Below are 56547 nucleotides of genomic sequence, written 5' to 3'. Positions count from 1 at the left end.
GGCCGCGGCGCCAAGGCCGCGCCCCTCAAGATACTGGCGCGCTTCTGAACCTTCGCTGGCACGCAGCCGGTCTTCGAAGAATTTGCAGGCCGCCTCGCAGCAGGCATAGAGGCGCTTGCGCCTGTCATAGGTCTCTTCATCCTGCGGGGTCGCCTTGGGCAGTTCCATGCCCGCCTCATCGGCAAGCTTCTCGACCGCCTCCATGAAGGAGAGACGCTCTGTCTCCATGATGAAGGAAATGACGTCGCCGCCAATGCCGGATGAGAAATCCTTGAAGATGCGCTTCTGGTCGTTGACGTAGAAGCTAGGGCTTTTCTCATTGGTGAAGGGCGAGAGCCCCACCCATTCCTTGCCCTGCTTTTTCAGCTTCACCTTGCGCCCGATCACATCCGACGGCCGGACACGGGCCTTCAACTCCTCAACGAAGCCATCTGGTATGCGAATTGAAGCTGACATAAGCCACCGAGTATAGCGCGTTTACCCATAGGCGCGCCAGCGACGAGTGCGGCGATGCACAAGCGAATCACAGCCTGTGGAAATCTCTTGCCGGAAAGTGAGCGGTCGCGCCTCTAGCGCAAGGCGCGGCGGACGGCCTTGCCTGCGGGGCCGGTTTCGATGCGGCCGGGATAGCGGTTCTGCAATTCTGCCATGCAGCGCCCCATGTCCTTGAGTTTGGTGGCCTCGAGGTCGCTGACGACATTGTCGACGGCCGTTTCAAGCGCGTCGCCTGCCAAGGGCTGGGGCAGGAAGGATTGGAGGATTTCCATTTCCTCACGTTCACGCTCTGCGTCTGCGATGCGGCCGCTCTCATCATACTCGCGGGCGGAAACCTCGCGCTGCGCAACCATGACCTCGAGGAGCTTGCGCACTTCGGTGTCTTCGCAGCCGGCGCAATTGCCCTGGCCACGTGCCGTCACATCGCGGTCCCGCATGGCGCACTTCACCAGACGGAGCGTACGGGCACGGATACCTTCGGCGTCGTCCGACTCGGCTGTCTGAAGTGCGACTAAGACACGGTCGCGGATCGTGGTAGCTGGAGAAACGTCTGTCTGTCCCATACCTGCTCTTTTATACATGGACCTTACGCTTGACGCTCAGGTCGCTGCACGCCTATCTCACGCCAGCAAGGATGAGGTCGTATAGTGACCGAAATCCTAATGGCGTCTGACAGGACGCGAGGAGATACGCGCATGACTACCGGAAATCAACCAGATTCACCAGCGACGGGCGCGATCGCGCTCGCCGACGGAACGGTTTTCCTTGGGCACGGTTCCGGCGCCGTTGGCATTGCGGTTGGCGAACTTTGCTTCAACACATCGATTACGGGCTATCAGGAAATCCTGACTGATCCGTCCTATGCCGCACAGGTTGTGCTCTTCACATTTCCGCATATCGGTAATGTCGGTGCCAACCCGCAGGACCATGAAGAATCCAGCGCGGAAGCTGAGCGCGCCGCCACGGGCGCGGTCTTTCGTGAACCAATTTCGCCGCCGTCAAACTGGCGCTCGCACGACCATTTCGATGCCTGGCTCGCCAGGAAAAACATCACTGCGGTCTCGAATGTCGACACCCGCGCGCTGACCCGCATCATCCGCGAGACTGGCATGCCGAAATGCGCCGTCGCCTACGCCCCGGATGGCAAGATCGATGTCGCCGCCCTGATCGAAGCGGCCCGCGCCTGGGAAGGCCTGGAATCAGCTGATCTTGCGCTGAACGTTGTCGGCGATGCGGCCTATGACAATTCAGAACGCCTCTGGGACCTCGTCACGGGCTTTGCCAATAATGACGAGACCGACTTTCACGTCGTCGTGCTCGACTATGGCGTGAAAAAGAACATCCTGCGCAATCTGGCTCAGGTCGGTGCGCGCGCCACCATCGTGCGCGGTGACACGCCTTATGAAGAGATCATGAAGCTCGCGCCCGACGGCGTGGTCCTCTCCAACGGGCCCGGCGACCCGGCCGCAACGATCAAGCGCTGCGGCGACACGATCGGCAAGCTCATCATGAGTGGCACGCCGCTGCTCGGCATCTGTCTTGGCCACCAGCTTCTAGCGCTTGCGCTTGGGGCGCAGACCAAAAAGATGCCGCAAGGCCATCACGGCGCGAACCACCCGGTGCAGGATTTCGAAACCGGCAAGGTCGAGATCGTCTCGATGAACCATGGCTTCACGGTCGACACGGCAACGCTGCCCGACGGCGTCGAGGAAAGCCACAAGTCGCTCTTCGACGGCACCAATTCCGGCCTTCGCGTGAAGGGCAAACCGATCATCTCGGTCCAGCACCACCCGGAGGCGAGCCCCGGCCCGCAGGACAGCTTCTATCTGTTTGACCGGTTTGCAGGCTTCATGCGCCACGCGCGCGGCTAGTCTGCCCGGCGAGTTCAGATGACAGCCTGGTTTATCCTGATCGCGGCATGCGCGCTGATCGTGCACCAGATTTGGAGAGACCGGCGCACCTTTCCGGCTTTCGAAGCGCTGGAAGAGAGCCATCTGCGCCGCAAGTCCTTCGCGAACTGGACGGCCGATTCCTTCTTTCGCTACGGCGTGACCGGTCTCATCGGTCTCTGGCTGCTAGATGCGATGGAGGCGTTCTGGCGCTTGCCAGATGGCCTCGCCAGCGATGTCGCCCAGCTTGGCGACGCCATGAGCCTTTCAGGCAACTGGCTGGCGATCGCTGGCTGGGGCCTCACCCTCTTCCTGGTCATCGGACTTGTCCTGGGCGCTGTGGCGGGCTTTTCCATGAAATCGGATGCCATTCCGAAAGAAGGCGTTGGCGCGCTTCTCGCCCGCAACTGGCGCGAGGCCCGATGGACAGCGCTCTTGTCGGTGAACGCCGGTCTGGTCGAGGAGATTTTCTTCCGCGCCATGCTGTTTATCGCCCTCTACCAGGTGTCAGGCAGCATCCTCCTCGCGCTTGCTGGCGCCACGATCCTTTTCGCGGTCGCCCACGCCTATCAGGGCATTCCGGGCGTTCTGTCATCCGGCCTTATCGGCGCCATCTTCATGGTGATATATGCCGCGACCGGCGCGCTCTGGCTGGTGATTGCGCTACATGCACTCCTCGATCTTCGCGGGCTTGTCCTCCTGCCCTGGTCACTTGGATGGCTGTCGCCTGACAAGGAAATACCAAGCTGAACACATTGTGTCTTGCGCCCGGTCATAACCGGCTTGGCGCTATTGCCGACGATCTCGCCGCCAAAGGCTGGAGCTGGCAGCCGGGCCTTTTGCCCGATCAGCTGACGCAGGCGCTTCGCGAAGAGCTCGTTGCACGCGACGCCGATGCCGCGCTTGCTGCGGCAGGCGTTGGCCGGGAAACGGCCTATCAGGTGGACAAGAAGATCCGGCGGACGCGTATCACATGGTTTGATGGCACCACTTCGCCTCAACAGGACTTTCAGGCCTGGACCGAAACCCTCCGCCATGGTCTCAACCGCGAACTTATGCTCGGCCTGTTCGAGATGGAGGTCTGTTTCGCGGTCTATCCGCCGGGCGGGTTCTATGATCGCCATCTCGACAGCTTTGCCGGTGCGCGAAACCGGGTGGTGTCGCTTGTCGCCTATCTTAATGAGGACTGGGACGAGACGCGCGGCGGCGCGCTGGCGGTCTGGGGCGAAGGGGCTGGACCAGATGACCTGCCTGCCGCCCGCATCATTCCGGAACCGGGCGGGGTCATGTTCATGCTGTCCGAGGCCATCCCGCATGAAGTCGAAGTGACCCATGAGACCCGCTATGGCCTTGCAGGCTGGTGGCGCGTCAACCAGTCGGGCGTCGACCGCATTGACCCGCTGAGCTAGGCTCGAACATGCATTACAGCCTCAGGATGAGCGCGTTGTGAAGTCAGCTTGCCAGCGCAGCCAGCCGCGCCTCGCGCAGCGCTTTGAGCTTTGGCGAAAGTGTGCGTTCGAAATAATGGTCGCAGCCGATACACATATTCTCGACCGTCCGGCCGGCACCGTCCACAGCGCTTGAGATCGCCCGAAACGCCTCAGGGCTTTCCATCATCGCTTCTGGATCACCGCGATTGATCGCCTGGATTTCCGGCAGCGCGCCGACGCTTTCCAGAATATCCGCCAGCTTTTCCTCGGTCAGCTTGCCGAGCGGCGCTTTGGTCTTCAGGCAGCAGGGATAGACTGACCCATCTGGCTCGATCGCGATTTCCGATCCGGCTTGGCCCAGATGCAGGAAGTTCTTCCCGCCCGACCAGCGTGCGCAAAAGTTTGTCTCATAGCCTGCATTCGACAGCCCGTTCGTCCAGGCCCGCCCGCGCGGCCATAACTCCCCGATCCAGAGGTCTTCCTGCGCCCCAAAGAACAGGAAAGTCGGGCCATCGGGCTGCGTCTCTGGCTGCTCAGGCATGTTCAGCTTTTTTGATTTGGCGCCGCCAAGAGAGATCTCAGAAACCCCGCGAGAGGCCATCAGCGCACGGATATCTTCCATGAAGCGGAATTTCTTCTCGCCCTTCATGCCGACATGGTAGTCGTCGATGGAGGCAATCGCGATGCCCTCGACACCAAGAGAGAGGCACTCATCAAGGATCTGCGGCGTAAGCACGTCGCCGGTCATCTGCATGGAAATCCTGGGCGCCTTGTCGCCCCAGCGGGCGCGGATGGCGCGAAGCGCAGGATAGAACAGCTCCTCGCGAACCCCGTCGATCAACAGCTCACCACCGGCGAGTATCAGGATGGTGCGCTGGTGTGTTCCGGTGGCCGGGTCATGCCAGCTCATATCGTCTGGCAGGTTGGCGATAATCGTCTCGTGCGCCGCCTGTCCTTCGCCGACAACTGCTTTCAGCGCATCGCGAACATAGGGGCGAAAACGGTCATCATAACAATGCTTGCACTTGCGATGGCACGCCCATGTCAGGACCCAGTAGATGGATTGCATTCAGGATTTCCGCTTACTTGTCTTGCGCAAGCGCTAGCGCAAATGACCGGCCTCGACGAGACCGGTCACGCTAATGTGTGAGGAAGGGCAGATCCTAGTCGGGATATATAACCGTTTCCGTGATCGAAGCGCCTTCGGCCCCGACATCAACCTTCACGACATCGAAGGTGGGCATACCGCGCAGGGCGGCCTGATTGCTCATCGCCCACCCCTCATTCGGCATCTGGTTTTCCAGCATGTCGAACTCGCCATTCTTATTGAGGTCGTGCCAGACGGAGACCGAATAGGCGCCCTCAGGCAGGTCGAAGGTGACGGTGATCGTACCGGGCTCAGGGCTTTCCAGCTTCTCGCCGGCAATTCCGTCCTCTTGCATGAACTGCTCTTCGGTCTGAACGCCGACATAGAGCGGTGCGCCGCGGTCCTCGACGCCTTCCAGCGTAACCGTGAGTGGGGCGGCAAAAGCCGGAAGGGCAAGTGCCCCGGCAATAAGGCTGGTGGTGATGATTTGCTTGAACATGACAGTTTCCTTTCTCTGCAATGTACTTTGTATCGCAAAGTCATTTCGCATCGTCAAGAGCACTTTGAAAAACAAAGCCCGGAAGCTGTCTCGCGCTTCTAAAGGCACGAGGCAAAAAAGGCGGCCCGTCTGTCGGGCCGCCTTCATGACTGTGAACCTTGTTCAGACCGCCCTATTCAGCGGCGTCCAGCTCAAGCACATCTTGAATGAACAGTGTCTGCGCCTCGCTCTGGAAGTCGCGATTGGATTTCTTGCGGAAGCCATGCCCCTCATCCATCGCCAGCAGGAACCACGCTTCACCGCCATTGCTGCGCACCGCTTCAAGGATCTGCTCAGCCTCTGACGCGGGCACGCGCGGATCGTTTGCGCCCTGAATGATAAAGAGCGGCTTGGTGATCGCGCTCGCATTGTTCAGCGGCGAAATCTCCTCGAAGAAGGCGGCGATTTCCGGATCGCGCTCATCGCCATATTCGGCGCGGCGAAGATCACGGCGATAGCCATTCGTGTTCTCAAGGAAGGTCGCGAAGTCAGAAATACCGACAATGTCGATGCCGCCTGCGATCCGGTCATTGTAATCGACCATGGAGGCCAGAACCATATAGCCGCCATAGGACCCGCCATAGACCAGGACGCGGTCACTATCGAGATCCTCCTGGGTCTCGATCCAGTCAAGCAGCGCGCCGATATCTTCGACCGGCTTCTTGCGGTTAAGGCCATTGTCGAGGCTGACATAGGTCTTGCCATAGCCGGCAGACCCGCGAACATTTGGCACGACGACCGCAGCGCCAAGTTCATTCACCCAGTACTGATAGGTCGACGCGAAATATGGCCGCGACTGGCTTTCCGGGCCGCCATGGATCGAGATGATGACCGGGTGCGGGCCTTCGCTGCCGGGGCGATAGACGAAGGCCGGAATGTCCATCCCGTCAGCGTTTGGATAGTCGAACATCTCAGGCTCGATGAACGCGCTGGTGTCGAGCCCGCCAACTTCAGCTTCGGTCCAGCGCGTCAGCTCCAGCGTGTCGACATCGAACGACCAGGCATCGGCCGGGCTGGTTGCCCCGACAAATGTAAAGCCGACACGGCTGCCGGTGTCGTCAAAGGTGACCCCCGACGCGATCCCGGTTGGCAGCTGCGGGCCGTCCATGACCTCGCCGGTTTCGATATCCAGAAGCTTGATCGTGCCAAGCCCGCCTTCGTTGACCGTAAAGACCACCGTGCTTCCATCTGGCGAGAGGTCATAGCTTTCAACATCCCAGTTGATGTCACCTGTATAGATCGTCGTCTCGTCCAAAGACGGATCAAGGCGGACAAGGTTCTTGAACTCCGACCCGGCATCGGTGGACGTCAGCAGCCCGCCATCGGGGAGGAAATAGAGGCCATTATAGGCCACTTCCTCGCCCGCCCGGATCTCCGTCAGCTCGCTCGTCTCGGTGTTGAGCGTATAGATGTCGCTGTCCTGAATAGAGATGTAGCGCTGGACGGTCACCTGCGTGCCGTCGTCTGAGATATCGATCGGGAAAAGCGCACCCGTGCCCTCGCCTTCAAAGATCATCCTGGTGCTGCCGGGCTCGGCAGGATTGCCCATCATCAGATCGGAATCGGCCTCGCCGTCACGTGATCTCGACCAGACGACGCTGTCGCCGCTATCTGCCCAGACATAGGAACCATTGCGCGTGCCGGCATCCGTGAACTGAGTGACGTCGCCGCTCTCAGTGTCGAACCGGTAGCCCTGATAGAACTCATCCCCGCCCGTATCCTTGGAGAAGAGAAAGCTGCCACCAACCGGGCTGACCAGCGCGCCGCCAATCGGCTCGTCATAAAAGGTCACCTGACGGCGCGCGCCCATCGGCTCGCGTACACTATGGATCTGGCTCACCTCGCCAAAGCGGGTGTAGATAAGAACGCCTTCATCGGTCCAGTCGGAAAACCCGTGCGTGCGCACATTCTGGTACTGGCGCAGCTTCTCTTTCACGCTCGCCGGGATGTCCGGGATATTTTCCATGACAAGATTGCCTTCGGTCACCCGTTCTGGCGTGTCGGCTTCCATTTGCGACTGAGCAGTTGCGGGCAAAGCGGCAAAGACAAGGGCTGACATGGCCGCCGCCGGGAAAAAGAATCTCGAATGCATGAAGGGTCTCCTGAAGAAACTGTAGCGGCAGCATATGCGCGAAAGCTCACCTTCCGCGCGGCCTGCCAGCGATAAGAGTAAGTATAAGGCCGACCGCTCAGTCGTGAAGGCCGCAGGCCGAAGCCGGCAATGGATTCAGGACGAGTTCTCGCGCGGTCGGAATGGAAATCGCCCGAGCCAGATAGCACCCAGTCAGGCGCATATGTGCCCAGTTTTCAGGGTCTGCGCCAGCCCCGGATGGATCGTACTCGCAGGAGAGGCCGTTGGCGGCATACATATCCGAATCGCCAAGCCTCACCGTCATCAGAAGATGATTGGACCCGGTCGGGATGCCGATCTGCTCCACCCCCTCAATCATGCCATAGGCGCAGCTGTCGGCTGTCTCGAAAGAGCCTTCATCGCCTAAAATCGCGGGCCATGCTGGCTGGCTCATATTGAGGTCGAGTAGAACCACGTCGCCGTCTTCAAGCCCTTCGAGGACCGCCGACGCTTCGCCCTCTGCGCCACCCAGCAGCGCGCCCGTCACCTGTTTGACCTCAGCGTGCGCCTGCCCAAGTCCACACACGACAAGCACGCCTGCAATGACGATCTGTCTCATCTTTGTCCCACCTCTATCTGTCCCGATTGAAGCTGACCCGCGATTGGGGCAGAGAGATGGCAACCACGTTCGGGAGAGGATCTCCGCTTGAAACAACCTGCCCTGCCCGCTGAAGGCGGATGCCGCTGTGGCGGGGTCCGGTTCCGGGTCACGAAAGCACCGCTCATGACGATGGCCTGCCACTGTACCGGCTGCCAGAAGATGACGGCGAGCGCCTATTCAGCCAGCGTCGCCATACCGGCAGACGGGTTTGAAGTGATAAAGGGCGAGCCCGTGATCGGCGGCATGAAGCAGGCCGACCTTCCGCATTTTTTCTGCCCGGACTGCATGAGCTGGATGTTCACTCGCCCGAAGGCCCTTGATTTCATGGCGAATGTGCGCGCCACACTGTTTGATGATACGAGCTGGTATGCCCCTTTCGTCGAGACCTGCGTCAGCGAAAAGCTGGACTGGGCGGAAACGGGCGCGCCGCACGGCTTCAGCCAGTTTCCAACCATGGAAAACATGACGAGGCTGATCGACGCCTATGCCGACTGGGCAGCGGCGCGCTAGCGAAGCGGCCCGCAATTGGCCTCATACTTTTCCACATAGGCCGGCATCCAGTCGCGGAAGTTCTGCGCGCGGGTTTCTGACGCCGGATGAGTCGACATCCACTCAGGGGGACGCTGACCACCAATCGACCCCATCCGCTCCCAGAGTTCTGGCGCCTCTCGCGGGTCGTAGCAGGCGCGCACCAGAAGCTCGAGGCCGATCCGGTCAGCCTCGGTTTCATGCTGGCGTGAGAAGGCCATGATGCCGCCCTGCGCCGCGACGCCCATCGCGCCCAGCACAAGCTGGCGCTGGCCGGGATCCATATCGCCCACCCCGACGCTGACGGCCGCCATGCCAAGCTGCGCCAGCTGGCTCTGGCTCATCCGCTTGGCGCCGTGATGCGCCATGGCGTGGCCGATCTCATGACCCATGACGACCGCCAGCTTGTCGGGGTCTTCAAGGTCGGCCAGCGTGACCTCGCCATCGAAATTGCCCGTCACGTCCATGATGCCGGTATAGACGGCGACATAGCCGCCCGGCAGGCAGAAGGCGTTCGGCTGGTCGGACTGAATGACGTTGTAGGTCCAGGCAAATTCCTCGGCGACCGGTGTGAACGTCCAGCCTTCTGCAAGAAGATCGCGCTCATAATCGATGGCCGCCCGCTGCAGCTTCTCGCCAATCTCACGCACTCTCGAGACGACCTCTTCAGCCGCTTCGGTCTGGCAATTGTCGAGGCAGAGCACATTTGGCCGCTCCTGCTGCAGGATCTGCGCATAGGATTGCGCGCCAAGCTCGCTCGCCTGCGGAATGGAGATCGCATTGAACTCCCGCTCTCCAGAGAAGGGGTTCACTTCCTGATTGGTGAAGTAATACACGGCAAGGCCAACCAGCCCGAGAAGAATGATCAAAATGCGGCCCAAGAGCGTTCCTCGCTTTTGCCGTTAAAGTCTGCGCCGCGTCGAACCTAGTTCCAAACCTCCCGCCTTGGAAGCGTTGACAAGGCTCAATTGTCTGACAAGGCTCGCCCGCAATGACCGACACCTCAGTTAATCCCGCATCAGACGAGGCCCGCGCGAAACGCCGGCGCGCCAAGGTGATCGATGTGCTCGCCGAATGGGCGCTCTACGCCTCGGTCGCGCTCATCATCATGGGCATCTCGCAGCCCTCCATCATGAAGCCGAACTATGTTGGCCTGATGATCGAGTACAACCTCTGGGGGCTGGTTGAGACGCTGATCGAGCTCGATCTTTTCTTCCTCGGCATGGTGGTGGTTTTCTTCTCAGGTGTCTTCCCGCTGACCAAGACGCTGGTCGCCGCCATCATTTTCCGGCGCGGCGCCCCGCCCAGCCCGAAGCTTGCCTGGTGGCTCAACGTGCTCGGCAAATGGTCGATGCTGGATGTTTTCCTCGCCGCCCTGCTCATCGGCCTCTCGCAGACCATGGCCTATGTCGGCTTCGATCCGCGCATCGGCCTCTATTATTTCGCCGCCGGCGTCATCCTCAACAACATCGCAACGCTGCGCCTCTCCTTTTCACGGTGGAAGCCGGTTGCTACATAGAGACCCATGACAGACCAAGCCCAGAACAAGCCCAAGCTCGAAATCCGCATCATTCCGACGACGCCGCTGCAGCAGAACACCTCTCTCATCTGGTCGATCGAGAGCAAGGAAGGTGTCTTTGTCGACCCGGGCGGGGACATCGACAAGCTGATGGGCGCGGCAAAGGAATTTGGCGTAAAGATCGTCGGCGTCTGGCTGACTCATGGCCATATGGACCATGCGGGCGCCGCCGCCGCGGTGAAGGAGCTTACGGGCTGTGAAATCATCGGCCCGCACAAGGATGACCAGTGGCTGCTGGATGAGATCGAAGCCTCAGGTCAGCGCTATGGCATTACCGACGGCAAGAACGTGACGCCGGACCGCTATCTCGAGGATGGCGATGAGCTGGACCTCGACGGCGTGAAATTCAGCGTCGTCCACACGCCCGGCCACACGCCGGGCCATGTCGTGATCTATAATGAGAGCGGCGCGCTCGCTTTTGTCGGCGACGTGCTTTTCCAGGGCTCCATCGGCCGGACAGACTTTCCGCGCGGCAATCACCAGCAGCTGATCGATTCCATCACGTCAAAGCTCTGGCCGCTCGGCAATGAAATGCGCTTCATCCCCGGGCACGGCGGCATGAGCACATTCGGCCAGGAGCGTCAGAGCAATCCGTTCGTCGCGGACGCACTGACAGGCTATGCCGGGGCGGAAAAGCAGGCGGCGAGCGAGATCGACCAGAAACTGTCGAAGCGGTATAGCTAGCCGCGTTTGGGCGCTTCACCGCGGCTGAAGTGAAAGCGCTCAAAAAAGCTGAGACAGCTATCCGGTCGGCAGCAAACTCACTGCGACCTGCCTTTCGGCGGGCACGTTCATGCCGCTCGGATCATCCTCCTGAAAGATCAGGGTCGCCTCGGTCGGCTCAGTCACATTGAACGTGATCTCGCCTTCGAACGGCACCTGTTCTTCCGTCATCCAGTTGGACTGGGACGAGGCATAGGACTCCGCGATCACATTGCCCTGCCCATCGACCAGGCGGACCGGGAAATCGCCCTCAAAATACCAGAGGCCAGACGCGCTGCCCGAAAAACGAAGTGGAGACGTGACCTCGTCGCCCGCCTCAAGGTCGTTCAGCGTCAGGTCCATCGAGAAATCACTGGTATCTTTTGCGGCCTGTCCCTCTTCTTCCGGCGGCTGCGGAGCTGTTACGTCACCCTCGCCTGATGTCTGGTCCTGATCCTGAGGCATGTTAGGGGAGCAGCCCGCGAGCGCGAATGCGATCAGTAGACGTTTCATGAGGGCCTTCCTCTTTTTGGTCTGGGTCGTGCAATATTAGCATGGTTTGGGGCGACGCTCCCACCCTCTCTGACCTTGGGTCATGGCTGACGCTGGCGCCTCTGTCGGCTATCATACCCGCATGGACCTCAAGACAGACCCCAAACTCGAAGACTTCCGCGCCGATGTGCGCGCCTTCTTCGCCAATGATTTCCCCAAGGATGTTCTCGCCAAGACCGCCAAAGGCGCATCGCTGACCACTGAAGAGGTCCGAAAGTCTGAAGCCGCGCTTGGCAGCAAGGGCTGGCTCGCAGCAGGCTGGCCGGCAGAGCATGGCGGGCCTGGCTGGTCTCTTGAGGAACAATATGTCTTCGATGAGGAGCTGGAGCGCGCAGGCGTGCCGACCGTCACCCCCATGGGCGTCGTCTATGTCGGCCCGATCATCTACACATTCGGCACGGACGAACAGAAAGAGCGCTGGCTGCCGGGTATCCGCGAGGGCCGCGAAGGCTGGGCGCAGGGCTATTCCGAACCCGAGGCCGGCTCTGACCTCGCCTCGCTGCAGTTCTCTGCCGTGAAAGACGGCGACGACTATGTTCTCAACGGCACCAAGATCTGGACCTCGGCGGCCCAGCATGCCGATTGGATCTTCTGCCTCGCGCGGACCGACAGCTCTGGCAAGAAGCAGGAAGGCATCAGCTTCATCATCGCAGAGATGGACCGGCCCGGCATCACTGTGACGCCGATCATCACCATTGATGGCAAGCATGCCCTCAACCAGGTCCACTTCGACAATGTCCGTGTCCCGGCCGACTATATGATCGGCGAGGCCGGCAAAGGCTGGACCTATAGCCAGTACCTGCTCGGCCATGAGCGCACCTCCTATGCCCGTATCGGCGGCAAGCGAAAGCAGCTGGCGCATATCCGGCGGATCGCTTCGGCTGTGCCCGATGGCGGCAATCACCGGCTGATCGACGACCCCGCCTTTGCGCGAAAGCTGGCTGAAGCCGACCTCGCCGTGGACGGACTGGAGATGACGGTCCTGCGCGTGCTGTCAGCAGTGAAGGATGGCGGCTCCCCCGGCAAGGAAGCATCCATCGTAAAAATCCTCGCCACGGAAACCGCCCAGCAGATTACAACGCTCTATCTCGATACCGCTGGCTTCAATGCGCAGCGCGGCTTTGCCGACTCCGTCAGTCCAGAATGGCTGAAAGGCGGCGCGGCGACGACGCATGCGGCGCCCGGTGTCTCGACCTATTTCGGCACGCGGGCCCAGTCGATCTATGGCGGCACCAATGAGATCCAGCACAATATCATCGCCAAGCGGGTGCTGGGCCTCTAGGCGATCCGGGCCGCTTACCGATTTATCTGAAATTTGATCTGGTCATGTATCGTGGGCTTTAACCTGTCCGTGCAAAAGTCCCGGCGTGATCATTTCGTCTCTTCATACCCTCTTCAGAACAGTCGTGGCTTGCCAAAGGGCAAGCACGATGCCCATTTTTGCGATCAGCATCATGGCCATCCTGGCGCTCGTCGGCTCCACGCTGGCGCTCGGCATGGATTCGCGCTCGGGCAGCAAGGTCCAGCAGGCGGCAGATTCGGCCGCACTGGGCGGGGCAACCGCATTTCTGAACACACCCTCGCCGCGCGCCAAGGACAGGCTCGAAGCGGCGCGCCAGCAGGCCAAGGTTCTCGCGGAAAACAATTCCGAATACTCTCTGGCCGATCTGGTCGTCGATGCCGTGTCAGAAGACGCTTTTGGTCAGCATACGCGTCTCGCCGTCGAGCTGGAATTCCAGCCTGTTAATTTCTTTGGCCGTTTCACGGGCAGAAATGCCACCGCCCCGGTTCGCAGGCGCGCTGTCGCCACGTCCACCTGGGGCTTTCCACTTTGCCTTCTGGCGCTGAGCCCCGAAAATAAAATCGGCCTTTCGCTCAAGCATATGGCCAGACTGGTCGCGAAAGGGTGCATTGTCTGGTCGAACGATAGTAGCAGCGCCTCAATGCAGTTTGAGGGCGGACGCGCCGACGCCAAAAGCTTCTGCGCCGCCGGTCTTGTCGACCGTTCTCACCGTGCAAACGTGTCCCCCCTCCCAAGCGTTCAGTGCGACCCGATCCCGGACCCGCTCGCGGACTGGCGGCCACCCGCGCCCGACACATGCCTGCCAGACCCGGACTTCGATCCGCCCCTTAACATCCTTCGCCAGATTGAGCGCACCGTCCATCAGCCAGGAAGCCGTGGACGTGGACGTGGTCGCGGCGGCGACGATGATGACGACGACGATGACGATGACGATGACGATGACGATGACGATGACGATGACGACGGCGGCGGGACAGGATGCAACAAGAATTGCGCAGATCCGGAGCACAATCACTATTGCGGTCAGCCCGCACCGGCTAATCCAGCCACAGGCGCGGGGCTCAGCGATTTCGATCTTCTCGCACTGACCGATAATCTTCTGGCGGCGCTTTATGCGCCGGACCGGCGTTATGATCGCCCGACCGACACGCTGACGCCCGGAACATATTGCGGCCTCGACATCGCTTATGGACATGTGGAGATGCTGCCAGGCACCTATTTCATCAAAGGCGCGCCGATGGAGATTACGCGCCGGGCGACCGTGACCGCTGAGGGTGTGACCATCATCTTTACAGGCCCGAACGCATATCTCCGCGTCAGCGATGAGGCCCGCCTCGATCTGAAGGCCCCTGCAGAAGGCAATCTGGCCGGTATCGCCGTCGCAGAACGCCGCAATACCCGCACTGGCGGTGCGCCTGTTGTTTCGCGCCTCACCGGCACAGGCGCAATGAGCATTATCGGGCTGATCTACCTGCCGACGCAGAACTTCTTCATCAGCGGCGCGGGCGCCGGCGATCAGTCCTCGCCCCTTCTGCAGATCGTCGCGAATCGTATCGCCATCCGCGATACGGGAGAGCTGCGCATCGACTTCAAACCCGGCAATACCGACGTCCCCGTCGCCATTGAACCGGCCCGCATCGCAAGGCTCATAGAATGAACACTTGCCCCCGCTCTTGTTGTGTCTTGTTCATCTAAAGCGTTTGTAATTCAAATACGGCGTTTTTCCCGTGCATTTGCTGGAACCGTAGCAGATGGTCTTCGTTTGACATGTTCCTATACGAAGAAAAGGGGATCGACCCATGAAGACGCTTCTTAAGACCACTGCTATCGCCGCAACCGGCCTGTTGATGGCCGCCTGCACCCAGTCAGGCTACACTGAGCGCAACGCCGCTGTCGGCGCTGGTCTTGGCGCAGCTGCAGGCGCAGTTATCGGTAACAACACCGGTGACGGCAATGCCACCCGCGGCGCGATAATTGGCGCAGGTGTTGGCGGTCTCGCTGGCGCAGCCAAGGGCTGTACCGAAGCCGAAGATTGCGACACGCCAGGCGTGCGCGACCAGGCTGACGAAAAAGACTATGATGGCGACGGCTATTCTGACGCTGTCGACCGCTACCCGCGCGACCCACGCGCCTGGTAGGCCAAATCAGGGCCGTTACAAGGCTGTGATGAAGAAGGCTCCCTGCTCTGCGGGGAGCCTTTTTTCATGGCCCGGGCTGCATTGGTGTCACAGCATCAACAGTTTTGGCTGACTGCGGTCTTGCCCCGCCCCCTCAAGGCCAGCTATAGCGCACCCGTTTGACCGGTGGTCATCAAAGCGAGGAGACGAGATGCCAAAACGCACCGATCTGAAATCCATCCTCGTTATAGGTGCCGGCCCGATTATTATCGGCCAGGCCTGCGAGTTCGACTATTCTGGTGTCCAGGCGATCAAGGCCCTCAAGGATGAGGGTTACCGCGTCATTCTGGTCAATTCGAACCCGGCGACGATCATGACCGACCCGGACATGGCCGACGCCACCTATGTCGAACCGATCACGCCCTATTTTGTCGAAAAGATCATCGAGGCCGAAAAGCCTGACGCGATCCTGCCGACCATGGGCGGTCAGACGGCGCTGAACTGCGCGCTGGAACTCTACAAGGACGGTATCCTCGAAAAGTATGGCGTCGAGCTTATCGGCGCGCGCGCTGAAGCCATCGAGATGGCAGAGGATCGCGGTCTCTTCCGCGAAGCCATGGACAGGATTGGGCTGGAAAACCCGCGCGCCACCATCGTAGCGGCACCGGAAATCAAGAATGATGCCGGCAAGATCACAGGCTATGACCGCATCGAAGGTCTGAAGCGCGCCATGGAAGCACTCGACTTCGTCGGCCTGCCAGCCATTATCCGCCCGGCCTATACTCTCGGCGGCACGGGCGGCGGCGTGGCCTACAATGTCGAGGAATACGAAGAGATCGTGCGCTCCGGTCTTGCCGCCTCTCCTGTTGCGCAAGTGCTCGTCGACGAAAGCCTGCTCGGCTGGAAAGAGTTCGAGATGGAGGTCGTGCGCGACAAGGCCGACAATGCCATCATCATCTGCGCCATCGAAAATATCGACCCGATGGGCGTGCACACCGGCGATTCGATCACCGTCGCGCCTGCCCTGACTTTGACCGACCGTGAATATCAGATCATGCGCAACGCGTCGCTTGCCGTCCTGCGTGAGATCGGTGTCGAGACCGGCGGCTCGAATGTTCAGTTTGCCGTCAATCCTGATGATGGCCGCCTCGTCGTCATCGAGATGAACCCGCGTGTGTCGCGCTCCTCGGCGCTTGCCTCCAAGGCCACAGGTTTCCCGATCGCCAAGATCGCCGCCAAGCTCGCCGTCGGCTACACACTCGATGAACTCGACAATGATATTACGGGCGCCACGCCCGCCTCGTTCGAGCCGACCATCGATTACGTGGTCACCAAGATCCCGCGCTTTGCCTTCGAGAAGTATCGCGGCTCCGAGCCGATCCTGACAACGGCGATGAAGTCGGTCGGCGAAGCCATGGCCATTGGCCGTAACTTCCAGGAAAGCGTGCAGAAAGCGCTCTGCTCGCTCGAGACAGGTCTCACCGGCTTCGACGAACCGGAAGTGACCGGCAGCGAAGCACTCCATTCGGCGCTCGCCCGCCCAACACCGGACCGCCTCCTGCATGTGGCGCAGGCCTTCCGCGAAGGCTTCACGGTTGAGGACATCTACCGTATCACCTCGATTGACCGGTGGTTCCTGCGCCAGATCGCGGCCATCATCGAGGCTGAAGCCGACATTCGCCGCGATGGCCTGCCGACGGACCGCTATCACATGACTGAGGTGAAAGCCTCCGGCTTCTCCGATGCGCGTCTTGCGACACTGACGGGGCAGTCTGAAACCGATGTCCGCACGGCTCGCCATGAGCTTGGCGTGCGCCCCGTCTACAAGCGTATCGATACGTGCGCGGCGGAGTTCGCCGCCAAGACGCCTTACCTCTATTCGACCTATGAACACCCGGCCTATGGCAAGACAGAAGCCGATGATGAAGCGAACGTCTCTGATCGCAAGAAAGCGATAATCCTAGGCGGCGGTCCAAACCGGATCGGCCAGGGCATCGAGTTCGATTATTGCTGCTGCCATGCCGCCTTCGCGATGGCGGATATTGGCATCGAATCGATCATGGTGAACTGCAACCCTGAGACCGTCTCGACCGACTATGACACCTCTGACCGGCTCTACTTCGAGCCCCTGACCGAGGAACACGTCACCGAGATCATCGCCAAGGAACAGGGCGCAGGTGAGCTTCTGGGCGTCATCGTCCAGTTTGGCGGCCAGACGCCGCTTAAGCTCGCGACGCCCCTGCACGAGGCGGGCGTCCCGATCCTCGGCACCAGTCCCGTCAGCATCGATCTCGCCGAAGACCGTGAGCGCTTTGCCGCGCTGCTCGATCGGCTGGAGATCAAGCAGGCCCCGTCCGCGACCGTGCGGTCAGAGGAAGAAGCCCTGGAAATGGCCCGCAAGCTTGGCTATCCAATCATGCTGCGCCCCTCTTTCGTGCTCGGCGGCCGCGCCATGGAAATCTGCCGCGATGACGCAGACGTGAAGTCCTTCGCCAAGGAAGCCATGAAGGTATCCGGCGACCAGTCGCTTTTCCTTGACCGCTATCTCTCTGACGCCATCGAGGTCGACGTCGATGCGCTTTGCGACGAAACGAATGTTCATGTCGCCGGCGTCATGGAGCATATCGAGGAAGCTGGCGTCCATTCCGGCGACAGCGCCTGCGCCCTGCCGCCCTATACGCTCTCGGCTGAGATCATCCAGCGCCTCTCCGACTCTGCGGCGGCCCTGGCCCGTGCGCTCAAGGTTCGCGGCCTGATCAACATCCAGTTCGCGGTCAAAGGCGACGAGATCTATGTGCTGGAGGCCAATCCCCGCGCCTCCCGGACCGTGCCCTTTGTTGCCAAAGCGGTCGGCGCGCCAATCGCCAGCATCGCCGCCAAGGTCATGGCTGGTGCCTCGCTCACCGATTTTGATCTCAGCAAGGCCAAGCCGCGCCGCATCGCGGTCAAAGAAGCAGTCTTCCCGTTTGCCCGCTTCCCGGGCGTCGATCCGGCGCTCGGCCCGGAGATGCGCTCAACCGGGGAGGTCATGGGCTGGGATGATGATTTCGGCGCGGCCTTCCTGAAGTCCCAGATCGCGGTCGATGTTTATCTGCCGCGTGAAGGCTCGGTTTTCATCTCGGTCAAGGACAGCGACAAGCCTGCCGTCATCGCGCCGGCGCGCGAACTGGTCGAAATGGGCTTCCAGCTCATCGCGACGAGCGGCACTGCCAGCTTCCTTGAAGACAACGGTTTGAAGGTCGAACGCATCAACAAGGTGATCGAAGGCCAGCCGCATATCGTCGACAGGATGATCAATGGCGGCATCCAGCTTGTCTTCAACACAACCGAGGGTGTGCAGTCGATGAAAGACTCTGCCTCTATCCGCCGGACGGCGCTGACGCGGAAAATCCCTTACTTCACAACGCTTGCCGCGTCGCGCGCGTCTGTTCAGGGCATTCGCGCCCTGCACGAAAGAGAACTCACCGTTCGCCCCTTGCAGCAGGCCTGACACAACACCACTTGACGAAAAACGCGTTTGGAAAGACGCTGACACGTTAAACAGACGGTTATCCAGAACATGCAAAGAACACCCATGACCGCCGAAGGCCATGCAGCCCTCGACGCAGAACTCAAGCATTTGAAGTCGGTTGAACGCCCGGCTGTCATCCAGGCCATTTCCGAAGCGCGCGAACACGGCGATCTTTCGGAGAATGCCGAGTATCATGCGGCCAAGGAAAAGCAGAGCTTCATCGAGGGCCGCGTCGCCGAGCTGGAAGACAAGCTCGCCCGCGCCGAAGTGATCGATGTGACCAAGCTGAAAGGCGAGAAAGTCGTCTTTGGCGCGACCGTCACCTTGACCGATACCGATACCGAGAAACAGGTCACCTACCGCATCGTCGGTGAAGATGAGGCCGATATTGCCAAGGGCAAGGTCTCTGTCGGCTCCCCGATTGCGCGCGCCCTGATCGGCAAGACGATTGGCGACGAGGCGGAAGTTGCCGCCCCGGGCGGTGCCCGAGTCTATGAGATCGAAGACGTCCAGTTCAAATAGAGCTGCGCCCAGTCTGACAAACAAAGCCGGCACGGGATCCGTCCCCTGTCGGCTTTTTTGTATCTGTACGGCGGCGTAGGAGCTGAAAGGCCGCTTATCACGCGGCTAGCCACATCGGCATTTCCACATGAAAGCGCGGGTGCATGACGCCGCGAAAGCTGGCAATGTCTGGCGCGAAGGCACAAGAATCCGAAAGGCGTCACAGCATGGCCAATCCGGCCCTTGCACATACTGAGCAGCTTGGACCATCGGTCTGGGCTGTATCGGACGGTCGGGCTGGTAATGCCGCCCAGGTTCGTGCCGTCATGCGGGCCCTCTCCAGCACCGCTCGCTGGATGCAGATCGCGCATATCGCGGGACAAGGCCACCGCGAGACCCCCGTTACGCTGAGCCCACGCGCGCCTTGGACGCTTTTGCCCGGCAGCGACTGGCCAATGCCACTTCGCGCCCTTCCAAAGGATCAGCGCGGAATGTTTCAGCCGCCATGGCCAGATGTCTGGATCGCGGCTGGTCGCCGCAGCGCGCCCTACACAGCCCGCATCCGGGAGCTGTCGGGCGGCGAAACGCTCACCATCCAGATCCTCGACCCAAAGACAGACCCGTCAAAGTTCGACCTACTCGCCGTCCCCGCCCATGACGACCTCTCCGGGCCGAACGTCATCCAGACCATCGGGTCGCCCTCTCATTTTGCCCCGGACGACATCGAAACCGCCGGACAGGCCTTTGCCGATCTCGCCGATGAGCCGGGTAGGTCCTGTATCGTCATCCTCGGCGGGGACTCAAACGCACACACCTTCAGCGAAGACGCCGCGCAGCGCCTGGAGAGCCAGCTTGAAGCGCTTGCCCGTCAGGGCTGGCGGCTTCGCATCACCACGTCGCGGCGTACGCCTGTCCCGGTCGTCGCCCGCATGCGCGCCCTTGCAGGCCGCGTTGGCGCACGCTTCTGGTCAGGCCCACAGGATGGGGCGAACCCCTATCTTGCCTGGCTTCTCTATTCCGATGCGGCCATCGTGACCGAAGACAGCTCGAACATGCTGTCGGACGCAGCCTGGCACGGTCTGCCCATCCACATGGCGCGCCTGAAAGGCTCCAGCGCAAAGTTCGATCGTCTGCATGAAAGCCTTATCGAGCGGGGGTGCGCGCGCTGGTTCGATGGCACAATCGATCAGTGGCGGTACGAACCCTTGCGTGAAGCGGCCCGCATCGCAGATGCCATTGTCACCAAACTCATAGAGCGCCATCCCCAGCCAGACCTGAAAGACGTGAAAGAACAATCCGTTGTCCTACCCGACTGGCTGGAATGAGACGTAATATCATTCTCAACTATCTGTTTTTACTGTAATTTTTCTTGACTTCGACGTGGCTCGCACGATGTTGAAGCCATGGCACACACCCACTCACACGGCCTTGGACAGCATGAGCACCGCAACCACCACGCGGTGACCGAAACGGTTGATGCACGCCGCAGGGTGGCGTTTGCGGCCTTGCTCACCTTCAGCTTCATGATCGCAGAAATTGTCGGCGGTATCATTTCAGGCTCGCTTGCCCTGCTTGCCGATGCCGCGCACATGCTCACCGATGCAGGCTCGCTTGCGCTGGCCTGGGTCGGTTTCCGGCTGGCTGCCAAGCCGGCCGATGGCCTGCGCAGTTTCGGGTTTGCGCGCTTCAAGGTGCTTGCCGCCTTCGTCAACGGGCTTGCCCTCCTCGCTCTTGCGGTCTGGATCGTCTGGGAAGCCGCGATGCGCCTGATGGATCCCCAGCCCATTCTGGGGGGCATCCTGCTCGGCGTTGCGATCGGGGGCCTCGTCGTCAACATCATCGCCTTCTTCATCCTGCATGGCGGCGACCATGATGATCTCAATATGCGCGGCGCGATCTGGCACGTGGCGGGCGACCTGCTCGGCTCCGTCGCAGCCATCGTGGCAGCGATCATGATCCTGGCGACCGGCTGGACCCCCATCGACCCGATCCTGTCTGTTGTGGTCGCCCTTATCATCGCTTTCGGCGGCTGGCGCGTGACACGTGAGAGCGCGCATATCCTTATTGAAGGCGTTCCATCCGGCCTTAACCCCGGTGACATCAAGAACGACCTTGAGACAAACATCGCAGACGCGGCGCGGGTCACCCATATTCACGCCTGGGCCCTGACCGAGCAAAAGCCGCTGGTCACGCTGGAGGTTGTTGCCCGCGACGGCGCCTGCCTCGACACGGTACGGCGCGCGGTAAAGACCCGCATGCAGCAGCAGTTCGGGGTCAGTCACGCGACGGTCGAGGTCCACAAGGCACCGCAACTGCCCTGACGCCCTGACAGCCCAAGCGCACTTCAAGGGCTTTATTCGCGGCCCAAGAATCCCCATACCTGTAAGCCTGAAAAGAAAAACTGGCCGGCAGACCGGCTAGAAGACCGGAGCGGGCGATGAGCGAGACAATCCATTCTGAAATCCTGATTATCGGATCTGGCCCGGCTGGCTGGACGGCCGCCATCTACGGCGCGCGCTCCCTGCGCGAGACACGCGTGGTCGCAGGCCTTCAGCCCGGCGGTCAGCTCACCATCACGACCGATGTCGAGAACTATCCGGGTTTCTCCGAAATCCAGGGGCCTGAGCTCATGGAGAAGATGCGCGAGCATGCCGAGAAGATGGGCACCAAGGTCACCGAAGATCATATCTCCGAGGTCGACTTCGAAAGCCGCCCGTTCCGCGCGATTGGCGAAACCGGCACCACCTATACCGGAGACGCGGTCATTATCTGTACGGGCGCGCAGGCCAAATGGCTCGGCCTGCCATCGGAAGAAAAGTATCAGGGCTACGGCGTCTCTGCTTGCGCCACCTGTGACGGCTTCTTCTATCGCGGCAAGGAGGTCATCGTCGTTGGCGGCGGCAACACCGCCGTTGAAGAAGCGCTTTTCCTGACCAATTTTGCCTCCAAGGTCACCGTGGTTCACCGCCGCGATGGTTTCCGCGCCGAGAAAATCCTGCAGGACCGCCTCTTCAAGCACCCCAAGGTCGAGATCCTCTGGGACACAGTCCTCGAAGAAGTGCTCGGTGAGCAGAACCCGCCCGGCGTCACCGGCGCGCGTCTCAAGCACGTGAAAACCGGTGAGGAAGAAACCCGCGATGTGCACGGTGTCTTCATCGCCATCGGCCACGCCCCGCAGACAGAACTCTTCAAGGGCAAGGTCGATATGAAGGCCAATGGCTACCTCATCACCGAAGCCGGCACCACGAAGACCAATATTCCGGGCGTCTATGCGGCCGGCGATGTCACCGATGAAACCTATCGCCAGGCCGTGACGGCAGCAGGCATGGGCTGCATGGCGGCGCTGGAAGCTGAACATTGGCTCGAAGAACAGGTTGCCATCAATGAGGCGGTTGCGGCAGAGTAGGCGTTGAGGTGAGCCCGTCCATCAGGCCGGGCAGCTTCAGCAGGGGGACGCAATTCATGAAGCCGATAGCTATACTCATCGCGCTTGCCGGTGCAGCGACAGCGCTAGCAACCGCCAGCGCACAGCAACTGGACCTGACGCCGGAAACGCGCGCTGCCCTCACAACCGGCACGACTGCCGCGCGCACCGACGAGGCCATGTCGAACTATATGGATGATGGCGGTGACGGAACGACACTGCTTGAGCTTGCCCGCGCGGGCCACCGCGACGCCGCCCGCATTATCGGGCGCAAATGCCTGCGCGATGATATCTGCCCGTCCACACGCGCCGAAGCGCACGACCTGCTGGTGGAGGCCGCAAAAAGCGACCCAAGCTCAGCGACCACACTTGGCGCCATTTACCGTGACGGGGCATGGGGCGGCCGTCCACAGATGATCGAAGCGGCACAGTGGATCGGCTACGCCTACGACAATGGCCTCGAAAGCGCCCAGTACATGCTGGAAACTCTACCCCGTGAGGCTGTGCGCGCGGCTGGCAAGGAGCAGATCCTGCTGAACCTCGAAGCCCGCGACCGGGCCCGCGCCCTGTCAGGCCAGGCGGGCGACCCGCCAGAGTATCCGGTTGCCCCGCCACAGGGCGTCGATTTCTCCAGAGGATCAATCCTGTCACATGATGACGAGCACCGCGCCGAGAAGGTCGCAGATCTCCTGTCCGGCACAGGCAACTAGGCTGGGACTTCAGAGAAGCGCTCCGGCCCGCGCTTCAATCTCGCGCCTCGTATGCCCCCGCGCATAGACCCAGAATGCCCGTGCCCGCGCCTGCATCAACTTCTCGATCGCGCTTCCAGCATCAGCTTTCAGCGCGCAGGTCAGCGTCTCGAAAATCTCGTCATTGTAGCGGCTATAATCATAGGCCGCGAGCGCGCGGGCAAATTGCCAGCAGAGCGACGGACTATCAGGATCAAGCCGGCGCGCTGCCTCAAAATGCTTGCGCGCATTGCTGAGGCTTGCGCCAAACCAGGCCGCGCCGAGTGACCCGCCCTTGCTCACGACTTCAATATTCCAGACCGCCAGAAAGCCGTGCGCATAGGCATTGCCGGGGTCCTCTTCCAGCACGTCGCGCGCAAGGTCCCGGCCCGTCTTGCCATAGCCGGAATTCAAGACCTCACGCGAGCTCATCAGGCGCGAGCGCATGGAGAGCGCAATGGCAAGCTGCAGGCGTCCCTCGACATGGTCGGGCTCCACCTTCAGCGCCGCACGCGCCAGCTTCTCGGCCCGCATCAAGCTCGTTTCTTCAAGCGTTCCTGCGGCCACCTCATGGGCGAGCAGGCTACGCGCGGCTCGTGCGAGATTGTCGGCGCCGCCCTCATTCTCGCAGATGGACGCTGCCTCAAGGAAGCGGCCAGCCAGATACGCCTCCTCGCCCGTCTCGGCAAAAGCGGGCGTTGCAGCAAAGAGCCAAATCGCAATCAGGAAAGCGCCTGTCCTCATGAGGATGGCAATTAGATCAATCGCGGCAGCGGCCTAGCCCCGCCAGTTGCATCTTCGCCGACACATCCCGGCGGGGCTGGAATTTGTTGCCTGTCTTCGGCACCGGGCCTAGGCTCTAACCATAAGAGGGAGAGGATATCCAATGGCTGACGGAATGGTACAGGGCGTTGCAGACGACAAGTTTGCCGCGGTGCGCGAGCAATTTGAGAAAAACCTGTCGAGCGGGGCCGATATCGGCGCGTCGTTCTGCGTCACCAAGGATGGCGAGACGATCATCGATCTCTGGGGCGGTCATGCCGATCCGGAAAAGACGCGGCCCTGGGAAAAAGACACCATCGTCAACGTCTACTCGACGACCAAGACGATGACGGCGCTCGTCGCTCTCTATCTTGCCGACAAGGGCCTCATCGATTTCGATGCGCCGGTCGCAGAATACTGGCCGGAATTTGCCGCCAACGGCAAGGAGAAGGTCAAGGTCTCACACCTGATGAGCCACTCGGCGGGCCTGCCTGGCTGGACCGAACCCACCGACAAGGACATGCTGTACGACTGGGACCTCGCGACCAGCTTGCTCGCCGCCCAGGCCCCGATGTGGGAACCCGGCACAGCCCCCGGCTACCACGCCCTCTCGCAAGGCTATCTGGTTGGCGAGGTTATCCGCCGCGCCTCCGGCCGCACGGTTGGCACAGTCTTCCGCGAAGACATTGCCGGGCCGCTCGATGCGGACTTCCATATCGGCCTGCCCGCCTCGGAAGATGCCCGTGTCGCAGACCTGCAGCCGCCCCCTGCCCCGGCTGGCGGGATGAGCTTTACGTCCGACATCAAGAAGGCGGCCTTCTCCAACCCGGACATCGACGTCATGGAAACGCGCTCGCGTGAGTGGCGCGGGGCAGAGATCCCGGCAGCCGGCGGCACCGGCAATGCCCGCTCCGTCGCGCAAATCCACACCATCCTCGCCAATGGCGGCATGTCCGGCGGAAAACGGTTCCTGTCAGAGGCCGGTTGCCGCAAGGCGCTCGAGTGCCAAGTAGAAGGAACAGACCTCGTTCTGGACATGCCCGTGCGCTTCGGCATGGGCTTTGGCCTTTCCGGGCCGATGTCGCCTGCCCTTCATGAGGAGGCGATGTTCTGGGGCGGGTATGGCGGCTCTATCGTGCTCATCGACATGGCCGCCCGCACGACAATCGCCTACGCCATGAACCGCATGGAAGGCACGACCACCGGCGACATGCGCGCCATCGAACTTGCCGCGGCCACCTGGCAGGCCCTCGCCGCGACCTAGGAGTATTATGGAAACCCTTGAGGCAGACCTTGTCGTCATCGGCGCCGGCGTCATCGGGCTTGCCGTGGCCCGCGCCTGCGCCCGCAAGGGGCGCGATGTCATCGTGCTGGAAGCCGAAAACCTGATCGCGATCCATACCTCTTCGCGCAACTCGGAGGTCATCCATGCCGGGCTCTATTACCCCAAGGGCTCACTGAAAGCCCGCTTCTGCGTCGAAGGCCGCCGCAAGCTCTACGCCTATCTGGAAGACCATGGCGTCGAGTACAAAAACTGCGGCAAGCTCGTTGTCGCTCACCCCGATGAGGAAGACCGCCTCGCCGATATCCTCGCCCGCGCCCGTGATAACGATGTCGAAGACCTGAAGATTATCGCCGGGATCCAGGCCCGCCGGATGGAACCTGCGCTCAGCGAAGATATCAGCTCCGCCATCCACTCTCCGGTCTCAGGCATCTTCGACAGCCATGGCTATTTTCTCGCCCTTCAGGGAGAGCTGGAGGACGCAGGCGGCATGATCGCCTTCGGCACACCCGTCACCGAAGGCAGCCGCACCCCAGAGGGCGTCGAACTGATCACAGGCGGCAATACCCCGTCAAAAATCACCGCGCGCACGGTCATCAATTGCGCCGGCCACCGCTCGATAGAGCTTGCCCGCCTGATCGATGCCGATATCGACCTGCCCGACCCGTACTATGTAAAGGGCAGCTATTTCAGCGTCCTCGGCAAGACGCCCTTCTCGCGGCTTATCTATCCGATGCCGGGCCGCGCCAGTCTCGGCCTGCACCTCACCGTAGACCTTGCAGGCCGCGGCAAACTTGGCCCCGACGCTGAATGGTTACCGGACGATGCCAGACCGCCCTTCGACTATCAGGTCGACACGGCCCGCGCGCCGCTCTTCTACGAGTCTGCCCGCCGTTACTGGCCCGGCCTGCCTGACGGCGCGCTGACCCCGGACTATGCGGGCGTGCGGCCCAAGATCGTTGAGAAAGGCGCGCCCTCTGGCGACTTCATGATCCGCAAGGAAAGCGAACACCTCATTCACCTCATTGGCATAGAGAGCCCCGGCCTTACCTCTTCTCTCGCCATCGCAGACCATGTCGCAGGCCTGCTGGATTAGGCGGTTGCGCGAGCGAACGGCAATGTGTATTCAGCCCGCTTCGCAGCCCCTCATGAGGCAGGCCGCGAGACGCCCCATGGGCCCTATCGGTTCGGTAGCTCAGCTGGTTAGAGCGCACGACTCATAATCGTGAGGTCGGGAGTTCAAGTCTCCCCCGAACCACCACTTCATTTTCGCTTTGTTTCGCAACGCTAGTCAGACGACGTGCGCTCGCCGCTGCGCTTCAGCTTTCGCAAAACGTGTCCTGCCCAGCGCTTAGCTGGTCGCTTCACGCATACGCTTCGACTTCTGGCTCCTGGCAGGCTGCCAGAGGTATCGGTAGACGCCGAACAGATTGATACCGAGCAGCACGATGTTCTGAAGCGCAAGTGGCGCCTCTTCCTGCATCGTGGAGGCCCAGACCCATGCGGCTGAGGACAGAGAGAAAATCAGAAAGCCGAGACCAGACCATTTGGCGCCAGCATTCAGCGAGACCAGCAGTGCTGCGACGATACAGGAGAGCGAAGCAAACCATGTCAGGACATCAACCATGGTCTTGCCCCTCAGACAGGAGTTCGAAGTCGATCGGCTTGTAGGTATGATTGTTGGACTGGCCTGCAGAGCAGGCGGTCAGCGCTACAATCATATCCATTTCCGCGCGCAGCTGGATCGAATCTCCCGCCTTGCTCAGCGGTGGTCTGACTTCGATTTCGCCTGTGTCGCTATCTACCGCCACATGCATGAAAATGTTGAAGGCGATCGGCACCCGGTCTGGTTCAATGCCATAAGGTTCCAGCGCCATCTCCAGATTGCCCTGACAGCCTGGCGGTGGATCGGTCTCATCATAGAGTTTGCGAAACATCTCACGCGAGCAGGGCGTCAGCGTGAAGTCATGGCGCTTTACGTCGTCGGCGATGATCTCGAACATCGGATTGCTCCGATTGGAATAGAGAATGTCACCCGTCGTGAGAAACATCCGGCTTGCATAGTCGATGGAACGACCGGACGAGAGATACTCCTTTGTATCGGCCGCGCTGAAGGCGACCATGTCCGAAACCTGTTCGCCCTGCGGGTCAGTGACCTTGAGGATTTCGCCTTTTTTCAGCGTGAAGCCCTTACCGGACCTTGGAGGGATTCTCACCGTCAACTTGCCAACTCCTTTTTCTCGAATGGGCAGACCCAATCGGAATTGACCTCTCGGCCGCTATACTGCGCAGCGGCTGCGCCAAAACCGTGATCGGCCAGCATCGGATTGATCGACCCGGACAACTCCTTGTCCCGCTCGCGAATAACGCTCTGCAGTTTGTCGTACCGCCGGTCTTCCCGAAGCCGTTCGAACTGATCATGCGAATTGAAGACCAGCACCGGGTATTCAAAACGGCGCGCCGGCCGGGATGCAGCAGGATGCAGGCCAACCACGAAAAAGGGATGGCCGCCGAGGCTCATTGAAAAGTGGCTGGACTGAGGGTCCTCTGACACATTATCCGCCCAAGACCGACCGGCAGCGACGTCGAGATTGTGGAGCGACTGGAGCCGGTCCCACAGCGCGCGCTCGAAGTCAGTCTCCGTCGGCGGTATTTCATCGGGAAAGATAGCGGCGAAGGATTGAACGACCGGGCTGTTCACATCGATGGCGTCGAGAAATTTCGTCAGCTCTCGCTGAAGTTCAAAATCGTCAGAGGTACGCAGGATGGACCGGTAGCAACGGGTTTTGAGCCCTTGGCGAACCAGTGCCGACTTGGCCCCAACGCAGGGGAAGTTGTTCGAAGAAATGAAATCTTCGAAGCGTTCTACAACCGGATCTTGGCCGTTTGTCATATGATGTCTCCGTTAGACGAGCGCATCATAAACTCCGGCCGAAGTTTCATAGTTCCGATACCACCTCGCATTGAGGCGATTCATAGCAGCGCAACTTATCCGAGGTTATTCGAATGAGTAGCTTTTCCGGCAAACAAGCCGGAAACAGTTCCGCGTTTCGTTCTAGGGCCGCGCGGCGACTGCAGAAGAAGGCGTCGAAGACCGTTCTGACAGAAGGGGCCATACCATGAGCAGCAGACCTGCAATCATGAAGCATAGGCTGACAGCCCACACATGTGGCCACTGATAGCTTCCAGTGAAGCGCACCGCGTGCACGCCAACGGCGGCAAAGAGTGACCCCCCCAGGCCAAATCGCATCCAGCGCGCCGTCTTCACCTGATCGCCCAGCACCAGCCCGAGCCCGCAAAGCGCCACCGCTCCCAGCCAGAACAATCCCGTCAGGGCAACCATGCCGACACCGAGCAGGCTCACCGCCAGCGTTGCCGCCAGCAGAGCCGGGCTGCCCCAGACGAGCGCCGCCCATGCCGCCTCAAGACGCGGCATTCCGCGCCCGGCCTCTGCCCGTTTCAGGAAATAGATATTCAGCCCTGCCGCCACCACGATGCAGAGACCGACCCCCATGAGGAAATAGGCCACTTTCATGGCGAGGCCGCCAAAGTCGCCAAAGTGGAGCCGGTAGGTCGACATGGCGATCTGCTTGCCTGCTTCTCCGTCCGTATAGCCAGCCTTTCCGGTATAGGTGCCGTCTGCGTCAAACTCGTACATCTCGCCATAGGCCAGCCGGTCGGTGTGCTCGCCATAGATGGTGGTGTGCTGGCTTGCCGTACCGGGATCGTGCACGATCGCAAGGAATGGATTTGCGTCAGGCGCCATCTCCTCCAGCGTGATCATCGCCGTACTGACATCGGCAAGCGGCGCCGGGCTCTCATCGATTTCGCCCTCGGCCCCAAAAATGGACTCGGTCAGCGCCCGAGGATCGCCGTCAAAGCTCGTCTGCGCGAGCACCATCGCCACCACAACGAACAGACCGATCATCGCACCGGTCAATGCGATCGCGATCGTGAAAGGCGCGGTCCAGACGCTGAGCCGGTTGTGCAAGTCGGCCTGCACCAGCCGAGCCTGTCCCTTTGTGCGCAGGCGGAACGCATCACGGAAGATGCGCGGATGTGCCAGAAGGCCAGAGACCGCCATCGCGACCAGCATGACGCCCAGTATGGCGACCACGATCATGCCGAAACTGGTCGGCAGGCTGAGATAATAGTGAAGATGGACAAGGAAGTCGTTCCACGGCGTCTCATAACCGCCCGTCATCGCCCCCTGCGCATTCGCCGTTTCCAGCCCGTCATCGCCGCCGACAACGAAACGCTGCCAGTTGTCGCGTGGCAGGTAGAGATAGAGATGGGTCGTGCCGGGTTGCGCCACGAAGACATTATTGGCGGCCGCCTGCGCGACCTCTGGCGACACGGTTTCCACCGGCGCCTGGACAGGGTTCTCCCACCAGCCGATCTCGTCCTCGAACATCGCCACCGTGCCCGACAGGCAGACGATGAACATGAGCGCGCTGATCACCAGCCCCATAACCGAATGCGCCGACAGGGACCTGTCGACGCGCGCCTTGCTGGACTTTGGCCAGATGGAAGTCGCCATGAGAAAATTCCTTTCTAGAGCGGCGCGAAGGCGGCGACGAGACTGAAGACGAGCGCGCCGCCCGCATAAGCAGAGCGCCGCCCTGCCCGCGGCTCCATGAGAATCAGAACGGATACGACGGCCCATATCACAACGGACGCGATAATGGTGGTCGCCCCCGCTGTCGCCACGCTGACAGATGCGGCGCGCATGAGTTTGAACAGGCCAGCTGCGCTGAATAGGGCAATGCCACCAGCGATTGGGCCGGTGAGCAGGAAGGTCCAGACACCTGCAAGCCCGCTCAGCGCGCGATTGGAGGACAGGACAGGCGTTTCACCGGCCCCCGCCCGCTGGCGAACACCCGCCACAGGAAGCGCCACACCTCTCATTATCGGTATGGCGAGGTAGATGCACGCGGTCACCATCACGATGACGCTGATCTGTGCCAGTCCGCGGTCACCATTCGCCACGAAACCAGAAACCAGCGCCGCGGCCAGCAGTCCCCAGCCACCCGCTACGTGGAAGGGCCGGCCCGGCCGCTTCCACGCAGTATAAAGGGTGTAGAGACCGCCAAGCCCCGCAGCAGCGGCCAGAAGGAACAGGCTCCATTCAAACGTGCTCATGACGGACGGTCTCCCCTACTGGTTGGCTAGAAGTCGTAGCTGAGGCTGGCGACAACCGTGCGGCGCAGACCCGGGAAGCAGTCGCCGCGCGTCAGACAGCCGGTGAGATAGTCTTCATCGGTGATGTTGCGCGCATTAATCGCAAAGTCCCACTGGTCCCACTCATAGCCGATCATGAGGTCGCCCAGCGTATAATCCGGCGTGGTGTAGGAGAGCGCCGCATTCTCGGACACGGTCTCGCCGACATAACGAATACCCGCGCCCGCCTTGAAGCCTTTCCATGCCCCATCGGGGCGCCAGGTCGTCCAGACCGAAGCCTGCATTTCCGGGATTGCCGAGAGCTGGAAGCCATTCGGGTCTTCGGCATCGATAGTAGACGCCGCGGCCTGGAAATAGATCTCGTCGAATTGCAGGCGGGCTTCGGCCTCGAACCCTTTCAGCGTAGAGATGCCCTGCTGTTGGGCAGCGTTCCCCGGCAGCGAATTTGGGTTCGGAAGGTTCGAAATCTCGATATCGTAGTACGACGCCGTGATGATGCCCGGGATACCGCGCGGGTCATATTTGAAGCCGACCTCATATTGGCGCGCTTCTTCCGGCTCCAGCTGATTGCCGTTGATGTCGGTGCCGACGACCGCCTCAAAGCTTTCGGCATAGCTCACATAAGGCGAGAAGCCATTGTCGAAGCGATAGAGGATACCAAAGCTCGTGGACACGGCGTCGTCTTCCTGACTGACCGCGCCAGCCTCATTTTCGACGCTGTCAAAGCGTATGCCTGCCGTGAACCGCCATTTGTCATAGGCCATTTGGTCGGACAGATAGACGCCCGTATCCTTTGTCGTCTGCGTTGGCGCATCATTATAGATCGCGTCGAATACCGACTGATCGGGAGCGCCTGTGTAAACGGGGTTCTTCAGGTCCAGCACGTAGCGGAAATCACCGGCCAGCGCACCGCCTGCAAAATAGTAGGAGGTGTTGCTGTCGGTTTCGACATCCTGATGCTGGACGCCCGCCAGCAGCTCATGCTCGAGCGCGCCGGTCGTGAAATCAGCCCGAAGGCGGATATCGCCGGCCAGCTGGTCGAAGGTGTTGTCGCCTTGATAGAAAGTGCGGGCAACAGTCGTGTCGGTGAAGAGATTCACGCCGAGCACGTCGTTGATGTAGCGTGTACCGCCGATGAAGGCTGGCCAGGCTTGGTGATAGTCCGCTTCGCCCGAGCGCCAGAGCGCCGTGCCTTCAATCATCAGATTGTCGTTGATGCGGTGCTCACCAAGAAGCGTGACCTGCTCAGAGCTCGTATTGTAGCGGTTGAAATCTTCCTCGCCAGCATAGACCTGCCAGTCGAGATAGCTTCCATCGTCGAGTGGTTCGAGCGTGCCTTTGATCGGAAGGAACTGTGCCGCCGTGTCGCTGTCAGTGTCCTGCACAAGGCCGATGAGCGTAAAGCGCGTGTCAGGCGTTGCCTGCCAGGCCAGCGACGGCATGAAGACTTTCGTCTCTTCATCGACCTGATCGACCTGCGTACCGGTGTCACCATAGAGCCCGACAAGCCGGAACGAGAACGGGCTTCCCTCGCCGCCGATCGGGCCGGTGACGTCGCCAGCTACTTCATAGCGGTCGAAATTACCGACCTCGCCGCGAAGCTCGCCGCCAAACGTGTCGCGCGGCGTCTTGGACACATAGTTGACGATACCGCCCGGCGAGCCTTGCCCGTAAAGCACCGACGCCGGGCCTTTCAGCACTTCGATCTGCTCGACCGTATAAAGGTCGGCGCGTGTAGAATTGTAGCTGCCGAAGAGCTCCTGGATGGAGTCGCGATAACGTGGCAGTTCCAGCCCGCGCGACTGGGGAAAGTCACCGCGTGTCGAAAAGCCATAAGGCTCAGCGGTCACGCCCGCGACATAGGTCAGCGCCGAGGAAAGGTTCAGCGCGCCCTTGTCGATGAACATCTCGCTGGTCTCGACCGACAGGGTACGCGCGGTTTCGACGATGGGCGTATCAGACTTGGTCGCCCCGAAGGCGGTCGTTCCGGTAACGATAATCGTCTCCTGACGGCTGTCGGCGTCCTCGGCTGGTGCAGCGTCCTGCGCAACAGCCAGCGCAGCCGGACTTGCCGACATGATGAGTACCGCAGCGAGTGTTCTATACCCCATAATCCCTCTTCCCTGATATTTGAGAATGATTGTCAATAACAGGCGCACTAAATGGGGCACAGTTGCGAGTCAATCTCATTCTCAGAAATTGTAGATTGTTTTTTCAGGGGCGCCTGATCCGCCACCGGCCCATGCGGTACGGTGCGTTTCCGCTCTGGATTTCTTGCGAAAAATCCGTTACATATCACCGATTGTAGAGTAAACTGTGTAGAGTGGATCAGGGAGACCAGTTTGGTCTCCCTTTTTCTTTGCCGGCTGTTATGCCGTTGCGATGTCGTCTACACCAATGGGGCGCCGGTCCATGGCTCGCGCTTCGAGCGCCCTAAACAGATACTGGAAACGACTTGCCGCACCTCAAGCCGACACCTCACCGCGAAGTCTGGCACACGGCAGGCCGCACGCGCCTGCGCATCCATATCTGGAACGATAATGCCCCCGGCACCCCGCTGGTTTTCCTCAACGGGATCGGCTCGCCACTGGAGCTTCTCCCCCCTTTCGCCGCCCAGTTCCCGGACACGCGCCTGATCGCGATCGAGATGCCCGGCAGCGGGCAGACGCCCGAAACCGACATGGTTCATTCGCCGGTCCTGCTCGCGCACTTTGTCGTGCAGGCCTGCGCAGATCTTGGCGCGGACAGGTTTGACCTGATGGGCTTTTCGCTGGGCGGTGTGCTCGCCCAGCAGGTTGCCCTGCAATACAGAAAACATGTCGGCCGCCTCATCCTCGCCGCGACCTGCAGCGGCTTCACCATGCTGACCCATGACTGGAGCGATGCGGCCCTTTTCTCATCGGCCTTCCCGCTTCTAAAGCTCTGGACCGACCTGGAACGCGACATGGACATGCTCCAGATCGCGCCCGGCACCGAGGCCTTTGCGGCGCCTGAAGTGATGTCGCGGCAGCTGCTTGGCTTTGCCGGCTGGTCAAGCCTCGCCTTCCTGCCCTTCCTGAGCAACAAGACGCTGGTGCTCGCGGGCACGCGCGACAACATCATAGCGCCGTCAAATTCCTTGCAGCTATCGACCTTTATTCCCCGTGCGGAGCAGGAATGGATCGAGGATGGCGGACATCTCTTCCCCTTCCTGAAACCTGAGCGCGCGGCAGAAAAAATCCGGCCCTTTCTGGGCCGGACTTTGATTGATGCGTCTGAGAAAATGCCCGCCGCCACCGCCGGCGGCTCGGTGCATTGATCAGCTGATTTCGCTACGGCTGGTGACGATCTTGCCAACAAGGCCGTAAGACACGGCTTCTTCAGCACTCATCCAGTGGTCGCGGTCGGTATCGGCCTTGATCTTTTCCAGCGTCTGGCCGGTGGCCTTTGCGAAAATATTGTTCAGGCGCTCGCGCATGCGCACGATCTCACGCACCTGGATATCGATATCGGATGCCTGACCGCCAAAACCGCCACGTGGTTCATGAAGCAGGAAGCGCGTATTTGGCAGGGCGAAGCGATTTTCCTTCTTCGCGGCTGCATAGATCAGGGCGCCAGCGGATGCGACCCAGCCAGAGCCAAGCACTTTGACCTCGGCGCGGACGAACTTGATCATGTCATGGATCATGTCGCCGGACTCAACGTGGCCGCCTGGCGATGACACGACCAGAAGGATCGGCTTGTCGCTTTCGGCGTCGAGCGCCAAAAGGCGTTCGCAGACCCGCCGGGCGAGCTTGTCGTCAACGCCGCCGGTCAACATGATCGTTCTGGCCTTGAAAAGTGCCTCTTCTAGAAAGGCATTCGGCTCGTTCTGCGGCTTCTGTTCGGTCTCATCGTCGAGGCGGTGCATGACGTCTCCCATACAAACTTGTCGATGCCATAGGTGATGCGCACCATCGCTGGGGTCAAGCACCTCACTCACCTATTCAGGTGTATGTGTGACGCTGATCCCGAACTGTTCGATCGCCGCCTGCGGATCATCCGCCGTATCGAGCGCTTCGATCATTTCAGGTGTAAGCGGCGTTTCCGGCTCAACCCGGATATCCAGGCTGCCGCCAGACGTCTCGAAATAGGCCGCAACCGCCTCGATCCAGTCAGCCGCCTGCGGGACATCGCTGGCATTGCCTTTCACCGACCGCGTCATGGTCGCGATAAATGTTCGCATGTTTTCTGGCGGCATACCGGCCAGCCATGCGCCCCATCCTTCGCTTTCATGAAGTTTGCCCAGTTCGTGAAGGAAGCCGAACAGTTTATCGTATCCGCCCTCGTCCACTTCATAGAGGCGGGCGCCAACGAAACTGAAATGCTCTTCAAACAGCTTCTCAAAGCCGTCCTCAAAGTCGGTGCCTGACGCCTCCAGCTCGGCGATCTGGTTATAGTCCGGCAACGTGATCTCAAGCCGCGCAATACGCTCACCAAACCCGTCAGATTGTCCTGCCAGCCGGAACAGCGTCTTGCCGCTTCCCTCATCCCAGCTTGCGACCGCCTGCAGGTCGACCGGGATGTCAGAGAAGCCATGCTCATCGAGGAGAGCGATCCCTTCCTCTATATCCCGGCGGATCTCATCCATTTCCTCATCGTCGCCCGAAGAGATGAAGCCCATGACCATATTTCCGACCGCGGATGGATGAACCGACATGCCTTCTACGTCGAAGGTAAGCTCCTTAGGCAGCAGCCATTCGAATTTCGACGCGTCGAAACGGCCCCGCTCAACGCGGTAGATATCCTCATCGTTGATCCTGAGAGCGTAGTTGATGATCTCGCTCGTGCCGAGGCTCATCAGGTCGCGCTCCTCCATGCCGGGAAATGCGCCTCGTGCAAGATAACCTGCCAACGTGTCCAGCCGCAGCCCTTCATACGAGGAGAAGTCAGCCAGAACCGTCTGTTCAAACTGGACCCCCTCCGGGAAGGGCGTTCCAGCGTCTCCCTCCTCAGGCACGTCAAAGCTCATCCCCTGATCCTGGCGGATGCCGGTTGAGTATATGCGGTCGAGATCAAAACCGGAGATGCCGTCATAGGCGTAGAACTCCATCTCATACGCCACCGACTGGGTCATGCCTTCGCCTCCCATCTCCATGACGGTCGAGATATTTCGCGCCGCGCCGCGTTCGATAGAGATCGAGCGCAAAGCGGCCAGCACCTGCTGCGCCGTGTGCACATGCTCCAGCTGGACGCCGGCGTCCGCCTCGGCGTCTTCCTCAGCATCAAAGTCGCCGGCGCCAAAAAACTCATCCAGCTTGCTGAACTGCTCGTCTGTCACCGGGACATATTCAAATGGCCGCAGCGACAGATTGCTTGTGACGCTTGTCTCCGCCGCAATGTCCAGCTGGCTGACGCCAAAGACCGTGTCCGCGCCCTCGCCCAATTCATCCTCCAGCACACCAAAGGCTGCATTCAAGGCATCGGCCGCGCCGACGATGGCATAGCCATCCGCCTCAAGGCGCTCGAACACGGTTCCGGCTTCGTCCAGCCGTTCACCGCGCAGGCGTGCCGCCAGGAAGTCACCATCAAAGCCCCAGACACGCGCTTCATCGATCGCGATGCTGACTGCAGGCTCGGTATTCAGGGTCAGGCGCAGATCACTGAACGCGGTGGCGCCGCTGGCCGCGTCAAACGCTGTCTCATCCCAGCTAAGGCTGAGCATATCCGGCAGAGCCGCCTGCACGCCTGAAAGGTCGGCTTCGATGCCACCGTCACTTGAATAAGGTGTGTCAGCGAAAGCCTCATATTCGACGAGCGTCTCCTGCCAGTCTGTCACGCCAACCGTGCCGGACGCGGCAGTGCCTGCCTCATCGCCGCTGTCAGACCGGTCAAAGACCGGCGGGGTCCTGACCTGGTCGCAAGCCGATAGAGACGTCGCCAGCACAAGGCCGCTCACCCATCCAATGGTTTTCATGATTTCAATTCCCCAGTCAGACGCAGTTAAATTTGCTCAGTCGCCATCAAACGAGACGAGCGCGTTTACTTCAACACCCATGTTACGCACCCGGCGCGTTCCGCCAAGGTCTGGCAGCTCGACAAGGAAGACAGCCGATACGATATCTGCCCGCCCGCGCCGCAGGAGCTTGACCCCCGCCTCAGCCGTCCCGCCTGTCGCGATCAGATCGTCGACCAGCAGAACCTTTTCGCCTTCCTCGACGCCGTCGACATGCATGTGCAGCGCGTCGGAGCCATACTCCAGCTCATAGGCTTCGCTGAATGTCCTGTAGGGCAGCTTGCCCGGCTTGCGGAGCGGCAGGAAACCCGCATTGAGATGAACTGCCATGGCACCGCCGAGGATAAATCCCCGGGCATCAATCCCGGCGACTTTTGAAATCTCCAGACCTTCAAAGGGTTTACAGAGCTGCTCTACTGCGCCCGCAAACGCATCTGCGTCCGCCATGAGAGTCGAGACATCACGAAACATGATGCCTTCGCGCGGATAGTCGGGAATTGTCCGTATCTTCGATTTGAAATCCATGGAGCCGTTTTACAGCCTTTTCTGAGCCTGCAAACCGACTTCCAGCCTAGCGGCGGCGTCGCATGCGCCGGCGGCTTGGCGGCGGCGGATCACCGGACCCGGCAATTTGCGCGACGGTGACGGGGGCGGCACGCTCACCCGGATTATGCGGATAAGGCGGATCGGCTGCGACAGCCCCCTGGCTCTGCGGCTCTTCCTCGGCGGGCCCCACTTCAGGGCCGCTCTCTGCGTCGGCGGGCGCCTCTTGTACGGGGTCTGCCGCCGTCTCGCTTTCTGCTTCGACTGGCGCAGGCGCCTCTTCCTCGATCGCGACAGGCGTCTCCGGCGGCGGCGGCACAATTGGCACATCATCGGCCACGGCCTCGTCGGGTGTTCCGGCCGCCACCATGCCTGTATCGCCCGACGCGCGGCCATAATACTCGTAGGCCGTCATCGCCATTGGCTTCGGTGTCAGCGTCATTCCCGCCTGGCGCAGATACTCGACCACCTCATCGCGAAGCGCGATACCCGGTATGAGCGCCTGCGAAATATCGTTTTCCTTCATCCAGTCCCGGACAAAAGCGCTACGTGTCGTCGGCGTGTTTTCAGGACTGCGGCCATCCTGCTTTTCCCAGAGATAGAGCGCTGCAATCGCGCCAATCGTGCTCTGCTTGTAGCCATCGACAGCAGCTGACCGATCGCCATTGCCAGACAGCGCCGCGCGAACCTCTTCCTTGCTCGCCTCCATGTTCTGATAGGCCGCATGGAGACCATCAAGAGGCCGCTGTTTTGCGTACTCGGCGTCCCGCGAAAGGCCATTGAACTGAGGGTGCTTGATTGTCGCCAGTCCGTCAGGCTGCTGGATCCAGCCCTTTTCCAGGTCTCTGACCTCACCGATGGCCTGATGCAGCATGAACCGGAACTCATCGCCGACAAGCTTGAAGGCAGTACCGTTGACAGGCTTGCGGCCCGACCGGACGCGCCACAGCACGAAGCCGATAACCAGCGCTGCCAGGATGAGCAGGCCGACGCCGCCCACGATCATTGTATCGGAATTTATTGCATTCATTCTCTATTTTTCCCGCCCAGCGGCGTGACGTTAACAAAGAAGAGAATTGAGGTCGAACACGTTCGCGTCTCACGCGTATTGCGCCGACGCCGGGCCCTCGACAAACGCCGACCCGACACCGCCCTGACACCGCCCGGGTACCGCAAGTACCCCGCGCCGGCACCCTATTTCAGGATACGCCCGGCCACCGCGTCCAGCTTGAGCAGAAGATTGGGATCGCGTGCATCGGGGGCGGTGATCAACGCATAGTCGAGACAGGTCTCGATCGCCTGCGGAGACGGCGTCCGCGCCACGCCCGACAGCATCCGCGCCAGTTCCGTGATCGCTGTCTTCGCTGCGGCAGTGTTGGACTGCATGATTTCCAGAACATTTGCGACAGACACCGCCTCGCTGCTGTCGCGCCAGCAATCATAATCGGTGACCATCGCCATCGTCGCATAGGGAAGCTCCGCTTCCCGCGCGAGCTTGGCCTCAGGCATATTGGTCATCCCGATCACATCGCATTCCCACTGGCGATAGAGGAAGCTTTCTGCCCGCGAGGAAAACTGCGGGCCTTCCATCGCCAGATATGTCCCGCTTCGATGGACCGTCACACCTGCCTTCTCGGCGGCATCTCCCGCCGCTTCTGACAGGCGCTCGCAGACAGGCTCGGCCATGGACACATGAGCCACCATGCCCGGCCCGAAAAAGCTCTTCTCGCGCGCAAAGGTCCGGTCGATGAACTGGTCCACCATGACAAAATCGCCGGGCGCATAGCGCTCACGCAGCGACCCGCAGGCCGAAATCGACAGCACATCTGTGCACCCTGCCCGCTTCAGCGCATCGATATTCGCCTGGTACGGCACCCGCGACGGGGGCAGTCTATGGCCGCGTCCATGCCGGGGCAGGAAGACGAATTTCACGTCGCCGATACGGCCCTTGACCAGCTCATCGGATGGCGCGCCCCAGGGGGTCTCGACCTTCATGGTTTCCCTGTCTTCAAACCCGTCAACCTCATAGAGGCCGGAGCCGCCAATCACGCCGATGACCCATTCGCTCATGTCCCGTAACTCCTGACTTCCAACTCCCATGGCTGAAAGCAGGCCCCCGGCCTGAAATCAAGCGCTGTCAGCGATGACCAGGCGGAACGCCCCGCACGCCCAAGCGTCTCTAGGTCATGACAGCTTCAGATAAACTCAGGTCGGTCACCGGCTTTCTTGCTCGTATCGGCCTTGGGGCAAGATCCCTTGTCTATCTCGCCGTCTGTTTCCTTCTTCTGAAAGCCGCCTTCACCAGCGAACAGGATGATGGCGCGACGCCCGGTGAAGCGTTCCGCATGATCGAGACGGAAGTCGGCGGCCGGACCCTTCTGGTCTGCCTAGGGCTCGGCCTCTTCCTCTATGCGCTCTGGCGCTATCAACAGGCAGCCCTCGACACGGACGATCAGGGCAATGACGCAAAAGGTGTCCTCGCCCGTCTCGGAATGGTGTCGTCCGGCACCAGCTACGCCCTCGTTGGCTTTGCGGCGATGGCGACCGCTTTTGACGCCGATGATAGCGGCGGCGGCGGCAAGACGGAAGCCTCCGCCAAATGGCTCATGGAGCAGCCATTCGGCTCATGGCTGGTTGGCCTTGGCGGGCTGATCCTGATCGGGATCGGCGTGGCCCAGGTCTGGCGCACGCAGTCAAACCAGTGGAAGGAGAGCCTCGACCTTTCCGGCTGGGCGCAGCGGGTAAAGCCGGTGATCGAGTTCGGCATCGGCGGACGCGGTATCCTCTTTGGCATTATCGGCATCTTCCTTCTGGTTGCTGCGGTCAGCACAGACCCGTCCGATGTGAAAGGCCTCGCCGCAACGCTCGGCTGGATACGCGCCCAACCTTTCGGCCTGCCGCTCTTCATTATCGCGAGCGCCACCATCGGGGCTTACGGCATCTACTCAGGCGTCCAGTCGGTTCGCTACCGGTTCCCGGACGACTGAGCCCACAGGACCCGCCAATGAAAAATGCCGCCTCCTGATCTGCAGGAAGCGGCATTTTCTCGTCTGGTATGTACGGGAACGCGGCTAGTGCTTCACGTTCCGCCAGATCCGGTGGAAGGAGAACCACAGCAGCACCGCGAAGATCAGGAGATAGATCATCACGGCAAGACCGGTCGACTTGCGCTGGCTCTGCTTTGGCTCGCCAGCCCACTGGAGGAAGTTCGCAATGTCGATCGACATCTGCTCAACCGTCGCTTCCGTGCCGTCCATATAGCTGACGCGGCCATCTGAAAGCTGAGGCGGCATCGCAAGGAACCCGCCCGGCGGTGCATGACGTGGATCGCCGCGCCACTGGGCCGACGTGTCGCCCGCCATGTACGGATTGTAGTACTGACCGGCCGGCTGAACGAGCTCGCCTTCATAATGGTAGTCGCCATGCGACAGCGCTTCGACTGCGGCGACGTCAATGACCGTCTCGGTCATCGGTTGTGCCGGGGCCGATGCTTCAGCTTCGGGCGTTGCCGTCTCGCCTTCGGACATCCCGGCAGCTTCCATCTCGCCGGCTTCAGCGGCCTCGGCACCTTCGCCTTCGCCTTCGGCCTCAGCCTCCGCCACAGGCATCTCTTCTTCAGCCGCTTCGATCTCACGTGTGCTCATCGTATCCTCGGAAGGATACCCCGAGATCAGGCTGTAGATGTAACTCGCGCCGCCATGGCGGGCCTTGGTAATGACCGAAAGATCAGGTGGAAGCGCACCGCCATTAGCCGCGCGGGCCGCAGCCGCGTTTGGATATGGCGACTTGAACGGATCGGATGTGCGCGCCGGGCGATAGTCATAATCACCGACATCGTTCGGCTCAGTGCTCAGGATCTCATCCTGTGCCGCAAATGACTTCACCAGCGGGTTGTCATTGGCGTTCGGATATTCCGGATCATAGAACGGTCCGCCTGGCTCACCGAGGTTACGGTAGCTCAGCAGGCGCATCGAGTGACACGAGGCGCAAACTTCGCGGTAGACCTGATAGCCGCGCTGGACGCTAGCCATGTCGAGCTCACCGACCGGGCCTTCAAAGGCCCAGCCTTCTTCAGGCTCATGCGCGTGGAGCGCACCGCCTGCGGCATGGGCTGTCGCCGCGATGGCGGCAGCGCCGAGACCGGCAGAGATAAAACGCAGGAGTTTCATGTGCTTTGACCTCTTATTCGGCAGGGGCCGGGGCAGCGCGGTCATGACCGAGCACCGCCTTGTGGATTGAGACCGGCTCATCTTTCGGATTCTCGCGAAGGCCGAGAAGCGGCAGGATCACCAGGAAGTAGGCGAAGTAGTAGAGCGTCAGCACCTGCGCCAGATGCACGAAGCGGAACGCTGGCGCCTTCTCGACGGCGATGACCGCATCGACACCTTCAGCGGCTTTCTGGTCACGGAAGCTCGAAGCAGCCGCATATTCTTCATAGGTTTGCGTTGCTTCATTGCCGTTCACATCCGTGTAGCTGACGACCAGCTTGTCGGACCCCATCGGGATGATCGGATCATCCGGATTAGCCGCGCCGCACCAGCCGAGAAGCAGGCCAGCGATCACGAAGCCGAAGAAGAACTGACGGGCCACCGGGCGGTAGCGCATCGAGCGAACTTTGGACGTGTCCAGCCAGGGCAGGAAGAACAACACGACGATCGAGCCGAACATTGCGATGACACCAAGCAGCTTGGCATCGATCGGTCCAAGATTGAACGTAATGGCGCGAAGGATCGCGTAGAACGGCAGAAGATACCATTCAGGCACGATGTGCGCAGGCGTCACCAGCGGGTTGGCTTCGATGTAGTTGTCAGCATGACCAAGAACGTTCGGCATATAGAAGACGAACGCGGCGAAGATGATCAGGAAGACCACGATCGCAAAGCCGTCCTTCACCGTGTAATACGGGTGGAACGGGACAGTGTCCTGCTTCAGACCTTCCTTGTCCTTGCGGGGTTCGACGCCGGTCGGGTTGTTATTACCCGGCACGTGAAGCGCCCAGATGTGAAGGATCACAACACCCGCGATCATGAATGGCAGCAGGTAATGTAGCGAGAAGAAGCGCTGGAGCGTCTGATTACCGATCGACGGTCCACCCATCAGCCAGGCCTTGATGCTGTCACCAACAAGCGGGACCGCGCCGATAAGACCGGTGATCACGTTTGCGCCGTGATAGGACATCTGACCCCATGGCAGCACATAGCCGAGGAAGGCCGTGCCCATCATGAGCAGGAAGATCACCACACCGAGGATCCAGAGGACCTCGCGCGGCGCCTTGTAGGACCCGTAATAGAGACCGCGGAACATGTGGATATAGACCGCCAGGAAGAACATCGACGCGCCATTCGCGTGAATGCCGCGGATCAGCCAGCCAAACGGCACGTCGCGCATGATCCGCTCAACCGACGCGAACGCGCCCTCGACCGTTGCCGTATAGTGCATGGCAAGGACGACACCGGTTATGATCTGCGTCATCAGGCAGACGGCCAGAATGCCGCCAAACGTGTACCAGTAATTCAGGTTTTTCGGCGTCGGGAAGTCGACGAAGCTGTCATAGGCCAGCCGGACAACCGGCAGGCGCGAATCGAGCCATTTCGTGAAGCCGGTCTTCGGCTCGTATGTCGAGGCATGTCCGCTCATGGCTGTGTTACGTCCTCTTCCTTAAAGCGAAATATTGATCACGGCCGGGCTGACCCAGTTATAGTCCGGAACCGGAAGGTTCGTCGGAGCGGGCCCGCGGCGAATGCGGCCGGAGGTGTCATAGTGCGAGCCGTGGCAGGGGCAGTACCAACCGCCAAAGTCACCGGTATTGCCCTGCGCAGGACCAACCGGGACACAACCAAGATGCGTACAGCTGCCCGAAGTAACGAGAATGGCGGTGTTATACTCACCGCCCTCCATCGGCACCAGGCGCTCTTCGTCGCTCTGCGGGTCTGGAAGCGATGAGACATCGACGCTGCGCGCAGCGCGGATCTCTGCTTCGGTCCGGTGGCGGATAAAGAACGGCTTGCCGCCGATCAGAACCCGGATTTCACCGCCCATCGGCACTTTCGAAACATCGACGTCGAGGCTGGATGCCGCCTTCGTGTCGCTGGCTGCATTCATCTGGTCGACGAAGACATAGGCCAGCGCACCAGCGCCAGCTACGGCAGTCGCTGCCGTTGCGATGTGAATGAAATCACGACGATCTTCGTCGATCGTCTCGTGTGGTGTGGTTTGCGCGTCGCTCACTCTTCCAGTCCTCTGACCAAGGATTTTCTCCGAGATGCATACAATATCGGTGCGGAAAATCATTGCGGCGCAACGCCGCAAAATGCACCTCCCCGCATATATCTGCGCTGCGGTTACCGCGAGCGCACGGGCTTTGCAAGGCGCACATGTGCGTCAGCGCATGCGACGCAGCGGCGCGGGCTGGTGGCGCTGACCGGGGTGCGGCACCGAGGTTACGCCAACAGGTGTTTGCTCACGGCGCCACTTCGACTATGCCCGCTGGGTAAAGGCAGGGAACATGACCGACACCGAACTAGAATCGCGCAAGATCAGGGCCAGGACCTGGTTCGAGGCACTCCAGCTCGAAATCATCGCCAGTTTCGAATTACTGGAAGCCGAAGCGCAGCCGCCGCTTTATCCCGGTCCGCCGGCCACCTTCATGCGCACGCCCTGGTCACGAGGTGACGGCACCGAGGATCTCGGCGGCGGCACGATGGCCATAATGAAAGGCAAGCTTTTCGAGAAAGTCGGCGTGCACACATCGTGCGTTTACGGCGACTTCTCCGAAGCCTTCCGCGCGCAGATCCCCGGCGCAGACAAATCCGGTGGCCGGTTCTGGGCCGCAGGCATCTCGCTCATCGCGCACCTTCGCAATCCGCGCGTGCCCGCCGTTCATATGAACACCCGCATGCTTGTCACCAGCGAAAGCTGGTTTGGCGGCGGCGCTGACCTCACCCCGCTTCTCACCTATCAGCGCGAAGAAGGCTTCCCCGACACGGTCGACTTCCACGCCGCCATGAAAGCGGCCTGCGACAGCCACGACCCGACTTTCTATCCACAGTTCACCGCCCAGTGCGATGAGTACTTCCACCTTCATCACCGCGATGAACCACGCGGCACGGGCGGCATCTTCTATGACCGCCATAATACCGGCGACTGGGAGGCTGACTTTGCCTTCACGCAGGATGTCGGGCGAGCCTTCAGGGACATCTACCCGCAGCTTGTTCGCCGGCGTATGAAGGAAAGCTGGAATGAGGAGGAACGCGAAGAACAGCTCGTACGGCGCGGGCGCTATGTTGAGTTCAACCTGCTCTATGACCGCGGCACGACGTTTGGCCTCAAGACCGGCGGCAATGTGAACTCGATCCTTTCCTCCATGCCGCCCGTCGTAAAATGGCCGTGACCGCGCGCCAGCGCCCTGATAAGACGAAAAAATGACCGAGACATCAGACACCAGCAAAAACAGCCCGTGGCGCGCCATCATTGCGATCATCGCTCTGACGATCGCGGTTGCCGCGCTTGGTGGTCTGGTCTCCGGCGGCAGTCAGGACCCGTGGTATGCGGCGCTGAACAAGCCGCCTTACAATCCGCCAGACCAGGCCTTCGCCATCGTCTGGCCTGTGCTCTATGCGCTGATGGCGCTTGGCGCGATCATCGTGCGCCTGAAAGCAAAATCCTTTGCCCGCGCCAGCGCAGCGCTCGGCATTTTCTTTACCCAGTTGGCCGTGAACCTCTCCTGGAGCTGGGTCTTCTTCGGCTTCCAGTCGCCGCTCATCGCGCTCATCATCATCGCCATCCTGCTGGCGCTCATCATCCTGATGATCCGCGCCTTCGCGCGCCACTCGATCATTTCGGCCATCCTACAGGTCCCCTATCTCGGCTGGGTCTGCTTCGCCGCCTACCTCAACGGCTTCATCGTCTACGCGAACTAGACGCCTCAGACCGGCTCGACGTTCTCACGCAGCCAGTCGGCATAGGCCTCAGGACCAATCTCGCCGAAGATTTGCGGAGCCAGCTCGTCTCACTTATCTGGCAAGCGCGCGCAGCAACGCACTGTTCTCGGCCATGATATCTTCAGCCATGTCCATGAGATCATCAGCGTCAACGTCGACAGCTGGAGGCTCGATCCGGCCATCTTGGCCAGCTTCAGTTTCCCTGAGGCCCTGCGGTTTCTTTTCATCCGTCATCTGAGGCCTCATTGCTACAACGCTGCTTATACAAAATTCGCGCAAAGCGCGCAATCAGGATTTTTTCGCCAGTCTCGCCAGCAGCTCTTCCCGGTCTGGCTGGAAGTCCTCGCCCATCCACCATTCTTCGAGCGCGCGCAGCGCCTTGCCGATCTCGGGCCCCTGAAGGCCCGCCGCCAGCGCATCTTCGCCGCCGACGGGAAACTCTGGCCGCTTCCAGGCGCGGATCGCGTAGAGATGGTCGCGGACATTCTCGCCGGAGGTCAGCGCGCGGTCGACCACGGCCTGCTTGCCATGCCAGTAGAGCGCCCGGCGGAGCTCCGCGCCCGTCATGCCCTGAACGGCTGGCAGATTGTCGGCCGCCCACATGGTCAGACGGTCCGCCTCGGCATTGGACAGCTTGAGCCGTTTGGACACCGCCATAACCGACGGCGCGCTGCGGTCGATCAGCGCCATCAGACGCAGCATCGGATCGGCGCCGACACCGGACAATGTCTCACTGACGCGCAAATCATGCAGCCCATCCAGCGACTGCGATTCCGGCAACAGGAGCGCCAATACCTCGCTCTCCACCATCGCATTGACCGCAGGCGTCGGGTCTGGCGCGCTTAGCAGCTTGCGAAGCTCCTTCCAGATCCGCTCCACGGCGATCTGGTGCAGCCCATCCTTCTGGCGGGCGCAGGCAGCCTGGCCCTCCGGGTCGATCCCCGCGCCATACCAGGCATTAAAGCGATAGAAGCGAAGAATTCGGAGATAGTCTTCGCGCAGGCGTTGGTCTGCGTCGCCAATAAAAATGACACGGCCAGTCTTCGCATCGTCGAGGCCCCCGCCCGTCGGGTCATGCAACGTGCCGTCCGGGTCAGCATAGAGCGCGTTCAGCCGGAAATCGCGGCGCGCAGCATCCTCGGCCCAGTCCTCGGTGAAGGCGACAACGGCGTGACGCCCATCGGTCTCAACGTCGCGGCGAAGCGTGGTGATCTCGAACGGCTTGCTGTCGATAACCGCCGTGATGGTGCCATGCTCGATCCCTGTCGGAATGGCGCGGATACCGGCGGCCTCCAGCGCGGCGATCACCGCCTCAGGCGTCAGCTGCGTGGCGATATCGATATCATCGACCGGCTTACCCATGATCTCGTTGCGCACGCAGCCACCAACAAAGCGCGCGCTGCCGGGCCTTGCATCATGCAAGGCGGCGATCACGGCGCGTGTGGTGGGCGCGTCGATCCAGTCAGTGTTCTCTAGCCGGGTCATTGCGGCGCAGCGGTCGTGCGGTCTTCAACGTCTTCGCTTTCCAGCGTCGGTGTGTCATCACGCGCCTCCGGGTCCAGCGGGCCGGGCGGCTCGTTTGGCCCAGCCGGGTCACTTCCGCCAAGGCCCTTCGCACGGCTGCCGGGGTCACGGCTTGCCGGCAGGCCGAGCTCGTCCCTGCGCTTTTCGCAAGGCACCTCTTTCGCCGCCACAATCCTGCCTGTTTCCGGATCGGTATAGGAGCGCTGGATGCACGTGTCCCGCCCGCCCCGGTCCACGAAAATCAGCACGATCCACGCCAGCACGGCCAGCGTCGCGCCGATGGCGAACAGGCTGGTAATCGGCCAAGGTTTGCGCCCTTCTTCTATGGCTTCCTGCCGTGCCAGCCGCCAGACGCCATAGGCGAAGAATGGCAACAGGAACAGCACAAGCTGAAAGATGATCCTGTAGGTCAAGCCGCTTCCTCCCCGGGTTCGTATAGCCGTTCATATAAAGCGCGTATGATCCCTGCCGTCACGCCCCAGATGCGGTGGCCGTCATACGGCATCTCGTAATAATGCCGGACCTGGCCTTTCCAGCTTGTCTGCTGGCGGTGATGGTTGGCCGCCTTCATCAGGAAGGAAAGCGGCGTCTCGAACACACTGTCGACCTCCACCGGATCGGGCCGCGCGACAAAGCTCTCGTGCAGGACAGCCAGCACCGGCACGATGCGAAATCCGGTACCTGTAATGTACGGCGCCCCGCGCGCGATCAGCTCAATCCGGTCCGGGTCGATGCCAACTTCCTCTTCGGCCTCGCGCAGCGCAGCCTCGATCTCATCTGCGTCGATCGGGTCGACCTTGCCACCTGGAAAGGCGACCTGACCGGGATGCGTCGGCATGGTGTCCGGGCGGTGTGTCAGAAGGACCGCAGGCCCGCCAGCCCGCGGAATGATCGGCACCAGAACCGCCGCCCGCCGAATACCGGCAATGCCGTCTGCGTCCAGAAACTCGATGTCGCCGCCCTCAGCCAGGCGTTCCTCCCCGGTGACCGGGTCGAGGCGCAGGCGCGCACGCGCCAGAAAGTCGTCGAGGTCCACAAATGCCATATTCCGTCAGTCCTGCGCCGGACCGATGTCGAAGAACACACCATCCGACCAGACGCCAAGCCGGCCAGCATCATCAGGCGAAGGCACCGCCATGGCCGCAAGCTCATAAAAGACCGGACGCGACAGTTTCGCTTCAAGCCGCCCGCGCACCAGCAGATAGGGCGACGGCTCAAGCGTCTCCGGGTCTGTCTCGATCCGCAACGGATTGTCAGCGCCCGCAACAACCACATCGCCAACATTGGTCACAAAGGCCAGCGACTGGTCCTCGCCCGCTTCGCCTGCCCGGTCGACACGGGTCGCAATGAATGCCGCATCGGACACATGGACGACAACCTTTTCGTAAGGCGTCACCAGCCAGTGCGAGCCGTCTTCGTCCTTGCGCAGGATCGTCGAAAACAGCTTCACGAGCTTCTGGCGATTGACTCGCCCGCCTTCATGCCACCAGCTGCCATCGGCCCTGATTTCCATGTCGATATCGACAGACCGCTCCGGCGACCAGCTCTCAACAGGGGGCAGTTTTTGCCCGCTCGGGTCCGGTGCGATGACTTTCAGCAGGTCGTTCAAGCTGATTGCAGTGTTTTCATTGGATTTCACGTCGCGCTCCGCCATCATTCTGCCTAGACGTAGGTCTGAACTAGCCCGGAGCAAAGACGGAGACCTCATGGCAGACGATAATGACGCGGTTGTACAAGAGGCAGAAGCCGCTGGCGAAACGCTGGAAAAGGTCAAAGCCGAGATCGCGAAAGCCGTCTTCGGCCAGGACCGCGTGATCGAACTTGCCCTGTCGGCCATTCTGGCAGGCGGCCATGCGCTGCTGATCGGCGCGCCCGGTCTTGCAAAGACCCGCCTTGTCGAAGCCATGGGCACCGCCCTTGGCATCAACTCGCAGCGTATCCAGTTCACGCCAGACCTGATGCCATCAGACATTCTCGGCTCTGAAGTGCTCGACGAAGGCGCCAGCGGTGAGCGCAGCTTCCGCTTCATCAAGGGCCCGATCTTTACCCAGCTTCTGATGGCAGACGAGATCAACCGCGCTTCGCCGCGTACCCAGTCTGCGCTTCTTCAGGCCATGCAGGAACGCCACGTCACAGTGGCCGGCGTCCGCCATGACCTGCCTGCCCCTTTCCATGTGCTGGCCACCCAGAACCCGATCGAGCAGGAAGGCACCTACCCCCTTCCAGAGGCCCAGCTTGACCGCTTCCTTCTGAAAATCGACGTCACCTATCCAGATCTCGACACCGAGCGCCAGATCCTCGTCGAAACGACGGGGCTTTCGGACGCGGTCGTCTCCCCGGCCATCGACGGCGAACAGCTTCAGGCGCTTCAGCGCATCGTCCGCCAGATGCCCGTCGGCGAAAAAGTCCTCGCCGCCATCCTCGCCACCGTGCGGGAAGCCCGGCCTGAACAGACTTCGGACGAGCGTGTCAAACGCTTCGTTGACTGGGGCCCAAGCCCGCGCGCCGGTCAGGCGCTTATGCTGGCCTGCCGGTCCCGCGCCTTGCTTCGCGGTCGTCTCGCGCCATCGCTGGAAGATGTCGAAGCGCTCGCCGAACCCTGCCTCGGGCACCGTATGGCCATGCGCTATGATCCGACCGGTCAGGCCCCGACCATGCGCGAGCTGATCGACGACCTCGCAAAATCGACAGGCTGATATGCAGGCTGCCACGCCACAACTTTGCCGACTGGCCGCAGGCCTGACGCTGGCTGTGGCCGCGCTAGCGGCTTGTGAGCGTGACCCCGGTCCGCCATCAGGCGACGAGCTCGCTGACTGTTACCGCACCATCCAGCGCGCAGATCTCGCCATGGAGGTCAGCGGCACAGGCCTTAGCGCCTCAGATCGCCGGCTTGTCCAGGCAGAGCTCGATACCGCGGCCGTCCGCGTCCTCTACGCCTGGTCCAACCGCGAAGGCGTCGGCCTCTCGGCTGGCAGCATCGAAGATGAAACGTCCGAGGCCCAGAGCTTTCTGCGCGGCGTTGAAGCCGAGGCTGGCCTCAGTGAGCAGGACCGGTTGAGCGAGCGCACTGACGCCTCAGGCACGCCAATGGCATGGCGCACCAAGTTCGATGCCGCGCTCGACTGCGCCGATGAGGTGTCCACCGATGGATCTTGAGGCGCTGAGGGCAGAGGCTGAAGACATCGTGCGCGCCGTGCCGGGCCTGAGCCTCAAGGCACGCGCCGCAGACGCCGCACACCTTGGCGCAGCCGGGCGCAAACGTGCAGGCACAGGCGAGCAGTTCTGGCAGTACCGGCACTATTCGCAGGAAGACACCGCCCAGCGGATCGACTGGCGCCGGTCTGCCCGCGGCGACGATATCTATGTCCGCGAGACCGAACTTGAGACCGCCCGGACAATCCTCTTCTGGTGCGATCCGCATGCAGGCTTTGACTGGAGCGGCGACGGCGGTCGGCGCACCAAGGCTGACACCGCCCGCATCCTGATGCTGGCAAACGGCTTGATGCTGTCGAAAGGTGGCGAACGCATCGGCGTCCTTGGCAGTGGCCGAAAGCCAAGCTTCGGCAAGGCGTCGGCAGACAAGCTTGGCGAAGACTTGCTCAATTCCGGCAACGCGCAGTTTCCGCCGCCGCCACGTGCCCGCGCCATCTTCGCCATCGCCAGCGACTTTTACGATCCGATAGATATCTGGCGCGACCGGCTGGCGCCTCTGGCGCGGGCCTCAAAGGAAGGCGTCCTCATCTCCATCAGTGATCCGGTGGAAGAGAGTTTTCCCTGGAAAGGCCGCGTCCGTTTCAGCCGTCCGGGGGCGCCCCTCTTTCGCATATTCGGCCGCGCCGAGACCATCCGAGAGACCTATCTGGAACGGTTCAGGGCGCACGCCGCGGCCATCGAACAGCTCGCGATCAGCTTTGGCTGGCAGCATGTCCATCATTCGACCGGCGACGACATCCTGCATGGCGCAGGCGCGCTGAAGCAGGCCTTCGAGACCTTCGGGGCGCGGCTATGACGCTCGGACCATTCCTTCTGGGGGCCCCGCTCGCGCTGCTCGGCCTCATCGCGCTGCCGGTGATCTGGTACATCCTGCGCGCCACGCCGCCTGCCCCGCAGGAGGCCGCCCTGCCATCGCTGCGCCTGCTCGACGATGTCGAACCGCAGGACGAGACCCCGGCACGCACCCCCTGGTGGATCCTGCTTATCCGGATACTGGCCGCCGCTGCCGCAATCATCGGCCTCGCCAAACCAATCTACGCGCCGGGCGCGCAGGCAACAGGCGAAGCCAGCGGTCCTGTTCTCGTCGTGATGGACAATGGCTGGACCAGCACACCGCGATGGAGCGAGATGCGGTCTGCCGCCTCCGCCGCGCTAAACGGCGCAGGCCGCGACACGGCGGGCCACATCCTTTTGACCGCGCCGCGCAGCCTCAATACGGACCCGGGCGAACGGCTGACCCGAACCGATCTCTCGGCACGGCTCGATTCCCTTGATCCTGTGTCGTGGGGCGTCGACCGCGAAGATGCGCTAGAGCGTCTCGACGCGTCCGGCATCCAGCCGGGCCGTATCCTCTGGGTCAGCGACGGGCTCCACCCCCAGTCGGCTAGCGACTTTGCAGACGCGCTTGCGGCCCGTGCCCCGCTCAGCGTTTACGCGGCCCCGCCGCGCGGCCCGTTTGCCATCAGCGGCCTTGTCTCGCAGGCTGATGGCGCCGCGCTCACCCTTCACCGCGTCAACACAGGCGACGCGGCGCAGACCTACGTCTCCGCCCTCACACTGGACGGCGCAGCTCTTGCCACCGCCGAAGCCGAATTTGCCGTCGGCGAGACCACTGCCACGGCCCGCTTCGATGTGCCTGCCGCCGCTCTTGCCCGGGTCGAGCGGTTTGCCATCACAGGCGAGCAGGGCGCAGGCAGTCTCTGGCTTTGGGACTCGTCTGCCCGCTCGCGGCGCGTCGGTCTTGTCTCCGGCGATGCGACCGCCCAGCCGCTTCTCTCGGACATGCACTATGTCCGCCAGGCGCTCGAACCCTTTGCCCATATCACTGACGGGTCGATTGAAGAGCTGGTCGCCGCTAACCCCGACGCCATCATCATGACCGATATTGGCCAGCTCGCCCCTGATCTTGAAGAGCGCATGACCGCATGGGTCGAAGATGGCGGCGCGCTCATCCGGTTTGCAGGCCCACGGCTTGCCGCGCAGGCCGACAGCCTCGTGCCGACACCGCTTCGCCGCTCCTCGCGCGCGATTGGCGGGGCGCTCACCTGGGAAGAGCCGCAAAGCATTGGCAGCTATCCCGAAACCTCTCCTTTCGCGGGCCTCGCGGCCCCTGCCGACATCAAGATCCGGCAACAGGTTCTCGCCCGTCCTGACCCAGAGCTCACCAGCCGGACATGGGCGCGGCTGCAGGACGGCTCACCGCTCGTCACGGGCGCCAGCCGCGGACAGGGCACGATCGTCCTCTTTCACGTGACCGCCGGGCCCGACTGGTCCGACCTCCCCTACTCAGGCACCTTCGTTGAAATGCTCCGGCGCGCCATCGCCGCGGGCCGCGGTGAAACCGCTGAGGACGCCGAAGGCACCTATACGCCAGAGGTTGTGGTCAATGGCTACGGCCAGCTCGTCAGCCCCGGCCCGAACGCTTCGCCCATCGCTGCCGCCGACTTTGGCGGTCTTGTCCCGTCAGAAGCAAACCCGCCCGGTCTCTATCGCGGCCCGGCTGGCACGCGCGCCGTCAATACCGCTGCCGGCGGCATCCCTGCCCTCGTCACCACCTGGCCCGCTGGCACAGAGCTGTTGGGCGATGCACAGGCCCAGACGGTGCGCCTTGGCGGCTTGCTTCTCGGGTTTGCTGGTCTCCTGATCGCGCTCGACCTCATCATCGCGCTCGCCATCGCCGGGCGCCTGCCGGTCCTGCGGCGCGGGGCACACGCCGCCCTTATCGCGCTTGGGGCCTTCACCCTCATTCCGATGGCCGACAGGCCAGCCGAAGCCCGCCAGTTCGATGACATGCGGCCAAACCTCTACAGCTACGGCGTCTCGCCCGGCTATGGCACCGAAATCGAACAGACAGGCGAGATCGACAAGGCGATGGAAGCGCTGCTGGAAATGCGCCTCGCCTATATCGAGACCGGCGACGCCACGGTCGACCGCACCACGCGCGCAGGCTTGCGCGGTCTCTCGCTTGTTCTCTTCCGCCGCACCTCCGTTGAACCGGCAGAACCACACGCCGTCGATCCGGAAACCGACGCGCTGGACGTCTATCCGATGATCGTCATCGGCCTGCCGGACAACGCCGAACCGCTCAGCTCCCGCGCGGTTGAGCGCCTCAACGTCTACCTCCGCAATGGCGGCGCGCTCTTCATCGATACCCGACGCGGCGGCAGCGTCGCAGGCACCAACAGCTTTGCCGACCTCGACCGCGTCCTGCCCGGCCTCGACACCCCGCCGCTGCAGCCGGTGCCGCAGGACCATGTCATGACCCGCAGCTTCTACCTGATCGACGGCTTTCCCGGCCGCTATCAGGACCGCCAGCTCTGGATCGAATCCTCCGGTGTCGGCGAACAGGCCACACGGCGCGGCGACGGCGTCTCCGGCCTCATCATCGGCGATGCCGACTACCTCGCCGCATGGGCCATCGACGACAATGGTCGCCCCCTGCTCAGCGTCGATGGCGGCGACGAACAACGCGAAATGGCGCGCCGCTTTGGCGTGAACCTCATCATGTACGTGCTGACCGGCAACTATAAGGAAGACCAGGTCCACATCCCGGCCCTCCTCGAACGCCTCGGCGAAGGCGAGGATGGCGAGACCGCCCCCCCAGTCGGCGCGCCCGGCGAGATCGACCTTGAAGAGATCCTGCGCAGACAGGAGCAACAGCCCGAATGACCGAAGCAGGCCGCATAAGTTTCGATCCGCTGCTGGGCTGGCCGCTCATGTGGGCGCTGCTTGCGCTCTGCGTGCTGGCCTACGCCGCCTATCTCTACTGGCGTGGCCGCGCCTGGCTGATGCGGGCCGCCGTCCTCACCGTGCTCGCCGCCGCCCTCGCCAACCCCGCCTATGTCCGAGAGGAACGCGACCCGCTGCCCTCGGTCGCCGCCATCATCGTCGACCGCTCCGAGAGTATGAGCTTTGGCGAACGCAAAGCCATCGCCGACGCCGCCCTCGAAAAGCTGCGCGCCGACATGGACGCCGATACCTCGCTGGAAGTCCGGCTCATTGAGACCAATTCCAGCGCCGACGGCACCAATCTCATCGCCGCCCTTGAAGGCCTGATGGCTGACGTCCCGCGCGACCGGATCGCCGGGGCGGTCCTCGTCACCGACGGCCAGGTCCATGACGTGCCAGAGGACCTCTCGCGTCTTGAAGCCCTCGGCCCGATCCACAGCCTCATCACGGGTGACCCCGAAAGCGGCGACCGGCGCATATCCCTGGTTCGCGCCCCCGATTTCGGCATTGTCGGCGAAGAAGCCGCCTTCGTCGTGCGCGTGGATGACCCGGTCAGCCCACAGGCCACCGTCACCTATTCCATGAATGGCGGCGAGACCCGCCAGATCACCGTCCAGACCGGCACGGACACGCCGCTCCCCATCGAGATTGAGCGGCGCGGTGACAATATCGTCGTCGTCGAGACCCCGGCAGGCGAGCAGGAACTGACCCTCGCCAATAACCGCACCGCCTCCACCCTCTCAGGCGTGCGAGACCGCCTCCGCGTCCTTCTCATCACCGGCAAGCCGAACGCCGCAGGCCGTGTCTGGCGCGACTTGTTGAAATCAGACCCGTCGGTCGATCTCGTCCACTTCACCATCCTCCGCCCGCCCTACAAGCAGGACGTCACCCCGCTTGAGGAAATGGCACTTATTGCCTTCCCGACCGATGAGCTTTTCGAAGACAAGCTGAAGGAATTCGACCTCATCATCTTCGACCAATATGAACGGCGCACCGTCATCACGATGAGCTATCTTGCCAATATGGCCCGCTATGTGGCCGAAGGCGGCGCACTCCTGATTGCGGCGGGTGAAGACTTCGCAGGCCCTGCCAGCCTTGCCAACACCCCTCTGGCCGGCGTCCTGCCAGCGCTCCCCACCGGCACCATAAAAGTCGGCAAATTCACGCCGCAACTCTCCGAAACCGGCCGCCGCCACACCATTACCCAATCCCTGCCAGACCAGTCCTGGGGCGACTGGGTCCGCTATATCGAGGCCGTGCCAGAGGTCGGAGATGTCCTGATGACCGCGCAGAATGATGACCCGCTGCTGGTTGTCGACCGCGTCGGAGACGGCCGTGTCGCGCAGATCCTCTCAGGCCAGATCTGGCTCTGGGCGCGCGGCTATGATGGCGGCGGCCCCTTCGCCGAACTCATCCGCCGCACCGTCCACTGGCTGATGAAAGAGCCTGAACTTGAAGAGCGCCAGCTCCTGCTCGAAGCCCAGGGCGACACGATGCGCGCCCGCCTGCGCACCCTCTCTGACACCGCCCCTACCTTAAGCGTCGAAACCCCGGACGGCGAAACCCTCAACCCCCGCTGGACAGAGACTGGCCCCGGTGAGTTCACCGCAGAGCTTCCCATCGACCAGCTCGGCCTCTTCCGCGCCACATCCGGTGGCCTCGAAGCGGTGGCCTTGAACGGCCCCGCCAATCCAAAGGAATACGCCTCCCTCGAAGCGACCGGCGACGTGCTTCGCCCGGTCTCGGAGGCCACCGGCGGCGGCATCTATGACCTCACTCGCCCCGGCGCGGCCCTCCCGGACCTGCGCCGCGTAAGCGCGAGCGCCAACGCGGCGGGCGCAGGCTGGTTCGGCCTGCGCGAGCGCGGCGCCTACGCCGTCCGCAGCTCCACCTCGGTCCCGCTCCTCCCCGGCCTCCTCGCCGTCATCCTCATCCTCGCCTTCCTCATCCTCGCCTGGCGCCGCGAGGGGCAATAAATCCGCCATGACCAGCCTGGCTGAGGCCCTTCTCCCTCTCCTTGAGGCCGAAGCCGGTCAGCACAGCAATGCCACTGCCATCATCTTCATCTCCGGCGCGCAGGGCATCGGCAAATCGACGGCGCTCCAGTCCGCGCTTCAGGCCCTCGGCCCCCGCGCCATTGGCCTTGGCATAGACGACTTCTACCTGCCCAAGGCAGACCGCCAGCGCCTCGCCGACGACATCCACCCCCTATTTGCAACGCGCGGCGCGCCCGGCACGCATGACGTGCCCCTTCTCATCGACACGCTCACCGCGCTCAAGACCGCACAGCCGGGCACAGAGCTCACCCTCCCCCACTTTTCCAAACGCGATGACGACCGCGCCCCAGGCCCGCGCCGCCTCACGCTCGAAGATCGCCCCCGCCTCATAATCCTCGAAGGCTGGCTTATGGGCGTGGCGCCTGATCCCGCCGCCCCATCGGATGCGCCGCTAAACGCCGTCGAGGCCGAAGACACGGCTGGCGACTGGCGGCGCCATCAGGAAGCCCAGCTCGCCGGGCCTTACGCCGCCCTCTGGGACATGGCGGATCGTTTCATCCACCTCGACGCGCCCGGCTTCGAGACGGTCCTGGGCTGGCGCCTTCAACAGGAAGCCGGCAATCTCGGCAGACCGTCGGGGACGTTGACCGACGCGGAAACGCGCTGGGTCGAACGCTTCATCCAGCACTATGAACGCCTCACCCGCCGGCTTCTGGCAGGAAAGCGGCGCCCCGGAGAAACGATCAGGGTGCGCGAAGACCGGACGGTAATCTGAGGCCCCGCCTTGAAGTACGCGCGAACGAATTCCCCTCTCCTTTGGGAGAGGGGCTAGGGGTGAGGGGGAGCAACTTCAGCAAAGCACGCGTCCGTAGCAGTGATGCGCAAGAGCCCCGCCCGAGGGAGAGCACCACCCGCAATCCCCACCACAAAACCCGACCCCGTCATCCCGGAAAAGCCGACAGGCTTTATCCGGGACCCAGCGCAACCAAGCCAGACCAACTGGGTCCCGGTCTTCCGCTCCGCGAAAACCGGGATGACGATGATCGTGAGATTCTGCCGTTTACGTGGACGTGGCGTCTATGACGGGCGGTAGAACGCTGCGACTAAGCCCCAACGCTCAGGTGGAGCCATCTCTTAAAAATTAAGTCTTGAACCACTCTGTCTGATCACCATATGTTCAGGGTCCATTATCGTCCTGGCACTGACCGCTTCGCATGAGCAATCGGCAAGGCGCGAGGGCCTAGGCGGTATCATCGAAGTTGCTTCGGCGGCTGAGTTGTCTGTTG

Annotated in this window: 55 protein-coding genes and 1 tRNA gene (1 of these 56 only partly in view); 28 read left to right on the top strand and 28 right to left on the bottom strand. The window is 61.7% G+C overall.

Annotated features, from left to right (window positions below):
• Window positions 1-456, bottom strand: partial view of a DNA primase gene (gene dnaG / locus F550_RS0100290; protein WP_040500404.1) — the 5' portion only. The gene continues 1362 nt to the left of window position 1, outside the view; the window shows 456 of its 1818 coding nt (coding positions 1-456); the start codon lies at window positions 454-456; the stop codon falls past the left edge of the window.
• 113 nt (window positions 457-569) lie between these two features.
• Entirely contained in the window at window positions 570-1058 is a 489-nt protein-coding gene (locus F550_RS0100285; protein WP_018146517.1) for a GatB/YqeY domain-containing protein, read from the bottom strand.
• 132 nt (window positions 1059-1190) lie between these two features.
• Here F550_RS0100285 and carA point away from each other — a divergent pair, with 132 nt between their 5' ends.
• From carA to F550_RS0100270, 3 genes are read left to right on the top strand one after another with little or no spacing between them, the layout of a single operon-like run.
• Complete coding sequence (gene carA, locus F550_RS0100280) at window positions 1191-2366, top strand: glutamine-hydrolyzing carbamoyl-phosphate synthase small subunit (RefSeq protein WP_018146516.1); 1176 nt, start codon at window positions 1191-1193, stop codon at window positions 2364-2366.
• An 18-nt stretch (window positions 2367-2384) separates the two neighbouring features.
• Window positions 2385-3134 carry a CPBP family intramembrane glutamic endopeptidase gene (locus tag F550_RS18245; RefSeq protein WP_018146515.1) on the top strand — a complete coding sequence of 250 codons (750 nt, stop codon included), beginning with the start codon at window positions 2385-2387 and terminating at the stop codon, window positions 3132-3134.
• Between the two features lie 5 nt (window positions 3135-3139).
• Window positions 3140-3793 carry a 2OG-Fe(II) oxygenase gene (locus F550_RS0100270; protein WP_018146514.1) on the top strand — a complete coding sequence of 218 codons (654 nt, stop codon included), beginning with the start codon at window positions 3140-3142 and terminating at the stop codon, window positions 3791-3793.
• A gap of 43 nt (window positions 3794-3836) precedes the next feature.
• Here the strand turns inward: F550_RS0100270 and F550_RS0100265 are convergent, their stop codons facing one another.
• The 4 genes from F550_RS0100265 to F550_RS0100250 form a co-directional block, all read right to left on the bottom strand.
• Window positions 3837-4883 (bottom strand): SPASM domain-containing protein, encoded by a 1047-nt coding sequence (locus tag F550_RS0100265; RefSeq protein WP_018146513.1) that lies wholly within the window; start codon window positions 4881-4883, stop codon window positions 3837-3839.
• 94 nt (window positions 4884-4977) lie between these two features.
• Entirely contained in the window at window positions 4978-5400 is a 423-nt protein-coding gene (locus F550_RS0100260; protein WP_018146512.1) for a DUF2141 domain-containing protein, read from the bottom strand.
• 172 nt (window positions 5401-5572) lie between these two features.
• A complete protein-coding gene (locus F550_RS0100255) occupies window positions 5573-7531 on the bottom strand; it encodes a S9 family peptidase (protein ID WP_018146511.1) in 1959 nt (652 codons plus the stop codon).
• A gap of 97 nt (window positions 7532-7628) precedes the next feature.
• Complete coding sequence (locus F550_RS0100250; protein WP_018146510.1) at window positions 7629-8129, bottom strand: hypothetical protein; 501 nt, start codon at window positions 8127-8129, stop codon at window positions 7629-7631.
• 87 nt (window positions 8130-8216) lie between these two features.
• On the opposite strand from F550_RS0100250, the gene F550_RS0100245 reads away from it, so the two are divergent.
• A complete protein-coding gene (locus tag F550_RS0100245) occupies window positions 8217-8681 on the top strand; it encodes a GFA family protein (protein WP_026180464.1) in 465 nt (154 codons plus the stop codon).
• Here F550_RS0100245 and F550_RS16345 read toward each other — a convergent pair.
• Complete coding sequence (locus F550_RS16345) at window positions 8678-9580, bottom strand: M48 family metallopeptidase (RefSeq protein WP_018146508.1); 903 nt, start codon at window positions 9578-9580, stop codon at window positions 8678-8680. The genes F550_RS0100245 and F550_RS16345 overlap by 4 nt on opposite strands.
• 110 nt (window positions 9581-9690) lie before the next feature.
• On the opposite strand from F550_RS16345, the gene F550_RS0100235 reads away from it, so the two are divergent.
• The gene (locus tag F550_RS0100235) at window positions 9691-10218 is read left to right on the top strand and encodes a paraquat-inducible protein A (RefSeq protein ID WP_018146507.1); all 528 of its coding nucleotides are present in this window, start codon (window positions 9691-9693) and stop codon (window positions 10216-10218) included.
• A gap of 6 nt (window positions 10219-10224) precedes the next feature.
• Window positions 10225-10962 (top strand): MBL fold metallo-hydrolase, encoded by a 738-nt coding sequence (locus F550_RS0100230; RefSeq protein WP_018146506.1) that lies wholly within the window; start codon window positions 10225-10227, stop codon window positions 10960-10962.
• 57 nt (window positions 10963-11019) lie between these two features.
• Here F550_RS0100230 and F550_RS0100225 read toward each other — a convergent pair whose 3' ends face one another.
• A complete protein-coding gene (locus tag F550_RS0100225) occupies window positions 11020-11493 on the bottom strand; it encodes a Gmad2 immunoglobulin-like domain-containing protein (protein WP_018146505.1) in 474 nt (157 codons plus the stop codon).
• An 82-nt stretch (window positions 11494-11575) separates the two neighbouring features.
• Here F550_RS0100225 and F550_RS0100220 point away from each other — a divergent pair, with 82 nt between their 5' ends.
• From F550_RS0100220 to F550_RS0100180, 9 genes are all read left to right on the top strand, one after another.
• The gene (locus F550_RS0100220) at window positions 11576-12814 is read left to right on the top strand and encodes an acyl-CoA dehydrogenase family protein (protein ID WP_018146504.1); all 1239 of its coding nucleotides are present in this window, start codon (window positions 11576-11578) and stop codon (window positions 12812-12814) included.
• A gap of 148 nt (window positions 12815-12962) precedes the next feature.
• Window positions 12963-14492, top strand: a complete 1530-nt coding sequence (locus F550_RS0100215; RefSeq protein ID WP_018146503.1) for a Tad domain-containing protein — start codon at window positions 12963-12965, stop codon at window positions 14490-14492.
• A gap of 142 nt (window positions 14493-14634) precedes the next feature.
• A complete protein-coding gene (locus F550_RS0100210; RefSeq protein ID WP_018146502.1) occupies window positions 14635-14973 on the top strand; it encodes a glycine zipper domain-containing protein in 339 nt (112 codons plus the stop codon).
• A 190-nt stretch (window positions 14974-15163) separates the two neighbouring features.
• Window positions 15164-18442 (top strand): carbamoyl-phosphate synthase large subunit, encoded by a 3279-nt coding sequence (carB, locus tag F550_RS0100205; RefSeq protein WP_018146501.1) that lies wholly within the window; start codon window positions 15164-15166, stop codon window positions 18440-18442.
• A gap of 69 nt (window positions 18443-18511) precedes the next feature.
• The gene (gene greA, locus F550_RS0100200) at window positions 18512-18985 is read left to right on the top strand and encodes a transcription elongation factor GreA (RefSeq protein WP_026180462.1); all 474 of its coding nucleotides are present in this window, start codon (window positions 18512-18514) and stop codon (window positions 18983-18985) included.
• Window positions 18986-19191: 206 nt separating this feature from the next.
• Window positions 19192-20289: a mitochondrial fission ELM1 family protein gene (locus F550_RS0100195; RefSeq protein WP_156807767.1), complete on the top strand. Its 1098-nt coding sequence runs from the start codon at window positions 19192-19194 to the stop codon at window positions 20287-20289.
• Between the two features lie 78 nt (window positions 20290-20367).
• Window positions 20368-21285 carry a cation diffusion facilitator family transporter gene (locus tag F550_RS0100190; RefSeq protein WP_018146498.1) on the top strand — a complete coding sequence of 306 codons (918 nt, stop codon included), beginning with the start codon at window positions 20368-20370 and terminating at the stop codon, window positions 21283-21285.
• A 116-nt stretch (window positions 21286-21401) separates the two neighbouring features.
• A complete protein-coding gene (trxB, locus tag F550_RS0100185) occupies window positions 21402-22370 on the top strand; it encodes a thioredoxin-disulfide reductase (RefSeq protein ID WP_018146497.1) in 969 nt (322 codons plus the stop codon).
• A 56-nt stretch (window positions 22371-22426) separates the two neighbouring features.
• Complete coding sequence (locus F550_RS0100180) at window positions 22427-23098, top strand: SEL1-like repeat protein (protein WP_018146496.1); 672 nt, start codon at window positions 22427-22429, stop codon at window positions 23096-23098.
• 9 nt (window positions 23099-23107) lie between these two features.
• On the opposite strand, the gene F550_RS0100175 is transcribed toward F550_RS0100180, so the two are convergent.
• Window positions 23108-23860 carry a hypothetical protein gene (locus F550_RS0100175; RefSeq protein WP_018146495.1) on the bottom strand — a complete coding sequence of 251 codons (753 nt, stop codon included), beginning with the start codon at window positions 23858-23860 and terminating at the stop codon, window positions 23108-23110.
• Between the two features lie 142 nt (window positions 23861-24002).
• Here F550_RS0100175 and F550_RS0100170 point away from each other — a divergent pair, with 142 nt between their 5' ends.
• From F550_RS0100170 to F550_RS0100160, 3 genes are all read left to right on the top strand, one after another.
• Window positions 24003-25142, top strand: a complete 1140-nt coding sequence (locus F550_RS0100170; protein WP_018146494.1) for a serine hydrolase domain-containing protein — start codon at window positions 24003-24005, stop codon at window positions 25140-25142.
• Window positions 25143-25149: 7 nt separating this feature from the next.
• Window positions 25150-26256: an NAD(P)/FAD-dependent oxidoreductase gene (locus F550_RS0100165; RefSeq protein ID WP_018146493.1), complete on the top strand. Its 1107-nt coding sequence runs from the start codon at window positions 25150-25152 to the stop codon at window positions 26254-26256.
• Between the two features lie 88 nt (window positions 26257-26344).
• Window positions 26345-26421 (top strand) — tRNA-Met (locus F550_RS0100160).
• A gap of 90 nt (window positions 26422-26511) precedes the next feature.
• Here the strand turns inward: F550_RS0100160 and F550_RS16340 are convergent.
• The 6 genes from F550_RS16340 to F550_RS0100130 all read right to left on the bottom strand — a co-directional run bounded on the left by F550_RS16340 (window position 26512) and on the right by F550_RS0100130 (window position 32452).
• On the bottom strand, window positions 26512-26787 hold the full coding sequence (locus tag F550_RS16340) for a hypothetical protein (RefSeq protein ID WP_018146492.1): 276 nt from the start codon (window positions 26785-26787) through the stop codon (window positions 26512-26514).
• Complete coding sequence (locus F550_RS0100150; protein ID WP_018146491.1) at window positions 26780-27382, bottom strand: DUF1989 domain-containing protein; 603 nt, start codon at window positions 27380-27382, stop codon at window positions 26780-26782. The genes F550_RS16340 and F550_RS0100150 overlap by 8 nt, the downstream gene beginning before the upstream one ends.
• Window positions 27379-28053, bottom strand: a complete 675-nt coding sequence (gene gntA, locus F550_RS0100145; protein WP_018146490.1) for a guanitoxin biosynthesis heme-dependent pre-guanitoxin N-hydroxylase GntA — start codon at window positions 28051-28053, stop codon at window positions 27379-27381. Before gntA ends, F550_RS0100150 begins: the two co-directional genes overlap by 4 nt.
• A gap of 162 nt (window positions 28054-28215) precedes the next feature.
• The gene (locus tag F550_RS16335) at window positions 28216-29700 is read right to left on the bottom strand and encodes a PepSY-associated TM helix domain-containing protein (protein ID WP_018146489.1); all 1485 of its coding nucleotides are present in this window, start codon (window positions 29698-29700) and stop codon (window positions 28216-28218) included.
• Window positions 29701-29714: 14 nt separating this feature from the next.
• Entirely contained in the window at window positions 29715-30302 is a 588-nt protein-coding gene (locus tag F550_RS0100135; protein ID WP_018146488.1) for a hypothetical protein, read from the bottom strand.
• 26 nt (window positions 30303-30328) lie between these two features.
• The gene (locus F550_RS0100130) at window positions 30329-32452 is read right to left on the bottom strand and encodes a TonB-dependent siderophore receptor (RefSeq protein WP_026180461.1); all 2124 of its coding nucleotides are present in this window, start codon (window positions 32450-32452) and stop codon (window positions 30329-30331) included.
• Window positions 32453-32796: 344 nt separating this feature from the next.
• Between F550_RS0100130 and F550_RS0100125 the strand changes: the two genes are divergently transcribed.
• Window positions 32797-33639, top strand: a complete 843-nt coding sequence (locus F550_RS0100125) for an alpha/beta fold hydrolase (RefSeq protein WP_018146486.1) — start codon at window positions 32797-32799, stop codon at window positions 33637-33639.
• Here the strand turns inward: F550_RS0100125 and F550_RS0100120 are convergent, their stop codons facing one another.
• The 5 genes from F550_RS0100120 to F550_RS0100100 all read right to left on the bottom strand — a co-directional run bounded on the left by F550_RS0100120 (window position 33640) and on the right by F550_RS0100100 (window position 38928).
• Window positions 33640-34230, bottom strand: a complete 591-nt coding sequence (locus tag F550_RS0100120) for an ATP-dependent Clp protease proteolytic subunit (protein ID WP_018146485.1) — start codon at window positions 34228-34230, stop codon at window positions 33640-33642.
• A gap of 72 nt (window positions 34231-34302) precedes the next feature.
• Window positions 34303-36276 carry a hypothetical protein gene (locus F550_RS0100115; RefSeq protein ID WP_018146484.1) on the bottom strand — a complete coding sequence of 658 codons (1974 nt, stop codon included), beginning with the start codon at window positions 36274-36276 and terminating at the stop codon, window positions 34303-34305.
• Window positions 36277-36312: 36 nt separating this feature from the next.
• Window positions 36313-36840, bottom strand: a complete 528-nt coding sequence (locus F550_RS0100110) for an adenine phosphoribosyltransferase (RefSeq protein WP_018146483.1) — start codon at window positions 36838-36840, stop codon at window positions 36313-36315.
• A gap of 46 nt (window positions 36841-36886) precedes the next feature.
• The gene (locus F550_RS0100105; protein WP_018146482.1) at window positions 36887-37888 is read right to left on the bottom strand and encodes a hypothetical protein; all 1002 of its coding nucleotides are present in this window, start codon (window positions 37886-37888) and stop codon (window positions 36887-36889) included.
• Window positions 37889-38052: 164 nt separating this feature from the next.
• The gene (locus F550_RS0100100) at window positions 38053-38928 is read right to left on the bottom strand and encodes an S-methyl-5'-thioadenosine phosphorylase (RefSeq protein WP_018146481.1); all 876 of its coding nucleotides are present in this window, start codon (window positions 38926-38928) and stop codon (window positions 38053-38055) included.
• A gap of 116 nt (window positions 38929-39044) precedes the next feature.
• On the opposite strand from F550_RS0100100, the gene F550_RS0100095 reads away from it, so the two are divergent.
• Window positions 39045-39845 carry a DUF1206 domain-containing protein gene (locus tag F550_RS0100095; RefSeq protein WP_018146480.1) on the top strand — a complete coding sequence of 267 codons (801 nt, stop codon included), beginning with the start codon at window positions 39045-39047 and terminating at the stop codon, window positions 39843-39845.
• Between the two features lie 84 nt (window positions 39846-39929).
• On the opposite strand, the gene F550_RS0100090 is transcribed toward F550_RS0100095, so the two are convergent.
• The 3 genes from F550_RS0100090 to petA are packed head-to-tail and all read right to left on the bottom strand — an operon-like array spanning window position 39930 to window position 43086.
• Window positions 39930-41027, bottom strand: a complete 1098-nt coding sequence (locus F550_RS0100090; RefSeq protein ID WP_040500400.1) for a cytochrome c1 — start codon at window positions 41025-41027, stop codon at window positions 39930-39932.
• Between the two features lie 13 nt (window positions 41028-41040).
• On the bottom strand, window positions 41041-42495 hold the full coding sequence (locus F550_RS16330) for a cytochrome b (RefSeq protein ID WP_018146478.1): 1455 nt from the start codon (window positions 42493-42495) through the stop codon (window positions 41041-41043).
• Window positions 42496-42516: 21 nt separating this feature from the next.
• Window positions 42517-43086: a ubiquinol-cytochrome c reductase iron-sulfur subunit gene (gene petA, locus F550_RS0100080; protein WP_026180459.1), complete on the bottom strand. Its 570-nt coding sequence runs from the start codon at window positions 43084-43086 to the stop codon at window positions 42517-42519.
• A 277-nt stretch (window positions 43087-43363) separates the two neighbouring features.
• On the opposite strand from petA, the gene hemF reads away from it, so the two are divergent.
• Both hemF and F550_RS0100070 read left to right on the top strand, forming a co-directional pair.
• Window positions 43364-44248 carry an oxygen-dependent coproporphyrinogen oxidase gene (hemF, locus tag F550_RS0100075; RefSeq protein ID WP_018146476.1) on the top strand — a complete coding sequence of 295 codons (885 nt, stop codon included), beginning with the start codon at window positions 43364-43366 and terminating at the stop codon, window positions 44246-44248.
• A 31-nt stretch (window positions 44249-44279) separates the two neighbouring features.
• Window positions 44280-44777, top strand: coding sequence for a TspO/MBR family protein (locus tag F550_RS0100070; RefSeq protein ID WP_018146475.1), 498 nt, complete (start codon window positions 44280-44282; stop codon window positions 44775-44777).
• A 93-nt stretch (window positions 44778-44870) separates the two neighbouring features.
• On the opposite strand, the gene F550_RS19035 is transcribed toward F550_RS0100070, so the two are convergent.
• From F550_RS19035 to F550_RS0100045, 5 genes are read right to left on the bottom strand one after another with little or no spacing between them, the layout of a single operon-like run.
• A complete protein-coding gene (locus F550_RS19035; protein WP_018146474.1) occupies window positions 44871-45032 on the bottom strand; it encodes a hypothetical protein in 162 nt (53 codons plus the stop codon).
• A 54-nt stretch (window positions 45033-45086) separates the two neighbouring features.
• Window positions 45087-46283 (bottom strand): CCA tRNA nucleotidyltransferase, encoded by a 1197-nt coding sequence (locus F550_RS0100060; protein WP_018146473.1) that lies wholly within the window; start codon window positions 46281-46283, stop codon window positions 45087-45089.
• Window positions 46280-46735: a hypothetical protein gene (locus tag F550_RS0100055; RefSeq protein WP_018146472.1), complete on the bottom strand. Its 456-nt coding sequence runs from the start codon at window positions 46733-46735 to the stop codon at window positions 46280-46282. Before F550_RS0100055 ends, F550_RS0100060 begins: the two co-directional genes overlap by 4 nt.
• Window positions 46732-47367, bottom strand: coding sequence for a CoA pyrophosphatase (locus F550_RS0100050; RefSeq protein ID WP_018146471.1), 636 nt, complete (start codon window positions 47365-47367; stop codon window positions 46732-46734). Before F550_RS0100050 ends, F550_RS0100055 begins: the two co-directional genes overlap by 4 nt.
• A gap of 6 nt (window positions 47368-47373) precedes the next feature.
• The gene (locus F550_RS0100045; RefSeq protein ID WP_233348970.1) at window positions 47374-47961 is read right to left on the bottom strand and encodes a DUF1285 domain-containing protein; all 588 of its coding nucleotides are present in this window, start codon (window positions 47959-47961) and stop codon (window positions 47374-47376) included.
• A gap of 67 nt (window positions 47962-48028) precedes the next feature.
• Between F550_RS0100045 and F550_RS0100040 the strand changes: the two genes are divergently transcribed.
• Genes F550_RS0100040 through F550_RS0100015 form a run of 6 tightly spaced genes read left to right on the top strand, consistent with a single transcriptional unit; the run spans window position 48029 to window position 56036 of the window.
• Window positions 48029-49018 (top strand): AAA family ATPase, encoded by a 990-nt coding sequence (locus F550_RS0100040; protein WP_018146469.1) that lies wholly within the window; start codon window positions 48029-48031, stop codon window positions 49016-49018.
• A 1-nt stretch (window position 49019) separates the two neighbouring features.
• A complete protein-coding gene (locus F550_RS0100035; RefSeq protein ID WP_018146468.1) occupies window positions 49020-49478 on the top strand; it encodes a hypothetical protein in 459 nt (152 codons plus the stop codon).
• The gene (locus F550_RS0100030) at window positions 49468-50331 is read left to right on the top strand and encodes a DUF58 domain-containing protein (protein ID WP_018146467.1); all 864 of its coding nucleotides are present in this window, start codon (window positions 49468-49470) and stop codon (window positions 50329-50331) included. Before F550_RS0100035 ends, F550_RS0100030 begins: the two co-directional genes overlap by 11 nt.
• Window positions 50328-53204: a DUF4159 domain-containing protein gene (locus F550_RS0100025; protein ID WP_018146466.1), complete on the top strand. Its 2877-nt coding sequence runs from the start codon at window positions 50328-50330 to the stop codon at window positions 53202-53204. The genes F550_RS0100030 and F550_RS0100025 overlap by 4 nt, the downstream gene beginning before the upstream one ends.
• Entirely contained in the window at window positions 53201-55240 is a 2040-nt protein-coding gene (locus tag F550_RS0100020) for a hypothetical protein (protein ID WP_018146465.1), read from the top strand. Before F550_RS0100025 ends, F550_RS0100020 begins: the two co-directional genes overlap by 4 nt.
• A gap of 7 nt (window positions 55241-55247) precedes the next feature.
• Entirely contained in the window at window positions 55248-56036 is a 789-nt protein-coding gene (locus F550_RS0100015; protein ID WP_018146464.1) for a hypothetical protein, read from the top strand.
• The last annotated feature ends 511 nt before the right edge of the window (window positions 56037-56547 follow it).

The sequence above is a fragment of the Henriciella marina DSM 19595 genome, from assembly GCF_000376805.1.
Classification (GTDB): Bacteria; Pseudomonadota; Alphaproteobacteria; order Caulobacterales; family Hyphomonadaceae; genus Henriciella; species Henriciella marina.
Note: the sequence above shows the minus strand (reverse complement) of the source record. Positions and strands in the feature narration are given on the sequence as shown.

Coding starts and splice junctions, on each gene's coding strand:
- F550_RS0100285 (WP_018146517.1), bottom strand. CDS start 1,058: ATGGGACAGACAGACGTTTCTCCAGCTACCACGATCCGCGACCGTGTC.
- carA (WP_018146516.1), top strand. CDS start 1,191: ATGACTACCGGAAATCAACCAGATTCACCAGCGACGGGCGCGATCGCG.
- F550_RS18245 (WP_018146515.1), top strand. CDS start 2,385: ATGACAGCCTGGTTTATCCTGATCGCGGCATGCGCGCTGATCGTGCAC.
- F550_RS0100265 (WP_018146513.1), bottom strand. CDS start 4,883: ATGCAATCCATCTACTGGGTCCTGACATGGGCGTGCCATCGCAAGTGC.
- F550_RS0100260 (WP_018146512.1), bottom strand. CDS start 5,400: ATGTTCAAGCAAATCATCACCACCAGCCTTATTGCCGGGGCACTTGCC.
- F550_RS0100255 (WP_018146511.1), bottom strand. CDS start 7,531: ATGCATTCGAGATTCTTTTTCCCGGCGGCGGCCATGTCAGCCCTTGTC.
- F550_RS0100250 (WP_018146510.1), bottom strand. CDS start 8,129: ATGAGACAGATCGTCATTGCAGGCGTGCTTGTCGTGTGTGGACTTGGG.
- F550_RS0100235 (WP_018146507.1), top strand. CDS start 9,691: ATGACCGACACCTCAGTTAATCCCGCATCAGACGAGGCCCGCGCGAAA.
- F550_RS0100230 (WP_018146506.1), top strand. CDS start 10,225: ATGACAGACCAAGCCCAGAACAAGCCCAAGCTCGAAATCCGCATCATT.
- F550_RS0100225 (WP_018146505.1), bottom strand. CDS start 11,493: ATGAAACGTCTACTGATCGCATTCGCGCTCGCGGGCTGCTCCCCTAAC.
- F550_RS0100220 (WP_018146504.1), top strand. CDS start 11,576: ATGGCTGACGCTGGCGCCTCTGTCGGCTATCATACCCGCATGGACCTC.
- F550_RS0100215 (WP_018146503.1), top strand. CDS start 12,963: ATGCCCATTTTTGCGATCAGCATCATGGCCATCCTGGCGCTCGTCGGC.
- F550_RS0100210 (WP_018146502.1), top strand. CDS start 14,635: ATGAAGACGCTTCTTAAGACCACTGCTATCGCCGCAACCGGCCTGTTG.
- carB (WP_018146501.1), top strand. CDS start 15,164: ATGCCAAAACGCACCGATCTGAAATCCATCCTCGTTATAGGTGCCGGC.
- greA (WP_026180462.1), top strand. CDS start 18,512: ATGCAAAGAACACCCATGACCGCCGAAGGCCATGCAGCCCTCGACGCA.
- F550_RS0100195 (WP_156807767.1), top strand. CDS start 19,192: ATGGCCAATCCGGCCCTTGCACATACTGAGCAGCTTGGACCATCGGTC.
- F550_RS0100190 (WP_018146498.1), top strand. CDS start 20,368: ATGGCACACACCCACTCACACGGCCTTGGACAGCATGAGCACCGCAAC.
- trxB (WP_018146497.1), top strand. CDS start 21,402: ATGAGCGAGACAATCCATTCTGAAATCCTGATTATCGGATCTGGCCCG.
- F550_RS0100180 (WP_018146496.1), top strand. CDS start 22,427: ATGAAGCCGATAGCTATACTCATCGCGCTTGCCGGTGCAGCGACAGCG.
- F550_RS0100175 (WP_018146495.1), bottom strand. CDS start 23,860: ATGAGGACAGGCGCTTTCCTGATTGCGATTTGGCTCTTTGCTGCAACG.
- F550_RS0100170 (WP_018146494.1), top strand. CDS start 24,003: ATGGCTGACGGAATGGTACAGGGCGTTGCAGACGACAAGTTTGCCGCG.
- F550_RS0100165 (WP_018146493.1), top strand. CDS start 25,150: ATGGAAACCCTTGAGGCAGACCTTGTCGTCATCGGCGCCGGCGTCATC.
- F550_RS16340 (WP_018146492.1), bottom strand. CDS start 26,787: ATGGTTGATGTCCTGACATGGTTTGCTTCGCTCTCCTGTATCGTCGCA.
- gntA (WP_018146490.1), bottom strand. CDS start 28,053: ATGACAAACGGCCAAGATCCGGTTGTAGAACGCTTCGAAGATTTCATT.
- F550_RS16335 (WP_018146489.1), bottom strand. CDS start 29,700: ATGGCGACTTCCATCTGGCCAAAGTCCAGCAAGGCGCGCGTCGACAGG.
- F550_RS0100135 (WP_018146488.1), bottom strand. CDS start 30,302: ATGAGCACGTTTGAATGGAGCCTGTTCCTTCTGGCCGCTGCTGCGGGG.
- F550_RS0100130 (WP_026180461.1), bottom strand. CDS start 32,452: ATGGGGTATAGAACACTCGCTGCGGTACTCATCATGTCGGCAAGTCCG.
- F550_RS0100120 (WP_018146485.1), bottom strand. CDS start 34,230: ATGCACCGCCTCGACGATGAGACCGAACAGAAGCCGCAGAACGAGCCG.
- F550_RS0100115 (WP_018146484.1), bottom strand. CDS start 36,276: ATGAAAACCATTGGATGGGTGAGCGGCCTTGTGCTGGCGACGTCTCTA.
- F550_RS0100110 (WP_018146483.1), bottom strand. CDS start 36,840: ATGGATTTCAAATCGAAGATACGGACAATTCCCGACTATCCGCGCGAA.
- F550_RS0100105 (WP_018146482.1), bottom strand. CDS start 37,888: ATGAATGCAATAAATTCCGATACAATGATCGTGGGCGGCGTCGGCCTG.
- F550_RS0100100 (WP_018146481.1), bottom strand. CDS start 38,928: ATGAGCGAATGGGTCATCGGCGTGATTGGCGGCTCCGGCCTCTATGAG.
- F550_RS0100095 (WP_018146480.1), top strand. CDS start 39,045: ATGACAGCTTCAGATAAACTCAGGTCGGTCACCGGCTTTCTTGCTCGT.
- F550_RS0100090 (WP_040500400.1), bottom strand. CDS start 41,027: ATGAAACTCCTGCGTTTTATCTCTGCCGGTCTCGGCGCTGCCGCCATC.
- F550_RS16330 (WP_018146478.1), bottom strand. CDS start 42,495: ATGAGCGGACATGCCTCGACATACGAGCCGAAGACCGGCTTCACGAAA.
- hemF (WP_018146476.1), top strand. CDS start 43,364: ATGACCGACACCGAACTAGAATCGCGCAAGATCAGGGCCAGGACCTGG.
- F550_RS0100070 (WP_018146475.1), top strand. CDS start 44,280: ATGACCGAGACATCAGACACCAGCAAAAACAGCCCGTGGCGCGCCATC.
- F550_RS19035 (WP_018146474.1), bottom strand. CDS start 45,032: ATGACGGATGAAAAGAAACCGCAGGGCCTCAGGGAAACTGAAGCTGGC.
- F550_RS0100060 (WP_018146473.1), bottom strand. CDS start 46,283: ATGACCCGGCTAGAGAACACTGACTGGATCGACGCGCCCACCACACGC.
- F550_RS0100050 (WP_018146471.1), bottom strand. CDS start 47,367: ATGGCATTTGTGGACCTCGACGACTTTCTGGCGCGTGCGCGCCTGCGC.
- F550_RS0100040 (WP_018146469.1), top strand. CDS start 48,029: ATGGCAGACGATAATGACGCGGTTGTACAAGAGGCAGAAGCCGCTGGC.
- F550_RS0100035 (WP_018146468.1), top strand. CDS start 49,020: ATGCAGGCTGCCACGCCACAACTTTGCCGACTGGCCGCAGGCCTGACG.
- F550_RS0100030 (WP_018146467.1), top strand. CDS start 49,468: ATGGATCTTGAGGCGCTGAGGGCAGAGGCTGAAGACATCGTGCGCGCC.
- F550_RS0100025 (WP_018146466.1), top strand. CDS start 50,328: ATGACGCTCGGACCATTCCTTCTGGGGGCCCCGCTCGCGCTGCTCGGC.
- F550_RS0100020 (WP_018146465.1), top strand. CDS start 53,201: ATGACCGAAGCAGGCCGCATAAGTTTCGATCCGCTGCTGGGCTGGCCG.
- F550_RS0100015 (WP_018146464.1), top strand. CDS start 55,248: ATGACCAGCCTGGCTGAGGCCCTTCTCCCTCTCCTTGAGGCCGAAGCC.